General features: G+C 57.0%; 51 protein-coding genes. 27 read left to right on the top strand and 24 right to left on the bottom strand.

What is annotated here, in order from left to right; all coding sequences use genetic code 11:
* Positions 1-43: 43 nt before the first annotated feature.
* A complete protein-coding gene (gene htpG, locus AC19YQ_RS10425) occupies positions 44-1,948 on the bottom strand; it encodes a molecular chaperone HtpG (RefSeq protein WP_500595074.1) in 1,905 nt (634 codons plus the stop codon).
* A gap of 233 nt (positions 1,949-2,181) precedes the next feature.
* Between htpG and AC19YQ_RS10420 the strand changes: the two genes are divergently transcribed.
* Positions 2,182-2,451, top strand: a complete 270-nt coding sequence (locus AC19YQ_RS10420) for a hypothetical protein (RefSeq protein WP_133078142.1) — start codon at positions 2,182-2,184, stop codon at positions 2,449-2,451.
* Positions 2,452-2,621: 170 nt separating this feature from the next.
* On the opposite strand, the gene brnQ is transcribed toward AC19YQ_RS10420, so the two are convergent.
* From brnQ to sdhC, 11 genes are all read right to left on the bottom strand, one after another.
* A complete protein-coding gene (gene brnQ, locus AC19YQ_RS10415; protein ID WP_133078141.1) occupies positions 2,622-3,935 on the bottom strand; it encodes a branched-chain amino acid transport system II carrier protein in 1,314 nt (437 codons plus the stop codon).
* Between the two features lie 489 nt (positions 3,936-4,424).
* A complete protein-coding gene (locus tag AC19YQ_RS10410; RefSeq protein ID WP_500595073.1) occupies positions 4,425-5,324 on the bottom strand; it encodes a zeta toxin family protein in 900 nt (299 codons plus the stop codon).
* A 279-nt stretch (positions 5,325-5,603) separates the two neighbouring features.
* Positions 5,604-6,485 (bottom strand): succinate--CoA ligase subunit alpha, encoded by an 882-nt coding sequence (gene sucD, locus AC19YQ_RS10405; protein ID WP_019408932.1) that lies wholly within the window; start codon positions 6,483-6,485, stop codon positions 5,604-5,606.
* Positions 6,485-7,651: an ADP-forming succinate--CoA ligase subunit beta gene (gene sucC / locus AC19YQ_RS10400; protein ID WP_133078140.1), complete on the bottom strand. Its 1,167-nt coding sequence runs from the start codon at positions 7,649-7,651 to the stop codon at positions 6,485-6,487. Before sucC ends, sucD begins: the two co-directional genes overlap by 1 nt.
* 226 nt (positions 7,652-7,877) lie before the next feature.
* Entirely contained in the window at positions 7,878-9,314 is a 1,437-nt protein-coding gene (gene lpdA / locus AC19YQ_RS10395; protein ID WP_500595072.1) for a dihydrolipoyl dehydrogenase, read from the bottom strand.
* A gap of 105 nt (positions 9,315-9,419) precedes the next feature.
* Positions 9,420-10,634 carry a 2-oxoglutarate dehydrogenase complex dihydrolipoyllysine-residue succinyltransferase gene (gene odhB, locus AC19YQ_RS10390; protein ID WP_019828557.1) on the bottom strand — a complete coding sequence of 405 codons (1,215 nt, stop codon included), beginning with the start codon at positions 10,632-10,634 and terminating at the stop codon, positions 9,420-9,422.
* Positions 10,635-10,675: 41 nt separating this feature from the next.
* Positions 10,676-13,507 (bottom strand): 2-oxoglutarate dehydrogenase E1 component, encoded by a 2,832-nt coding sequence (locus AC19YQ_RS10385; RefSeq protein WP_019828558.1) that lies wholly within the window; start codon positions 13,505-13,507, stop codon positions 10,676-10,678.
* A 259-nt stretch (positions 13,508-13,766) separates the two neighbouring features.
* The gene (locus AC19YQ_RS10380) at positions 13,767-14,471 is read right to left on the bottom strand and encodes a succinate dehydrogenase iron-sulfur subunit (protein WP_133078138.1); all 705 of its coding nucleotides are present in this window, start codon (positions 14,469-14,471) and stop codon (positions 13,767-13,769) included.
* Between the two features lie 11 nt (positions 14,472-14,482).
* Entirely contained in the window at positions 14,483-16,258 is a 1,776-nt protein-coding gene (sdhA, locus tag AC19YQ_RS10375) for a succinate dehydrogenase flavoprotein subunit (protein WP_219261568.1), read from the bottom strand.
* 3 nt (positions 16,259-16,261) lie between these two features.
* The gene (sdhD, locus tag AC19YQ_RS10370; protein WP_003446906.1) at positions 16,262-16,630 is read right to left on the bottom strand and encodes a succinate dehydrogenase, hydrophobic membrane anchor protein; all 369 of its coding nucleotides are present in this window, start codon (positions 16,628-16,630) and stop codon (positions 16,262-16,264) included.
* Positions 16,624-17,010, bottom strand: a complete 387-nt coding sequence (gene sdhC / locus AC19YQ_RS10365) for a succinate dehydrogenase, cytochrome b556 subunit (RefSeq protein WP_019828563.1) — start codon at positions 17,008-17,010, stop codon at positions 16,624-16,626. The genes sdhD and sdhC overlap by 7 nt, the downstream gene beginning before the upstream one ends.
* A 350-nt stretch (positions 17,011-17,360) precedes the next feature.
* Here sdhC and gltA point away from each other — a divergent pair, with 350 nt between their 5' ends.
* Entirely contained in the window at positions 17,361-18,650 is a 1,290-nt protein-coding gene (gene gltA, locus AC19YQ_RS10360; RefSeq protein WP_019828565.1) for a citrate synthase, read from the top strand.
* A 260-nt stretch (positions 18,651-18,910) separates the two neighbouring features.
* On the opposite strand, the gene AC19YQ_RS10355 is transcribed toward gltA, so the two are convergent.
* From AC19YQ_RS10355 to AC19YQ_RS10345, 3 genes are all read right to left on the bottom strand, one after another.
* Entirely contained in the window at positions 18,911-20,569 is a 1,659-nt protein-coding gene (locus AC19YQ_RS10355) for a cation acetate symporter (RefSeq protein ID WP_339474179.1), read from the bottom strand.
* Positions 20,566-20,877, bottom strand: a complete 312-nt coding sequence (locus tag AC19YQ_RS10350; protein WP_500595071.1) for a DUF485 domain-containing protein — start codon at positions 20,875-20,877, stop codon at positions 20,566-20,568. Before AC19YQ_RS10350 ends, AC19YQ_RS10355 begins: the two co-directional genes overlap by 4 nt.
* Positions 20,878-21,100: 223 nt before the next feature.
* Complete coding sequence (locus AC19YQ_RS10345; RefSeq protein WP_133078135.1) at positions 21,101-21,958, bottom strand: glycine betaine ABC transporter substrate-binding protein; 858 nt, start codon at positions 21,956-21,958, stop codon at positions 21,101-21,103.
* A gap of 291 nt (positions 21,959-22,249) precedes the next feature.
* Here AC19YQ_RS10345 and AC19YQ_RS10340 point away from each other — a divergent pair, with 291 nt between their 5' ends.
* Positions 22,250-23,800, top strand: coding sequence for a glycoside hydrolase family 17 protein (locus AC19YQ_RS10340; protein WP_500595070.1), 1,551 nt, complete (start codon positions 22,250-22,252; stop codon positions 23,798-23,800).
* Positions 23,801-23,900: 100 nt separating this feature from the next.
* Here the strand turns inward: AC19YQ_RS10340 and AC19YQ_RS10335 are convergent, their stop codons facing one another.
* Entirely contained in the window at positions 23,901-24,263 is a 363-nt protein-coding gene (locus AC19YQ_RS10335; protein ID WP_339474182.1) for a hypothetical protein, read from the bottom strand.
* 227 nt (positions 24,264-24,490) lie between these two features.
* Here AC19YQ_RS10335 and AC19YQ_RS10330 point away from each other — a divergent pair, with 227 nt between their 5' ends.
* On the top strand, positions 24,491-25,789 hold the full coding sequence (locus tag AC19YQ_RS10330) for a serine/threonine protein kinase (RefSeq protein ID WP_133078132.1): 1,299 nt from the start codon (positions 24,491-24,493) through the stop codon (positions 25,787-25,789).
* Entirely contained in the window at positions 25,782-26,570 is a 789-nt protein-coding gene (locus tag AC19YQ_RS10325; protein ID WP_339474184.1) for an MlaA family lipoprotein, read from the top strand. The genes AC19YQ_RS10330 and AC19YQ_RS10325 overlap by 8 nt, the downstream gene beginning before the upstream one ends.
* Positions 26,571-26,704: 134 nt before the next feature.
* Here AC19YQ_RS10325 and AC19YQ_RS10320 read toward each other — a convergent pair whose 3' ends face one another.
* Positions 26,705-27,850, bottom strand: coding sequence for a patatin-like phospholipase family protein (locus tag AC19YQ_RS10320; RefSeq protein ID WP_500595069.1), 1,146 nt, complete (start codon positions 27,848-27,850; stop codon positions 26,705-26,707).
* Between the two features lie 27 nt (positions 27,851-27,877).
* On the bottom strand, positions 27,878-28,810 hold the full coding sequence (locus AC19YQ_RS10315) for a lipid A biosynthesis lauroyl acyltransferase (RefSeq protein WP_339474188.1): 933 nt from the start codon (positions 28,808-28,810) through the stop codon (positions 27,878-27,880).
* 119 nt (positions 28,811-28,929) lie between these two features.
* Here AC19YQ_RS10315 and minC point away from each other — a divergent pair, with 119 nt between their 5' ends.
* The 7 genes from minC to AC19YQ_RS10280 all read left to right on the top strand — a co-directional run bounded on the left by minC (position 28,930) and on the right by AC19YQ_RS10280 (position 35,738).
* Positions 28,930-29,667: a septum site-determining protein MinC gene (gene minC, locus AC19YQ_RS10310; RefSeq protein WP_500595068.1), complete on the top strand. Its 738-nt coding sequence runs from the start codon at positions 28,930-28,932 to the stop codon at positions 29,665-29,667.
* A gap of 188 nt (positions 29,668-29,855) precedes the next feature.
* A complete protein-coding gene (gene minD, locus AC19YQ_RS10305; protein ID WP_019828576.1) occupies positions 29,856-30,668 on the top strand; it encodes a septum site-determining protein MinD in 813 nt (270 codons plus the stop codon).
* A 3-nt stretch (positions 30,669-30,671) separates the two neighbouring features.
* Positions 30,672-30,926, top strand: a complete 255-nt coding sequence (gene minE, locus AC19YQ_RS10300) for a cell division topological specificity factor MinE (RefSeq protein ID WP_019828577.1) — start codon at positions 30,672-30,674, stop codon at positions 30,924-30,926.
* A gap of 90 nt (positions 30,927-31,016) precedes the next feature.
* The gene (locus tag AC19YQ_RS10295; protein WP_016780153.1) at positions 31,017-31,652 is read left to right on the top strand and encodes an RluA family pseudouridine synthase; all 636 of its coding nucleotides are present in this window, start codon (positions 31,017-31,019) and stop codon (positions 31,650-31,652) included.
* Between the two features lie 175 nt (positions 31,653-31,827).
* Positions 31,828-33,117, top strand: a complete 1,290-nt coding sequence (locus AC19YQ_RS10290) for a M18 family aminopeptidase (RefSeq protein WP_500595066.1) — start codon at positions 31,828-31,830, stop codon at positions 33,115-33,117.
* A 202-nt stretch (positions 33,118-33,319) separates the two neighbouring features.
* Entirely contained in the window at positions 33,320-33,502 is a 183-nt protein-coding gene (locus tag AC19YQ_RS10285) for a hypothetical protein (protein ID WP_019828579.1), read from the top strand.
* A gap of 76 nt (positions 33,503-33,578) precedes the next feature.
* Positions 33,579-35,738 (top strand): mechanosensitive ion channel domain-containing protein, encoded by a 2,160-nt coding sequence (locus AC19YQ_RS10280; protein ID WP_500595065.1) that lies wholly within the window; start codon positions 33,579-33,581, stop codon positions 35,736-35,738.
* 140 nt (positions 35,739-35,878) lie between these two features.
* Here AC19YQ_RS10280 and AC19YQ_RS10275 read toward each other — a convergent pair whose 3' ends face one another.
* Positions 35,879-36,598, bottom strand: a complete 720-nt coding sequence (locus tag AC19YQ_RS10275) for a UTRA domain-containing protein (RefSeq protein WP_339474198.1) — start codon at positions 36,596-36,598, stop codon at positions 35,879-35,881.
* 346 nt (positions 36,599-36,944) lie between these two features.
* Between AC19YQ_RS10275 and AC19YQ_RS10270 the strand changes: the two genes are divergently transcribed.
* The 6 genes from AC19YQ_RS10270 (at position 36,945) to AC19YQ_RS10245 (ending at position 42,258) form a co-directional block, all read left to right on the top strand.
* Positions 36,945-38,012 (top strand): ABC transporter substrate-binding protein, encoded by a 1,068-nt coding sequence (locus tag AC19YQ_RS10270; RefSeq protein WP_133078124.1) that lies wholly within the window; start codon positions 36,945-36,947, stop codon positions 38,010-38,012.
* Positions 38,013-38,148: 136 nt separating this feature from the next.
* On the top strand, positions 38,149-38,964 hold the full coding sequence (locus tag AC19YQ_RS10265; RefSeq protein WP_500595064.1) for an alkaline phosphatase family protein: 816 nt from the start codon (positions 38,149-38,151) through the stop codon (positions 38,962-38,964).
* Entirely contained in the window at positions 38,961-39,797 is an 837-nt protein-coding gene (locus AC19YQ_RS10260) for an ABC transporter permease (protein WP_019827637.1), read from the top strand. Before AC19YQ_RS10265 ends, AC19YQ_RS10260 begins: the two co-directional genes overlap by 4 nt.
* On the top strand, positions 39,784-40,584 hold the full coding sequence (locus AC19YQ_RS10255) for an ABC transporter permease (protein WP_339474202.1): 801 nt from the start codon (positions 39,784-39,786) through the stop codon (positions 40,582-40,584). The genes AC19YQ_RS10260 and AC19YQ_RS10255 overlap by 14 nt, the downstream gene beginning before the upstream one ends.
* Entirely contained in the window at positions 40,581-41,570 is a 990-nt protein-coding gene (locus AC19YQ_RS10250; RefSeq protein ID WP_133078121.1) for an ABC transporter ATP-binding protein, read from the top strand. Before AC19YQ_RS10255 ends, AC19YQ_RS10250 begins: the two co-directional genes overlap by 4 nt.
* A 34-nt stretch (positions 41,571-41,604) precedes the next feature.
* Positions 41,605-42,258 (top strand): HAD family hydrolase, encoded by a 654-nt coding sequence (locus AC19YQ_RS10245; protein ID WP_133078120.1) that lies wholly within the window; start codon positions 41,605-41,607, stop codon positions 42,256-42,258.
* A 103-nt stretch (positions 42,259-42,361) separates the two neighbouring features.
* Here the strand turns inward: AC19YQ_RS10245 and AC19YQ_RS10240 are convergent, their stop codons facing one another.
* Positions 42,362-43,324: an NAD(P)H-quinone oxidoreductase gene (locus AC19YQ_RS10240; protein WP_339474204.1), complete on the bottom strand. Its 963-nt coding sequence runs from the start codon at positions 43,322-43,324 to the stop codon at positions 42,362-42,364.
* Between the two features lie 139 nt (positions 43,325-43,463).
* On the opposite strand from AC19YQ_RS10240, the gene AC19YQ_RS10235 reads away from it, so the two are divergent.
* Positions 43,464-45,545, top strand: a complete 2,082-nt coding sequence (locus AC19YQ_RS10235; protein ID WP_219261575.1) for a carboxy terminal-processing peptidase — start codon at positions 43,464-43,466, stop codon at positions 45,543-45,545.
* Between the two features lie 54 nt (positions 45,546-45,599).
* Here the strand turns inward: AC19YQ_RS10235 and AC19YQ_RS10230 are convergent, their stop codons facing one another.
* From AC19YQ_RS10230 to bamJ, 4 genes are all read right to left on the bottom strand, one after another.
* Entirely contained in the window at positions 45,600-46,043 is a 444-nt protein-coding gene (locus tag AC19YQ_RS10230; protein WP_133078117.1) for a tetratricopeptide repeat protein, read from the bottom strand.
* Positions 46,044-46,412: a hypothetical protein gene (locus AC19YQ_RS10225; protein WP_339474209.1), complete on the bottom strand. Its 369-nt coding sequence runs from the start codon at positions 46,410-46,412 to the stop codon at positions 46,044-46,046.
* The gene (locus AC19YQ_RS10220; RefSeq protein WP_133078115.1) at positions 46,409-46,750 is read right to left on the bottom strand and encodes a helix-turn-helix domain-containing protein; all 342 of its coding nucleotides are present in this window, start codon (positions 46,748-46,750) and stop codon (positions 46,409-46,411) included. The genes AC19YQ_RS10225 and AC19YQ_RS10220 overlap by 4 nt, the downstream gene beginning before the upstream one ends.
* A 415-nt stretch (positions 46,751-47,165) precedes the next feature.
* Positions 47,166-47,885: a BamJ family beta-barrel-assembly machinery protein gene (bamJ, locus tag AC19YQ_RS10215; protein WP_219261577.1), complete on the bottom strand. Its 720-nt coding sequence runs from the start codon at positions 47,883-47,885 to the stop codon at positions 47,166-47,168.
* A 244-nt stretch (positions 47,886-48,129) separates the two neighbouring features.
* Here bamJ and AC19YQ_RS10210 point away from each other — a divergent pair, with 244 nt between their 5' ends.
* From AC19YQ_RS10210 to AC19YQ_RS10175, 8 genes are all read left to right on the top strand, one after another.
* Positions 48,130-49,944, top strand: coding sequence for a di-heme-cytochrome C peroxidase (locus AC19YQ_RS10210; protein WP_500595063.1), 1,815 nt, complete (start codon positions 48,130-48,132; stop codon positions 49,942-49,944).
* Between the two features lie 43 nt (positions 49,945-49,987).
* Entirely contained in the window at positions 49,988-51,124 is a 1,137-nt protein-coding gene (locus AC19YQ_RS10205; RefSeq protein ID WP_500595062.1) for a catalase family protein, read from the top strand.
* A gap of 547 nt (positions 51,125-51,671) precedes the next feature.
* Positions 51,672-52,190, top strand: a complete 519-nt coding sequence (locus AC19YQ_RS10200) for an Hcp family type VI secretion system effector (protein WP_219261057.1) — start codon at positions 51,672-51,674, stop codon at positions 52,188-52,190.
* Positions 52,191-52,278: 88 nt separating this feature from the next.
* Positions 52,279-54,342: a type VI secretion system Vgr family protein gene (locus AC19YQ_RS10195; RefSeq protein ID WP_500595061.1), complete on the top strand. Its 2,064-nt coding sequence runs from the start codon at positions 52,279-52,281 to the stop codon at positions 54,340-54,342.
* 37 nt (positions 54,343-54,379) lie between these two features.
* The gene (tla1, locus tag AC19YQ_RS10190) at positions 54,380-55,189 is read left to right on the top strand and encodes a toxin Tle1 chaperone Tla1 (protein ID WP_500595060.1); all 810 of its coding nucleotides are present in this window, start codon (positions 54,380-54,382) and stop codon (positions 55,187-55,189) included.
* On the top strand, positions 55,186-55,707 hold the full coding sequence (gene tli1a, locus AC19YQ_RS10185; RefSeq protein ID WP_500595059.1) for a Tli1a family immunity protein: 522 nt from the start codon (positions 55,186-55,188) through the stop codon (positions 55,705-55,707). The genes tla1 and tli1a (AC19YQ_RS10185) overlap by 4 nt, the downstream gene beginning before the upstream one ends.
* Positions 55,692-56,225 (top strand): Tli1a family immunity protein, encoded by a 534-nt coding sequence (gene tli1a, locus AC19YQ_RS10180; protein ID WP_500595058.1) that lies wholly within the window; start codon positions 55,692-55,694, stop codon positions 56,223-56,225. The genes tli1a (AC19YQ_RS10185) and tli1a (AC19YQ_RS10180) overlap by 16 nt, the downstream gene beginning before the upstream one ends.
* On the top strand, positions 56,210-57,671 hold a 1,462-nt coding region (locus tag AC19YQ_RS10175), incomplete at its 3' end, for a T6SS phospholipase effector Tle1-like catalytic domain-containing protein (RefSeq protein WP_500595057.1). The genes tli1a (AC19YQ_RS10180) and AC19YQ_RS10175, both read left to right, overlap by 16 nt.

Here is a 57,671-nt window from a genome sequence, read left to right as displayed (position 1 = left end):
TCAAAACAAAAAAAACCCGCCGAAGCGGGTTTTTATAGCGCGGTTAGACCGACAACTCTACTAACAATTTGTTAAGCCGACGGACATAAGCCGCAGGGTCTTTCAAACTGTCACCGGCTGCCAGGGCTGCCTGATCGAAGAGGATGTGCGACAGGTCGCCAAAACGCTCTTCGCTCTGCTCTGCATCGAGTTTCTCGATCAGGGGGTGAGCCGGGTTGAACTCGAAGATAGGCTTGGACTCAGGCACTTTCTGACCGCTAGCTTCCAGGATCTGACGCATTTGCATGCCCAAGTCCTGCTCGCCGATGGCCAGAATCGCCGGGGAATCAGTCAGACGGTGTGATACACGCACTTCGCTGACGCTTTCACCCAGGGCTGCCTTGATGCGTTCAACCAGACCTTCTTTGGCCTTGGCCACTTCTTCTGCAGCTTTCTTGTCCTCTTCGGAGTCCAGGTTGCCCAGATCGAGGTCGCCGCGTGCCACGTCCACAAAGCTCTTGCCGTCGAAATCGCTGAGGTAGCTCATCAGCCACTCGTCGATACGGTCGGTCAACAGCAGGACTTCGATGCCTTTCTTGCGGAAGACTTCGAGGTGCGGGCTGTTTTTGACCTGCGCGTAGGTTTCGCCGGTCAGGTAGTAGATCTTGTCCTGACCTTCCTTGGCGCGAGCCAGGTAGTCGACCAGAGAAACGTTTTGTTCGCCGTCGTCACCATGGGTCGAAGCGAAACGCAGCAGACCGGCGATTTTTTCCTTGTTGGCGAAATCTTCAGCCGGGCCTTCTTTCATCACCTGGCCGAAGTTTTTCCAGAAGCCCTGGTATTTCTCAGGCTCGTTCTTCGCCAGTTTTTCCAGCATGTCGAGCACACGCTTGGTCAGCGCGGTCTTCATCGAGTCGATGATCGGGTCTTTTTGCAGGATTTCCCGCGACACGTTCAGCGACAGGTCGTTGGAGTCGATCACGCCCTTGATGAAGCGCAGGTACAGAGGCAGGAACGACTCGGCCTGGTCCATCACGAATACACGCTGTACGTACAGCTTCAGGCCTTTAGGCGCTTCACGCTGGTACAGGTCGAATGGAGCACGTGCCGGCACGTAGAGCAGCGAGCTGTATTCCAGCTTGCCTTCAACCTTGTTGTGGCTCCAGGCCAGCGGGTTCTCGTAATCGTGGGCAATGTGCTTGTAGAACTCCTGGTATTCCTCGTCCTTGACTTCAGTACGAGGGCGAGTCCACAGGGCACTTGCGCGGTTAACAGTTTCCCATTCCAGCGCAGGTGCTTCTTCGCCTTCGGCAACGGTTTGCTCTTTAGGCAGCTCGATCGGCAAGGCGATATGGTCGGAGTACTTCTTGATGATGTTGCGCAAGCGCCAGCCGTCAGCGAACTCGGATTCGCCGGACTTCAGGTGCAGAACAATCTTGGTGCCGCGATCAGCTTTTTCGACGGTGGCAACTTCAAATTCGCCTTCGCCCTTGGAGGACCAGTGCACGCCTTCGCTGGCAGGAGTCCCGGCGCGGCGGCTGTAGACGTCAACCTTGTCGGCGACGATGAAGGCGGAATAGAAGCCCACACCGAACTGACCGATCAGGTGCGAGTCTTTCTTCTGATCGCCTGTCAGGTTTTTCATGAAATCAGCTGTGCCGGATTTCGCAATCGTACCCAGGTGGGTGATCACGTCATCACGGTTCATACCGATACCGTTGTCTTCGAGGGTGACGGTGTTGGCGTCCTTGTCGAAGCTCACACGGATTTTAAGATCGGCACCGCCCTCCAGCAGCTCAGGCTTGGACAGTGCTTCAAAACGTAATTTGTCGACAGCATCAGAGGCGTTCGAGATCAATTCGCGAAGGAAAATTTCCTTGTTGGAGTACAGCGAATGGATCATGAGGTGCAGCAGTTGCTTGACCTCGGTCTGGAAGCCCAGGGTTTCTTTTTGAGTTTCCACGCTCATTGTTATCAAACTCCGATTGGATGGCATGAGCCACGCCCTAGTGGGTTGGCGGCGGGATGTCATGAAAGTTGGGGGCTCAGGTTCAAATTTCAAGGCCTGATGGCAAGGCATCGGTTTTTTACCAGCCGTTTCGACCCAGGATGCTTTACTTATATATGTCTGAAAGCATGGAACTTAAGCATTGAGCCAATGCTCAAACGCCCCGTAGATCTACTCATAAGGAGAAACACCCCATGCGTAATACTTTTGCTGTTGCCTTGATGCTGGCTGCCACCCTTGGTCTGGCTGCGTGTGACAAGAAGTCCGAAGATAAAGCCCAGGAAGCCACTCAGCACGCTGAGCAAGCTCAAGAAAAAATGTCTGAAGCCCAGGACAAAGTGAACGACGCGGCGAAAGAAAACGCCGAAGCTGCCAAAGCTCAGGCCGAGTCCAACAAAGCCGCCGCTGAAGAAGCCGCTCCTGCTACTCCTGCTGCTCCAGTGGCAACTCCAGAAAGCAAGTAATACGGCTTTTTGTGAGGTAACACAAAGCCCGCCAAGTGCGGGCTTTGTTGTGTCCCGGGCTCAAGATTTCTTGCTTCGATACCCGAACACAGCGCCATAAAAAAAGCCCTGCATCCGTGAGATGCAGGGCTTTTTCAGGTATTCAGGAACGCTTTTGGCGAACCGAATAATTACGCGAGTGCTTCAGCACGCTTGCCCAGCAGACGGTCGCAAATAAATGCGCCCACCAAGGTCACGAGGCATGGCACCAGCCACGCCAAACCCTGGTCGCTGAAGGGCATATTCGCAAGCTGGCTCGGAATCCAGCCAGCCAGGCCTGCACCTTTGAGCGCATCGATCGAACCGAAGATGAACGACACCAGCATCACCGGACCCACGATCCGCGCCTGGGCATGCCACAGGCCTTTGCAGAAACTCAACGCCACCAGCACGATGCACGGCGGGTAAATCGCCGTCAGCAGCGGGATGGAGAAGGCGATCAACTGCGTCAGACCAAGGTTCGACACGGCCAGCGAGAACACCGCAAGGATAATCACCAGAGTCTTGTAAGACAGTGGCAACACCGTGCTGAAGTATTCAGCACAGGCGCACGTCAGGCCAACGGCCGTTACCAGGCAAGCCAGGGCAATCAGTACAGCCAGGAAGCCGCTGCCCAGGGAACCGAACGTATGCTGTACATAGGCGTGCAGTACTGCCGCGCCATTGGTTGCGCCCGCCGCCACTTCATGGCTGCCCGCCCCCAGGCGGAACAGGCTGATGTAGACCAGCGCAAGGCCAACACCGGCGATCAGGCCGGCAATGATTGCGTAACGGGTAATCAGCTTCGGCGATTCAACCCCACGGGAACGAATGGCGTTCACGATCACAATGCCGAACACCAGCGCGCCCAGGGTATCCATGGTCAGGTAGCCATTGATAAACCCTTGGGAGAAGGGTGCGGCGACGTATTCAGGAGTCGCAACGCCAATATCACCCGCAGGCAAGGCTACGGCGGCAATACCGAGAATCGCCAGCGCGATGATCTTCAACGGTGCAAGGAAGCGCCCTACCGTGTCGAGCAGACGACCCGGATACAGCGAAACGAAGAACACAATCAGGAAGTACACCGAGCTGTACAAGAACAGCGCCAGCGGGCTTTCACCCGTCAACGGCGCCAGACCGACCTCGAAGGATACGGTGGCGGTACGTGGGGTGGCGAACAACGGACCAACAGCCAGGTAGGCCACAGCCGCGAGCAAGCCGCCAGCCACTTTACCGATCGGGCTGCTCAGTGCGTCCATTCCGCCGCCAACCTTGGCGAGCGCAATAACAGTGACCACCGGCAGACCTACCGCGGTGATCAGGAAGCCCAATGCGGCCATCCAGACGTTAGGTCCAGCCTGCAGGCCAACGATTGGCGGGAAAATGATGTTGCCAGCCCCAACGAACAGGGCAAAAGTCATAAACCCAAGTGCCAGGATGTCCTGGCCTTTCAATACTTTCATTACGGAAATACCACACTACTGAATCGGAATTTAGAGGGGAATTTCCCGTGCGGATGTGGGAAATGCTGTCGGTCTGTATAAGTCCGACCCGTCTAGCGCGCGGCTTCCTTTTGGGATGCACACGCAGAAATGCAGAATGGCGGCAAGATTACCGATTTTTTTCCTACAACGCACTGTTAGAGGGCGGACTGTCCGATGAACGAACGCAGTTGTCGCCTGGATGACATCGAAAATTGATTTGATGTGGTTTTGCAGCGTTGGCGCTGCCGCGATGGGGTAGGCACGAAGGCCACCCGAAGGTGCAATGTTGTTCACGTAAGTGATTTTTGCCTCTGTGGGAGCGGGCTTGCTCGCGATGGTCTTCAGAGCGTCGTATTTATTAGGTAAGTGTGGGGCATCGTTAACGACCATCGCGAGCAAGCCCGCTCCCACACTTGAGCAGTGTCGCAGTCAAGCGGGTTTTGTATCTGACAGGCGATGGCCCATCAGTTATTTTTTGTCTCTTAGCTCTGGATTGGCGAACTGCGCATTAAACGAAACAAGTGACGACAGCTTCTCGAACAATGGAACGGGTTCGAACTTTCCACTTTCCCTCCCCTGTTCAATAGCCGCGACAATTTTGCCAGGTGATATATCTGTCGTTCCACGATAATAAACCTCACCCGCCCTGCCACTCACTACAACTTCATCCAGTTCAGGCACAAGGCTTTCGTATCGTTCGGGGTTCGAGGTACTGACATACGCATCATCGTGATAATCCATGGGTGTTCTTCTGGCACCATCCCGTGAGTCATTATGTTCATTGATGTCTTTGAGACCAGACTCATACCGTGAGAATACACCCATCGTACTGGTGGCCTTATCAACTGCCAGGATATTAAGGCATACACGGTAACCATGTTCTTTGGACGCTTTGGCTGCCGCCAGCACTTCATGATTTCTACTATTGATGGATTTCTGGATGACCATGTTGAGCCTGTTTTCGAGCCCATGCTTTTGCAGACCCTCCTCCAGATAGCGGGCTATCTCCTTGCTGCCGCGCACAGTGCCAGGATAACCCGCTCGCGCCGCCTCAGCGTAACCAGGGACAAAACGTTTCAGATCATCGTAATCGACGATCACACAGTTACCTTTGAACTGTGCTGAAAGACTGTTTATCGCCGTTGATTTTCCAGCGCCCATCTGGCCGGTGACAATGTGGGCCGCAGGGTTTTTCTGAGAAGTTGCAGTGACCGCTAATTCTTTTATAACAGTCTGTAGTAGTTTGAGTTTATCCTCACTGCCCAATGACTCTATTTTTCTGGGATCTGAAGAAACTTGATTTTGCCGAAGCTCATGAAAACTGGCGGACTTTTGCACGCCGACCATTCCTGGAAAAACGCCTTTCATGCTTTAACTTCCATTAGTTGAGAAGTTAAGATTTTCATTCCCCATAAATAACCAGTCAAGAAACTGAAAAAGCCAATATACATGCGGATATTTCAGCAACACCCTCTCGCATTATGTTTATTCCCGCGCCAGTAAAGAGTACAGGATCAACTATAAAGTTAATTGTTTCGACCTGAAGCCATGCATAGGTGTTTGACAACGAAACTCCAACAGCCAAAACGCACAAAGGCCACCCGAAGGTGGCCTTTGTCTGGTGTAGCTATCAGCTAAGCGCGTGGCTTATTTGATTGCCCAGCCAGTCAGCTCGGACAGAGCCTTGCCGATGTCTGCCAGCGAACGCACGGTTTTAACGCCTGCGTCTTCCAGAGCAGCAAACTTCTCGTCTGCAGTGCCCTTGCCGCCAGAGATGATTGCGCCAGCATGGCCCATGCGCTTGCCAGCAGGGGCAGTCACACCAGCGATGTAGGAAACAACTGGCTTGGTCACGTGTGCCTTGATGTAGGCAGCCGCTTCTTCTTCAGCCGAACCGCCGATCTCACCGATCATTACGATCGCTTCGGTCTTCGGGTCTTCCTGGAACAACTTAAGGATGTCGATGAAGTTGGAACCAGGGATCGGGTCACCACCGATGCCTACGCAAGTCGACTGACCGAAACCGGCGTCAGTTGTTTGCTTAACAGCTTCGTAAGTCAGGGTGCCGGAACGCGACACGATGCCTACTTTGCCTGGCAAGTGAATGTGACCTGGCATGATGCCGATCTTGCATTCGCCTGGAGTGATAACGCCTGGGCAGTTAGGGCCGATCAGGGTAACACCCAGTTCGTCGCACTTAACTTTAGCGTCCAGCATGTCCAGGGTAGGAATACCTTCAGTGATGCAAACGATCAGCTTGATGCCGCCGAAAGCTGCTTCAAGGATGGAGTCCTTGCAGAAAGGAGCCGGTACGTAGATAACACTGGCGGTTGCGCCAGTGGCAGCTACGGCTTCTTTCACGGTGTTGAAAACAGGCAGGTCCAGGTGAGTGGTGCCGCCTTTGCCCGGAGTAACGCCACCAACCATCTTGGTGCCGTATTCGATGGCTTGCTGGGTGTGGAAGCTACCCTGCGAACCAGTGATGCCCTGGCAGATAACTTTGGTGTCTTTATTGATCAGGACGCTCATTACTTGCCCTCCGCAGCTTTAACAACTTGTTGAGCAGCGTCGGTCAAGCTGGTAGCAGCGATGATGTTCAAGCCGCTTTCTGCCAGTACTTTAGCGCCCAGTTCAGCGTTGTTGCCTTCAAGGCGAACAACCACCGGGATTTTCACGCCGACTTCTTTCACTGCACCGATGATGCCTTCGGCAATCATGTCGCAACGAACGATGCCGCCGAAGATGTTGACCAGTACTGCAGCGACATTGCTGTCGGACAGGATGATCTTGAACGCTTCGGTAACGCGTTCTTTGGTAGCACCGCCGCCAACGTCGAGGAAGTTGGCTGGCTTGCCGCCATGCAGGTTAACGATGTCCATGGTGCCCATCGCCAGACCAGCGCCGTTTACCATGCAGCCGATGTTGCCTTCCAGTGCTACGTAGTTCAGTTCGAACTTGGCAGCGTGCGCTTCGCGCGGATCGTCTTGCGACGGATCGTGGAAAGTTTTCAGCTTGGCCTGACGGTACATGGCGTTAGCGTCGATGTTGATTTTTGCATCGAGGCAGTGCAGATCGCCGTCAGCCTTGATAACCAGCGGGTTCACTTCCAGCAGGGCCAGATCGTGATCCTTGAACAGTTTGGCCAGACCTACGAAGATCTTGGCGAACTGAGTAACTTGCTTGCCTTCCAGACCCAGCTGGAAAGCCAACTCGCGACCCTGGAATGGCTGAGCGCCAACCAGTGGATCGATAGTTGCTTTCAGAATTTTTTCTGGAGTGTCGTGAGCGATCTTCTCGATATCCACGCCACCTTCGGTGGAAGCCATGAATACGATACGACGGCTGGAACGGTCAACGACAGCGCCCAGGTACAGCTCTTTAGCGATATCAGTGCACGATTCAACCAGGATCTTGGTGACCGGCTGACCATTGGCATCAGTCTGGTAAGTCACCAGACGCTTGCCCAACCACTGTTGTGCGAATGCTTTAGCGTCTTCTTTGCTGCGAACCAGCTTAACGCCGCCCGCTTTACCGCGACCACCTGCGTGAACCTGGGCTTTGACAACCCATTCGGTCCCACCGATTTTGTCGCAAGCTTCTGCGGCTGCTTCCGGGGTGTCTACTGCATAACCCTTGGATACTGGCAGGCCGTATTCAGCGAACAGCTGCTTACCCTGATACTCGTGAAGATTCATGCTTTTTACCGTCTTCGTTAGGTACTGCGCATTCGGCGCTGCACTTTTATTAGTGCCGCACCACCTGTGACTGCTGCTTGTGCTGCCTTTACAAGCCCGACACCCGCGTGAGCGGAGCCGGGCCTGAGTCAAACAAGACAAGACTGCGTCCGGCGGAAGTTCCGCGGTGAGGCTTGCTAGCAAGGCTCACGACGGGCAAACCGCCGTGGTTTCTTATTGTCTGGTCTTAACGTTTCTTGCGGTTGGCAATGTGGATGGCGCCGCCATTCACTGCCAGTGCTGCTTCGTGCAAGGCTTCAGACAGGGTTGGATGGGAGAAAACCATCATGCCCAGATCTTCAGCGCTGGTGCCGAATTCCATACCGATCGCGCCTTGCTGAACCAGCTCTGCTGCGCTCGGGCCAATCACGTGGACGCCCAGTACGCGGTCAGATTTGGCATCAGCGATGACTTTAACAAAGCCACCGGTGTCGTTTGCTGCCATGGCACGGCCACTGGCTGCAAACGGGAAGGTGCCGACGTTAACTTCAACGCCTTCAGCTTTCAAGGTCTGTTCGGTTTTACCGACCCACGCGATCTCCGGGTGAGTGTAAATAACCGATGGAATCAGGTCGTAGTTCATCTCGGTCTTGTGACCTTTAATGCGCTCGACAACCATGATGCCTTCTTCCGATGCCTTGTGTGCCAGCATCATGCCACGTACCACGTCACCAATGGCGAAAACGCCCGGTACGCTGGTCGCGCAATGATCGTCAACAAACACGAAACCGCGCTCGTCGATGGTCACGCCGCTGTCAGCTGCCAGCAGTTCGGTAGTCACCGGGCGGCGACCAACGGCTACGATCAGCTTGTCGAAGGTGATGGTCTGTTCGCCGTTGGCGTCGGTGTAGGTCACAACGACTTCTTCGCCGTTAACCTTGGAACCGGTAACGCGAGCGCCCAGCTTGATGTCCAGACCTTGTTTGGTCAGGGTTTTGTAGGCTTCTTTGGATACGGCAGCGTCAGCAGCCATCAGGAACGTGTCCAGAGCTTCCAGAACCGTTACCTGAGCACCCAGACGGGACCATACCGAACCCAGTTCCAGACCGATAACGCCAGCGCCGATAACGCCCAGACGCTTGGGTACGGATTGGAATTCCAGGGCGCCGGTCGAATCAACGATGACGTTGTTATCAACTGGAGCAGGTGGAATGTCGATCGGACGCGAGCCCGAAGCCAGAATCACGTTCTCGGCTTCGATGATTTCGACAGTGCCGTCTGGCTTGGTCAGTTCAACTTTCTTGCCGGCCAGCAGTTTGCCGTGGCCTTGCAGGGAAGTAACGCCGTTAGCCTTGAACAGGGTAGCAACGCCGGAAGTCAGACCTTTAACGATGTTGGCTTTACGACCAACCATCGCAGCAACGTCCATCTTCACTTCACCGGTGGTGATGCCGTGGATGGCAAATGCATCCTTGGCTTCGTGGTACTTCCAGGAGCTGTCCAGCAGCGCCTTGGATGGAATGCAGCCAACGTTCAGGCAAGTACCGCCCAGCGCCAGTTTGCCTTCCTTGTCGGTGTATTTTTCGATGCAAGCAGTCGAAAGGCCCAGTTGAGCAGCCTTGATGGCAGCAACGTAGCCGCCAGGGCCCGCACCAATCACTACAACGTCAAATTTCTGAGACATGAAAATAGATCCTCTATTAGCTACAAGCTGTCAGCAGCACGCTACAAGCCAAAGCCAAGCTGCTTTTTCTCGCAGCCTGGCACCTGAAGCTTGCAGCCGCTTCTATTAGATATCCAGCAGCAGACGAGCCGGGTCTTCCAGCAGGTTTTTGATTGCTACCAGGAAACTTACAGCTTCTTTGCCATCGATCAAGCGGTGATCGTAAGACAGAGCCAAATACATCATCGGACGGATTACGACCTGACCGTTGATTGCCATTGGACGCTGAAGGATGTTGTGCATGCCCAGGATCGCGGCTTGCGGCGGGTTAACGATCGGGGTCGACATCATCGAACCGAAAGTACCACCGTTAGTGATGGTGAACGTACCACCGGTCATTTCGTCGATGGACAGTTTGCCGTCACGGGCTTTTTTGCCGTAAGCAGCAATGCCGCCTTCGATTTCAGCCAGGCTCATCAGTTCGGCGTTACGCAGAACCGGAACTACCAGACCACGGTCGCTGGATACAGCAACACCGATGTCGGCGAAGCCGTGGTAAACGATGTCGGAACCGTCGATCGAAGCGTTGACCGCCGGGAAGCGTTTCAGCGCTTCGGTAGCAGCCTTGACGAAGAACGACATGAAGCCCAGACGTACACCGTTGTGCGACTTCTCGAACAGGTCCTTGTACTTCGAACGCAGTGCCATGATTTCAGTCATGTCCACTTCGTTGAAAGTGGTCAGCATCGCCATGTTCGATTGAGCTTCAACCAGACGCTTGGCCACGGTGGCACGAACGCGGGTCATTGGAACGCGTTTTTCTACGCGGTCGCCAGCAGCGAAAACCGGAGCAGCAGCGGCAGGTGCGGCAGCCTTGGCAGGCGCAGCAGCAGGCGCGGCCTTTTTGGCAGCAACAGCGGCAACTACGTCTTCCTTGGTCACACGACCGCCTTTGCCAGTACCGGCAACGGAAGCAATGTTGATACCGTTTTCTTCAGCGATCTTGCGAGCAGCAGGCGCAGCCACTGGATCGTCTTCGCCTTCGCCAGCTGGAGCAGCAGCCTGAGCAGCCGGTGCAGCAGCGGCTGGAGCAGCAGCAACGCCGCCTTCAACGATGGAGCCCAGAACTTCGTCGGACAGAACGGTGTCGCCTTCGTTCTTGACGATAGCGCCCAGTACGCCGTCAGCTGTTGCCAGCACTTCCAGCACAACCTTGTCGGTTTCGATGTCAACAATCAGGTCGTCGCGCTTTACAGCGTCGCCCGGTTGTTTGTGCCAGGTGGCAACGGTGCCATCGGCAACCGATTCCGGAAATGTTGGGGCTTTGATCTCGATAGCCATGTTCTTTGGTTCCTTAAATTCGGTTTCAGTGCGCGAAGGCGTTAAACAGTGAACGCGTCTTGCAACAGTTTTGCCTGTTGCTCAGCGTGCATCGATGCGTAACCACAAGCAGGTGCAGCAGAAGCGTCACGGCCCGCGTACTCAAGTACGAGAGATTTGTCGTGACCGCTGATGATGCGGCGCATGTGGTGCTGGCTGCAGTACCAGGCACCCTGGTTCATCGGCTCTTCCTGACACCAGACAATATGTTTGGCGTTTTTGTACGGAGCCAGGACTTCAATCAAGTCGTCCTCAGGGAACGGGTACAGCTGCTCAAGACGCACGATGGCGATGTCATCACGACCTTCGGCACGGCGTTTTTCCAGCAGGTCGTAGTAGACCTTGCCGCTACACAGCACGATGCGACCGACTTTCGCCGGATCTTGTGCATCGATTTCCGGAATAACGGTCTGGAACGAACCTTCGGCCAGATCTTCCAGGGTCGAGATTGCCAATTTGTGACGCAGCAACGACTTCGGAGTCAGGACGATCAGCGGCTTGCGCAGCGGACGGATGACCTGACGGCGCAGCAGGTGATAAATCTGCGCAGGAGTAGTCGGCACGCACACCTGAATGTTGTGCTCGGCGCACAGCTGCAGGTAACGCTCAAGACGTGCAGAGGAGTGCTCCGGGCCCTGACCTTCATAACCGTGTGGCAGCAGCATGGTCAGACCGCACAGACGGCCCCACTTGTGCTCGCCGCTGGTGATGAACTGGTCGATTACAACCTGGGCGCCGTTGGCGAAGTCGCCGAACTGGGCTTCCCAGATCACCAGCGCGTTAGGCGTGGTGGTCGAGTAGCCGTATTCGAACGCCAATACCGCTTCTTCCGACAGCAACGAGTCGTACAGGTCAAAACGTGGCTGACCTTCAAACAGGTGCTTCAGAGGAATGTAGGTGCCAGCATCTTTCTGGTTGTGCAGCACGGCGTGACGGTGCGAGAACGTACCGCGGCCGATGTCCTGACCCGTCATGCGAATCGGGTGACCTTCGAACTGCAGGGTTGCGTATGCCATTGTTTCGGCATAACCCCAGTTGATCGGCAGGCCGCCGGCTTGCATTTTTTGACGATCTTCGTAGATCTTCGCAACCTGGCGCTGAACAACGAAGCCTTCCGGAATTTCCAGCAGCTTGGCAGACAGTTCTTGCAGGGTCTTGAGATCAAAACGGGTGTCGTGACGCGCAGTCCAGGCGTGACCCAGATATGGGCGCCAGTCTACGAACAGCTCTTTGTTCGGCTCTTTGACCAGACTTTTCACAACATGCAGACCGTTGTCCAGCGCGTTGCGGTATTCGTCGATCTTGGCCTGAACGCGTTCTGCGTCCACCACTTTCTCTTGCGTCAGACGTTCGGCATACAGTTCACGGGTAGTGCGCTGCTTGGCGATCTGCTGATACATCAGCGGCTGAGTACCGTTTGGCTCGTCGGCCTCGTTGTGACCGCGACGGCGGTAGCAGAACAGGTCGATCACGACGTCACGCTTGAACTGCATGCGGTAGTCGATAGCCAGCTGGGTTACGAACAGAACGGCTTCCGGATCATCACCATTCACATGGAGGATCGGTGCCTGGATCATTTTCGCAACGTCCGTGCAGTACTCGGTGGAGCGCGAGTCTTCCGGATTGCTGATGGTGAAGCCCACCTGGTTGTTGATCACCAGATGAATGGTGCCGCCCGTCTTGAAGCCGCGAGTTTGCGACATCTGGAAGGTTTCCATGACCACGCCCTGACCTGCGAATGCAGCATCACCGTGGATGGAAATTGGCAGTACTTTTTCGCCGGTGCTGTCGTTACGACGGTCCTGGCGAGCACGTACAGACCCTTCAACCACTGGAGAAACGATTTCCAGGTGGGACGGGTTGAACGCCATTGCCAGGTGGACTTCGCCACCACCGGTCATGACGTTGGAGGAGAAGCCCTGGTGGTATTTAACGTCACCGGAACCCAGCTCGATCTTTTTCTTGCCTTCGAACTCGTCGAACAACTCGCGCGGGTTTTTACCGAAGGTGTTCACCAATACGTTCAGACGGCCACGGTGGGCCATGCCGATAACGATTTCCTTGGTGCCGTAGTTGCCCGAACGCTGGATCAGCTCGTCCAGCAAAGGAATCAGGCTCTCGCCACCTTCCAGGCCGAAACGCTTGGTGCCCGGGTATTTGGTACCCAGGTACTTTTCCAGACCTTCAGCAGCAGTCACGCGCTCAAGCAGATGGCCTTTGACTTCAGCCGAATACGTTGGGCGGCCGCGTACGCTTTCGAGGCGCTGTTCAAACCAGTGGCGCTGCTCGGAATCGACGATGTGCGTGAACTCTGCGCCGATGGTGCGGCAATATGTCTGCTGCAACGCTTCGAGAATTTCGCGTAGGCTCGCTTCCTCTTTGCCGATGTACAGGTCGCCGGCACGGAAGGTCGTATCAAGATCGGCATTGGTCAAGCCGTAATGATTGATCGACAGGTCTGCAGGTGCAGGACGCTGCCACAGTCCCAGCGGATCAAGCTGGGCTGCCTGGTGGCCGCGCATCCGATAGGCCTGGATCAATCGCAGCACTTCAACCTGCTTCTTCTCGTGCTCACTGCTCACGCTCCCGGCGGAAACCGGTTGGGCGCGGCGCTGGTTCTTTGCCAGCAGCACGAAATGATCGCGGATTGTGGAGTGCGAAACATCGTTGGCAGAGTTGCCGTCAGTAGGCAACGTCTGAAATTTGGTGCGCCATTCTTCTGGCACAGCGTTAGGGTCGTGCAGGTAGAGCTCATAGAGCTCTTCCACATAGGCAGCGTTACCACCTGAAAGATAGCCGCTGTTCCACATGCGCTGCATCACGCTTTCTTGCATGCTTGGTCACCCTCGGTTAGGGGACACCATCGACGAGAACACCAGAGCATGCTTGAGAAAGTCCGAATACAGCGACTAAAACAAGCCACTTAGGATCACGCTGATAGTCCGGGTACCAGCCCGGATGCCCCTGCTGGTCTCATTTCTTCAAAATAAGAGCCGCAGCTTTTGAGCTGTTGCTCAGGTTAAAACTACGGCGCCGGTTGAAGCCTGCGCCGCAGCATTTACGGTTGAAGCGGTCCTGCGGTACAGCCTTGGATCACACGCCGCTTTGCAGCAGCATGCTACGCACGTGACCGATGGCCTTAGTCGGGTTCAAGCCCTTCGGACACACGTTTACGCAGTTCATGATCCCGCGGCAGCGGAATACGCTGAACGGGTCATCCAGTGAAGCCAGACGCTCGCTGGTCTTGGTGTCACGGCTGTCAGCCAGGAAGCGGTAGGCTTGCAACAGTGCAGCAGGGCCCAGGAACTTGTCCGGGTTCCACCAGAAGGACGGGCACGAGGTCGAGCAGCAAGCGCACAGGATGCACTCGTACAGACCGTCGAGCTTTTCACGCTCTTCTGGCGATTGCAGACGCTCGATGGCCGGAGCCGGAGTATCGTTCTGCAGGAACGGCTTAACTTTTTCGTATTGCTTGTAGAAGATGCTCATATCGACGACCAGGTCACGGATAACCGGCAAACCTGGTAGTGGACGAACGATCAGCTTGTTGCCTTTAACGACAGCAGACAGTGGCGTGACGCATGCCAAAGCGTTTTTGCCGTTGATGTTCATGCCGTCGGAGCCGCAAACGCCCTCACGGCAAGAGCGACGATAGGAGAAACCCTCGTCCTGCTCTTTGATCAGGGCCAGTACGTCCAGCACCATCAGGTCTTTACCGTGGGTATTGACCTCGAATTCCTGCATGAACGGAGCGGCGTCCTGATCAGGGTTGTAACGATAAACACTGACTTTCAACATATCGGCCACCCTTAGTAAGTCCGAACCATAGGCTCGAAGGTCGGAACGGTTTTCGGCGAGAAGTTCACCGCACGCTTGGCTACGCGCTTGTCACCCGGGAAGTACAGGGTGTGGCACAGCCAGTTAACGTCGTCACGATCTTCGAAGTCTTCACGGGCGTGAGCACCGCGCGATTCTTTACGAACTTCAGCAGCGATTGCAGTCGCTTCAGCCACTTCGAGCAGGTTTTGCAGCTCAAGGGCTTCGATACGAGCGGTGTTGAACGCCTGGCTCTTATCGTTGATTTTCACGTTGGCAATGCGCTTGCGCAGATCTGCCAGCTGGGCAATGCCCTTCTGCATGTATTCGCCAGTACGGAATACACCGAAGTAGTTCTGCATGCAGCTCTGCAGCTCTTTACGCAGGGTTGCCACGTCTTCGCCGTCGGTACGCGAGTTCAGGCCATCCAGACGTGCCAGGGCAGCGTCGATGTCGGACTGGCGCGGACGAGCGTAATCAACGCCTTCTTTCAGGGTCTGTTCAAGGAACAGGCCGGCAGCACGACCGAATACCACCAGGTCGAGCAACGAGTTGCCGCCCAGACGGTTGGCACCGTGTACCGATACGCAAGCCACTTCACCCACTGCGAACAGGCCAGGGATGATCTGGTCAACGCCGTCAGCGTCCTGAGTGATTGCCTGGCCATGAATGTTGGTGGCAACGCCGCCCATCATATAGTGGCAGGTAGGAACCACTGGAACTGGAGCCAGAACCGGGTCAACGTGCGCGAACGTTTTCGACAGTTCGCAGATACCAGGCAGACGGCTGTGCAGAACTTCTTCACCCAGGTGATCGAGTTTCAGCATCACGTGGTCGCCATCCGGACCGCAACCATTGCCCGCGATGATTTCCTTAACCATCGAGCGAGCAACTACGTCACGACCGGCAAGGTCTTTGGCGTTCGGAGCATAGCGCTCCATGAAACGCTCGCCGTGCTTGTTGATCAGGTATCCACCTTCACCACGGCAACCTTCAGTAACCAGTACACCGGCGCCGGCAATACCGGTTGGGTGGAACTGCCACATCTCGATGTCCTGTACCGGCACGCCAGCACGCAGCGCCATGCCAATACCGTCACCGGTGTTGATCAGAGCGTTGGTAGTCGAAGAGTAGATACGACCTGCACCGCCAGTCGCCAATACGGTGGCATTAGCGCGAACGTAGGAGGTTTCACCGGTTTCGATGCAGATAACGATCATGCCGACGAAATCGCCAGCCTCGTTCTTAACCAGATCGACACCGTAGTATTCGTTCAGGAATACAGTGCCGGCCTTCAGGTTGGCCTGGTACAGGGTGTGCAACAGCGCGTGACCGGTACGGTCGGCTGCAGCGCAAGTACGGGCAGCCTGGCCGCCTTTACCGAAGTCCTTGGACTGACCACCGAAAGGACGCTGATAGATACGACCCTGTTCGGTACGGGAGAACGGCAGACCCATGTGCTCGAGTTCGAACACGGCTTCCGGACCTACGGAACACATGTACTCGATAGCGTCCTGGTCACCGATATAGTCGGAACCCTTGACGGTATCGTACATGTGCCAGCGCCAGTCATCGTTCGGATCTGCAGAAGCGATCGCGCAGGTGATGCCACCCTGAGCCGATACAGTGTGCGAACGAGTCGGGAAAACTTTGGTGATTACGGCAGTCTTGTGACCACCTTGTGCCAGCTGCAGAGCAGCGCGCATGCCAGCACCGCCGCCGCCAATAATAATGGCGTCGAACGAAAGTGTATTAACTGTGTTAGCCATGAATCAGATACCCCAAAGAATCTGCACACCCCAGACGAAGTAAGCGAACATTGCAACGCCGCAGACTGCCTGGAAGAGGAAACGTACTGCTGTCGCGGACTTGCCCAGCGCCATTGGCGTCAGGTAGTCGGTCGCGATGGTCCACATGCCTACCCAGGCGTGTGCGCCCAGAGCAACAAGGGCCAGCAGGCTGAAGATACGCATCCAGTTGCTTGCAAACAGCTCATGCCATTGGGCGTAGCCAATGCCAGGGTTCGCAACGAGGTATCCGATCAGGAAAATGAAATAAGCCGCTAGAACAACCGCAGACACACGCTGTGCCATCCAGTCATAGAGGCCCGAACGCGACAGGTTCGTAACGCTGGTTACCATATCCAAACTCCCGCCAGAACAATCATCACCACGGAAATGACGATTACAATTTTCGAGCCCAGTCGGCCGCCTTCAAGCGTCTCACCGATGCCCATGTCCATGATCAAGTGGCGCACACCGGCAACCAGGTGATACAGCAAGGCAGAGAGCAGGCCCCACGCAACGAATTTGGCCAGAGGACTGGTCAAGCATGCCTTCACCTCGGCATAGCCTTCTTCCGAACCCAGGGATTTGCTCAATGCATAAAGCATGATGCCCAGGCCGAGAAAAAGAATAATGCCCGATACACGGTGCAGAAATGACGTAACGCCGGTGATGGGGAGTTTGATGGTCCTTAGGTCTAGGTTTACAGGTCGTTGGCTATTCACGGCTTTTTTCACACTGAAGAGCCCCTAACAATCAGGGCAAGTTTGTTGGGATGCGCACTGGTCAGGTACCCACCACCCGGGAGTGACGACCCCCATCTAAACAGGCCCAAAAGCCCCTGGCGGTCGGCTGCCGAGTATAGACAGTTAGGTCGCTAATGACAACGCAAACACCTCCCCCTAATAGCGCATTGCGCTCTGGCTATAAAAGGCGTAAACGGCAGGGATATTCGCGAAAAATGACTCCCCAAAGCCTTGTACAGCAAGACTTTAGGCAAATTGACATTCAAATTTATCTCACTATAGTGGTGCGGGCCCTGCGTGGGGGGTCTGTCTGATGATTTCAAGCATAAATAGGAGGCCACATGGCTGACAAAAAAGCGCAGTTGATCATCGAGGGCGCAGCCCCCGTCGAGCTGCCCATTTTAACTGGCACCGTGGGTCCCGATGTAATCGATGTGCGAGGCCTAACGGCAACGGGCCGATTCACATTTGACCCTGGCTTCATGTCGACCGCATCTTGCGAGTCGAAGATCACCTATATTGATGGTGACAACGGTATCCTGCTGCACCGCGGCTACCCGATTGAACAGCTGGCTGAACACTCTGACTACCTTGAGACCGCTTACCTGCTGCTGAACGGCGAACTGCCGACTGCAGAGCAGAAGGCTCAATTTGTCAGCACCGTGAAGAACCACACAATGGTTCACGAGCAGTTGAAGACGTTCTTCAACGGCTTCCGTCGTGACGCCCACCCGATGGCGGTCATGTGCGGTGTAGTCGGCGCCCTCTCGGCCTTCTACCACGACTCCCTGGACATCAATAACCCGCAGCATCGCGAAATTTCCGCGATCCGTCTGGTTGCCAAGATGCCAACCCTGGCAGCGATGGTTTACAAGTACTCCATGGGTCAACCCATGATGTACCCGCGTAACGACCTGACCTACGCCGAAAACTTCCTGCACATGATGTTCAACACACCGTGCGAGATCAAACCGATCAGCCCGGTGCTGGCCAAGGCAATGGATAAGATCTTTATCCTGCACGCTGACCACGAACAGAATGCCTCGACTTCTACCGTGCGTCTGGCGGGCTCTTCGGGTGCCAACCCGTTCGCCTGTATTGCTGCCGGTATCGCCGCACTGTGGGGCCCTGCCCACGGCGGTGCAAACGAAGCCGTGTTGACCATGCTCGACGAAATTGGCGATGTTTCGAACATCGACACGTTCATCGCCAAGGCCAAGGACAAAAACGATCCGTTCAAACTGATGGGCTTTGGTCACCGGGTTTATAAAAACCGCGACCCACGCGCCACAGTGATGAAAAAGACCTGCGACGAAGTGCTTAAAGAACTGGGCATCCAGAACGATCCGCAACTCGAACTGGCCATGCGCCTGGAAGAGATCGCTCTGACCGACCCGTACTTCATCGAGCGCTCGCTGTACCCGAACGTCGACTTCTACTCGGGGATCATCCTCAAGGCGATCGGCATTCCAACCAGCATGTTCACCGTGATCTTCGCCCTGTCGCGTACAGTCGGCTGGATCTCGCACTGGAAAGAAATGCTCTCCAGCCCGTACAAGATTGGCCGTCCGCGCCAGCTGTACACCGGTTACGAGCAGCGTGACCTGACCAACCTGGAAGACCGCAAGTAAGGCATATCCCACGATATAGTCTTAGCTGCACACAAAACGGCCTCTATATATAGAGGCCGTTTTTGTTTTGCGCCGCTTTAACCCTGTGCAGAACTGACTGCTGCGGGAGCGGGCTTGCTCGCGATGGTATCGCTGCGGCTCGCCTGACAGGCCGCGGTGATGCCATCTCGAGCAAGCCCGCCCCCACACAAACCTCAACACAAAAAAATCCCCCTGCCTCACGACAGGGGGATTGCTTTACACATAACGCCTGCCGCTGATTAGTGATCCACCGCCCCGCTCGCCCCAAGACCCGTCTGCGAACGCACAAACTGCGGGAAGAACAACGCACGTTCTTTCTCTGCCGCCTTGGATTTGTCGGTAATAGAGAAGAACCAGATACCCGCAAACGCAATGATCATGGAGAACAGTGCAGGGTACTCGTAAGGGAAGATTGCTTTCTCATGATGCAGGATCTGCACCCAGATGGTCGGGCCCAGGATCATCAAGCCAACCGCACTGATCAGCCCCATCCAGCCGCCAATCATGGCGCCGCGAGTGGTGAGGTTTTTCCAGTACATGGAAAGCAGCAGCACAGGGAAGTTGCAACTCGCAGCAATGGAGAACGCCAGGCCCACCATGAATGCGATGTTCTGGCTTTCGAACAGGATGCCCAAGCCAATCGCCAGCACCGCCAGGGCGATGGTAGTGATCTTGGAAACGCGAATCTCATCCTTGTCGTTGGCCTTGCCCTTCTTGATCACGCTTGCATAAAGGTCGTGAGACACCGCCGAGGCACCGGCCAGGGTCAGACCCGCAACTACCGCAAGGATAGTGGCGAAGGCTACGGCCGAGATAAAGCCTAGGAACATGCTACCGCCCACCGCATCAGCCAGATGCACGGCCGCCATGTTGTTACCGCCCAGCAAGGCGCCAGCAGCGTCTTTGAATGCAGGGTTGGTGCTGACCAGAATGATCGCGCCAAAACCGATGATGAAGGTCAGGATGTAGAAGTAACCGATGAAGCCAGTTGCGTAGAACACGCTCTTGCGGGCTTCCTTGGCATCGCTCACGGTGAAGAAGCGCATCAGGATATGTGGCAGGCCGGCAGTACCGAACATCAGGGCCAGACCGAGGGAAAAGGCCGAGATCGGGTCTTTAACCAGGCCGCCCGGGCTCATGATCGCCTCACCTTTAGGGTGAATTTTGACGGCTTCGGCAAACAAGGCATTGAAATCAAAGTTGACGTGTTTCATTACCATCACGGCCATGAACGTCGCACCCGACAACAACATCACCGCTTTGATGATTTGCACCCAAGTGGTGGCCAGCATGCCGCCGAACAACACATACATGCACATCAGAATGCCTACCAGGATCACCGCAACGTGGTAGTCCAGGCCGAACAGCAGCTGAATCAGCTTGCCAGCACCGACCATTTGCGCGATGAGGTAGAACGCAACCACCACCAATGAACCGCAAGCCGACAGCGAGCGGATCTGGGTTTGACCCAAACGGTACGAGGCAACGTCAGCAAAGGTGTACTTGCCCAGGTTACGCAGACGCTCTGCGATCAGGAACAGGATGATGGGCCAACCCACCAGAAAGCCGATCGAATAGATCAGGCCATCGTAGCCAGAGGTGTAAACCAGCGCGGAAATACCCAGGAAGGAAGCGGCGGACATATAGTCGCCCGCAATCGCCAGGCCGTTCTGAAAACCTGTAATTTTGCCGCCCGCAGCATAGTAGTCGGCAGCAGACTTGTTACGCTTTGACGCCCAGTACGTAATGCACAGAGTTGCACCCACAAAAACGACGAACATGATGATCGCCGCGATATTAAGCGGTTGCTTCTGCACTTCGCCGGTCAGGGCCTCTCCCGCCCAGACCGCAGGTGCAAGGGCTGCAACGCCCAGTGTTGCCAATAGGCGCCCGATCATTGCCCTGCCTCCTTGAGAATTGCATTGTTCAGCTCATCAAACTCGCTATTGGCCCGGCGCACATAGATACCGGTAAGAATGAAGGCCGAAACAATCAACCCCACACCAATCGGAATACCCCAGGTAATAGACGAACCGGGACTCAACTTGGTCCCCATGATGTGTGACCCATAAGCAATCAACAGGATAAAGGCGGCATATAGTCCGAGCATGATTGCCGAGAGAATCCAGGCGAACCGCTCTCTTTTTTTAACCAGCTCCTTGAAACGCGGGCTGTTTTGAATCGAGAGGTAAATGCTGTCGTTCATTATTTTTGTCCTCGCAGCACAGATGAGATGGAACGTTTTCACTATTAGGGCGCCGCACATTCAATTCCAGACGACTTTAGTAGTAGAGCCCTGAATCAGCTGCAGCCCGCGTTTTATCTAGTCTGCAAGGACGATGCACATAAGCATGAAACTCCAGAAATGCAAAAACCGCCTGATGTAAACACCAGGCGGTCTTGTGTACTGCGAGCTAGACGCGTCGCGATTATTTAGCCGTCCACTCGGCCACACGCTCTGGGTGCTTGGCGACCCACTCTTTGGCCGCCGCCTCAGGCTTTGCCCCCTCTTGAATAGCCAGCATTACTTCGCCAATTTCATCTTTTGAGTTCCAGGAAAATTTCTCCAGAAACTCTGCAACTTCAGGTGCTTTTTTACCCAGTTCTTTGCTGCCAATGCTATTAACGGTTTCTGCAGCGCCATACACGGACTTAGGATCCTCGAGAAAACGCAGTTTCCACTTGGCAAACATCCAGTGCGGCACCCAGCCGGTCACGGCGATCGGTTCGTTTTTGGCATAGGCACGACCCAGTTCCGAGGTCATTGCCGCTCCGGAACTTGCCTGTAGCTTGTAGCCCTTGAGGTCATAATCCTTGATTGCCTGGTCGGTCTTGAGCATGACACCTGAACCGGCATCAATACCGACGATCTTGTTTTTAAACTCGTCGCTGCCCTTCAAGTCGGCAATGGACTGGGCCTTTACATACTCAGGAACGATCAGGCCAATTTTTGCATCTTTGAAGTTGGGCCCGTAGTCGACCACCTTGTCTTTATTCTTGGCCCAGTACTCGCCATGAGTAACGGGCAACCAGGCAGACAGCATGGCGTCCAGTTTCCCCGTGGCCACGCCCTGCCACATGATCCCGGTCGCAACGGGCATCAGTTTCACGTCATAGCCCAGCTTTTGCTTGATGACTTCGGCAGCCACATGGGTAGTTGCCACGCTGTCCGACCAACCATCCACATAGCCAATATTCAGGGTCGGCTTGCTCTGGGCGCTCGCCAGGCCCGCACTCATCGCCAGCACCAAGGCTGCTCCCGCGCTCAAAATACGTCGCATCTTCATCTTTGATTCCCCACAGTGCCGGGCCCGACGAGTGCCGGGCCACTACAAGTTTCCTACAAGGTTTTTCTACCCCGTATCACTTGCACCCGATCATCAACCTCGACTGCTTGCCGTCCTGCTCTGACGACGACCCCCATACAACCAGCAGCGACATTGCCACTACACCCAATTAGATGCCCGCATGCTTTGCCCAGATGGCTGCCCGAACTTTGCATGTCAAAATTATACGCGGGCGCTGTACCTGCTCAATTGCAGGTAAGATGCGCGGCTTTGCTCCCATACGGCCTGACCATGTCTGCGACTGCCCGCTTCCCCGTGCTGCCTTATCTCCTTGCCTGCTTACTGGGCATGTTTGCCATTGCCGGTTTCTGGTACGGCCTTGGCCAACCGGTGATTTTGCCTGATGCCGCAACACCGACCCATAAACTGCAATGTGCGTCGTACACGCCGTTCGACAAGGACCAATCACCGTTCGACCAGCCTTTCGTGCCTCGGGCCGAGCGCATGGACGCGGACCTGGCGTTGCTGGCCACGCGCTTTCAGTGCATTCGCACCTATTCGCAGGCAGGTCTTGAAGGCCTGCCAGACCTTGCACGCAAACACGGCCTGAAGCTGATGATAGGGGCCTGGGTCAGCAGCGACCCGGTTGCCACCGCACAGGAAGTCGACGCCCTGATCGCTTCGGCCAATGCCAACCCGGACGTTGTCAGTTCGGTCATCGTTGGCAACGAAGCCTTGCTGCGCAAAGAAGTCACCGCGCCACAACTAGTCAAGCTGATCGACAAGGTGAAAAGCCAGATCAAGCAACCCGTGACCTATGCAGATGTTTGGGAGTTCTGGCTGCAACATCCGGAAATCGCCCCGGCGGTGGACTTTCTGACCATTCACCTGCTGCCTTACTGGGAAGATGACCCTGCAGGCATTGATCAGGCGGTGAACCATGTCGCGCAGATCCGCCAGGTTTTCGGCAATAAGTTTGCGCCCAAGGACATCCTGATCGGCGAGACCGGCTGGCCCAGCGAAGGACGCCAGCGCGAAACCGCCGTACCTGGCCGGGTCAATGAAGCCAAATATATTCGCGGTTTTGTCACCCTGGCCGAGCAAAACGGCTGGAAGTACAACCTGATCGAAGCCTTCGACCAACCCTGGAAACGCGGCAGCGAAGGCGCAGTTGGCGGCTATTGGGGCTTGTTTGATGCAGACCGTCAGGACAAGGGCATTCTGGCCGGTCCAGTTTCCAATCTGCCGCACTGGCCTGCCTGGCTTGGGTTGGGCGCACTGGTGTTTCTGAGCACTCTGGTGCTTGGCGGGCGCGTTCGCACGCCACGTTCAGCCCTGCTGCTGCCAGCACTGGGCGCTGTGGCGGGATGCAGCATCGTGGCCTGGGCAGAACTGGCCTGCGTGACCAGCCGCTATGCCGGAGAGTGGGCCTGGGCCGGCCTGCTGGTCGGCTTGAACCTGATTGTATTGGCACATGCAGCGCTGGCTCTGGGCCAGAAAGAAGGTTGGCGCGAGCGCCTGTTCAATGTGCTGGAGCGCCGTGCTGGCTGGTGGCTGGCAGCGGCAGGGTTTGCCGGTGCGGTGATGATGCTGGGGCTGGTGTTTGAACCGCGCTATCGCAGCTTCCCGAGTGCAGCACTGATACTGCCTGCACTGGTTTACCTGCTGCGTCCGGTACACGGGCCACGCCGTGAATTCGGCCTGCTGGCATTGATCATCGGCGCAGGCATACCGCTGCAGCTGTACCGCGAGGGCCTGAACAACGAACAGGCCTGGATGTGGGCATTGGTGAGCATTCTGATGGTGATGGCATTGTGGCGTAGCGTGCGACAGAAAGCCTAACGCCCAACCTTGTGGGAGCGGGCTTGCTCGCGATAGAGGCGACGCGATCTGTCAGGCAGACCGCGTTGATGCCTTGACGAGCAAGCCCGCTCCTCTTGCCTTACCTGGCCGCCCGAACCAGTCGCAACCCGGCGATCACAACGGCAAACACTGCCAGGCTGGCGTTGTAGAGCGCCAGCGCAGGAAAACCGGACAACAAGGCCAGTACCGCCAGCGCACGGCCGACGTGCCCGCGCACAAAAAACGCGACAATCGACAGCACCAACGCCACCCAACCCAGCACCCTGAAATGAATCAACAACCCCAGGTTTGAACGCAGCTGGCATTCCCAACGCGCAGCCTCAGCCACACAGGTCCCAACCCACTGCGGGTCTTCCATCAAGCCGTAACGCAACCCATAACTGGCTGCCAGCCACACAGGCAGGGCGATAAGCAGCAAGATCAACGGCAAACGAGGTCGCATAAAAACTCCGATAGACAAAAGCGGCGCCCAGCTTAATCCCCATCCTTGCCTATGCAAGCCTTGCAATGAGATATCTGTTAACTAAAGTCATTCAGCGTGTATCTTGAGTGGCTTTTTGCCTTTTCGAGACTCTTTTGGGTTTTTTAGTGCCGCCATATGGCACTTCAGCACTAGCCCTGTGGTCATAGCCTGCGAATCTTTTGCGCACCTTCTTAGGGATAGTCTTCATGCTACGTTCTCTGCCCCTCGTTGCCTTGCTTGGCAGCCTTATCTTGAGTGCGTCCGCGCAGGCGGTCGATGTCGATCCCGCAACTTATGGCTACCCGATCACCAATCCGTTTGAAGCCACGATCGCCACCACGCCGCCGCAAATGCGCCCGCTGCTGCCTGACGAAGACGACATCAATCAATCGGATTACACCCTGAGCCTGCGCCCCGAACGCGAGTTCACGCTGCCCGCCAACTTTTGGGCCGTGAAAAAGCTGACTTACCGCATGGCCAAACAGGATCACCCGGCGCCGCTGATGTTTCTGATTGCCGGTACCGGTGCGGCTTACGACAGCAGCCTCAACGAGTACCTGAAAAAACTCTTCTATCAGGAGGGTTACCACGTTGTGCAGCTGTCATCACCGACCAGCTACGACTTCATGAGTGCGGCCTCGCGCCTGGCCACCCCCGGTATCAGCCAGTATGACGCCGAGGATCTGTATCACGTGATGCAAGCCGTGCGCGCCCAACAGGCCCACGTCCCGGTGACCGACTACTACCTGGCCGGTTATAGCCTGGGAGCACTGGATGCAGCGTTCGTCAGCCACTTGGATGAAACCCGCAAGAGTTTCAATTTCAAGAAAGTGTTGATGCTCAACCCTCCGGTCAACCTCTTCACCTCCATCAGCAACCTCGACAAGCTGGTGCAGACAGAGGTCAAAGGCATCAACAACACCACGACATTCTACGAACTGGTACTGGGCAAGCTGACTCGCTACTTCCAGGACAAAGGCCATGTGGACCTCAATGCGGCCCTAGTCTATGACCTGCAAAATTCCAAGGAGCGCCTGACCAACGAACAGATGGCGATGCTGATCGGCACCGTTTTCCGCTTCTCGTCGGCCGATATCGTGTTCACCTCGGACCTGATCAACCGTCGTGGCCTGATCACGCCGCCCAATTACCCGATCACCGAAGGCACCAGCCTGACACCGTTCCTCAAGCGCTCGTTGCAGTGTGATTTCGACTGCTACCTGACTGAACAGGTGATTCCGATGTGGCGCGCCAAAACCGATGGCGGCAGCCTGTTGCAACTGATCGACCAGGTCAGTCTGTATGCACTTCAGGACTACCTGAAAAACAGCCCGAAAATTGCCGTCATGCATAACGCCGACGACATCATCCTGGGGCCAGGCGATCTGGGATTCCTGCGCAAGACCTTCGGCAATCGCCTGACGGTTTACCCGTATGGTGGCCACTGCGGCAATCTCAACTACCGTGTCAACGCTGACGATATGCTGGAGTTCTTCCGTGGCTAAACAATTATTGCTTCTCGCCGCCCTGCTCGGCGCAGGCTTCGCCCAAGCGGATAACAGCAAGGCTCACACGGAGCTCACACCCGATGTCGACGGCTTCACCCAGCCGTTGAAACTGCTGAAGTTCAATCCGGGCCTGGACCAGCGCGAGTTTGAACGCGCCACCATGAACGCGCTGAGCATCTATGACCCGCTGGAACCGCTCAACCGCCGGATCTACCACTTCAACTACCGCTTTGATCAGTGGGTCTTCCTGCCGGTGGTCAATGGCTATCGCTACGTCACGCCAAGTTTTCTGCGTACTGGCGTGAGCAACTTTTTCAACAACCTGGGTGATGTGCCCAACCTGTTCAACAGCCTGCTGCAGCTCAAGGGCCATCGCTCGCTGGAAACAACAGGGCGGTTGTTGCTGAACACGACGATCGGTATTGGCGGGCTGTGGGATCCGGCCACGGCGATGGGCCTGCCCCGTCAGAGCGAAGACTTCGGCCAGACCCTGGGCTTTTACGGCGTACCGGGTGGTGCCTACCTGATGCTGCCGATCCTCGGGCCGTCGAACCTGCGCGACACCACCGGCCTTGCGGTCGACTTTGGCGTCAATCAGGAAATCAACTTTCTCAACGTGCCTCACGAAAGCACCCGCCATCCGGAAATCTGGGTGCTGGGCGCAGTCGACAAGCGCTACAACACCAGCTTCCGCTATGGCCAGTTCGACTCGCCGTTTGAGTACGACAAGCTGCGCTATATATATACCGAAGCCCGCAAACTGCAGATTGCGGAGTAGCGTTGTATGCAAACCCCGTAGTCGCTGCCGCAGGCTGCGAAGGGTTGCGCAGCAACCCGTTCTCCTGAATGTTGCGTGAAAGGCCCTTGCGGGCTTTATCGCAGCCTTCGGCAGCGACTACAAAACCTAATCCATCAAACCCGCAAAAACTGGCACAACGCATCACGCTTGGCCATCGCATCCCGACGCCCAAGCTCGATCAACTCCCGGCAATAGCCAGACTCGAACAGCAAATAACTCAGCACCCCTGCGCCACTGGTTTTGGTCGCACCGGGGCCCCGCAGAAACATGCGTAGTGCTGCAGGCAATTCATGTCGATGGCGGGCGGCGATTTCGTCTATGGGCTGACTCGGCGCAATCACCAGCACTTCCACGGGCGACAGGCCAAGGTTGTCGGTCTGTCTGGGCAGCAAGCGGCTGAAGTGGTTCAGGCGCTCCAGCAGTTCGATATCGCTCTCCAGACTGTCGATAAACGTGCTGTTGAGCATGTGACCGCCAATTTGCGCCAGGGTGGGTTGTTGAGCGTTGTAGAAACGCGGCTGGCCATCTTGTATATCCGGCCCTCGCGGGTTGCCGCTCACCCCCACCACCAGCACCCGGCTGGCCCCCAGATGCAGGGCCGGACTGATTGGCGCCGATTGGCGCACGGCACCGTCGCCAAAGTATTCTTCGCCCAGTTTTACCGGGGCAAAGAGCAGCGGAATCGCCGAACTGGCCAGCAAGTGCTCTACCGTCAACGCCGTAGGCATGCCGATGCGCCGATGACGCAACCAGCCATTGATCGTGCCCTTGCCTTGATAAAAGGTCACCGCCTGACTCGACGAGTAGCCAAATGCCGTGACAGCCACGGCGCGCAGGTGCTGCCCGGCAATCGCCTGCTCAATGCCGGAAAAGTTGATTTTGTCCCGCAGCAGATCCCGCAGGGGTGAGCTGTCAAGCAATGCCACCGGAACGTGGGAGCCCAGCCCGAGCAGGCTGTGCCCCACGAATCGACTGGCCTGATGCAGCACCCCCGGCCAGTCACTGCGCAATACGCGGTGACTTTCAAAACCCTGCCAGAATGCGGTCAGGTGCTCGACCGCACGGGTAAAATCCATCGCCCCGCTGGCCAGGCTGACTGCGTTGATCGCCCCTGCAGAGGTGCCGACGATCACTGGAAACGGGTTTGGCGCACCGGCAGGCAGCAGCTCGGCAATCGCCGCCAGCACGCCGACCTGATAGGCCGCACGCGCCCCGCCGCCAGACAGGATCAGGCCCGTGACCGGTGCTACTGACGTCACTGCGGGCAGGCCTGGGCGCGAGTTGCCTCAGCCGCGTTTGTCGTAGAGCTTGGGCTCGCCCGGTGGACGGGTCTTGAACCGGCGATGGGCCCACAGGTATTGCTCGGGGCACTCGCGTACCGCCCGCTCGACCCATTGATTGATTCGCAGGCAATCGGCCTCATCGCTGTCTCCGGGGAAATCCTTCAGGGGAGGATGAATGACCAATTTGTAACCACTGCCGTCGGCCAGTCGTTGTTGAGTAAAGGGCACAACCTGAGCTTTGCCCAGTTTGGCAAATTTGCTGGTAGCCGTAACCGTGGCGGCCTCAATGCCGAACAACGGCACGAAGATACTTTGCTTGGCGCCGTAGTCCTGATCGGGTGCATACCAGATCGCCCGGCCGGAGCGCAGCAACTTGAGCATGCCGCGTACGTCATCGCGCTCAACCGCCAGGGAGTCGACGTTATGCCGTTCACGCCCCCGACGCTGGATAAAGTCGAACAGCGGGTTTTTGTGTTCGCGGTACATGCCGTCGATGGTGTGCTGCTGGCCGAGCAAGGCAGCGCCAATCTCCAGCGTGGTGAAGTGGAACGCCATCAGGATGACGCCCTTGCCTTCCAGCTGCGCCTGCTTGAGATGCTCCAGCCCTTCGACATGGGCCAATTTGGCCAGTCGTGGTTTGGACCACCACCAACTCATGGCCATCTCGAAAAACGCGATACCGGTGGAGGCAAAGTTGTCTTTGAGCAACTGCTTGCGCTCGGCGGCCGTTTTCTCGGGGAAGCACAACTCAAGGTTACGCGACGCAATGCGTCGACGATCACCGGCCACCCGGTACATCAACGCACCCAGCCCTCGGCCGATACACAGTTGTACTTTATAAGGCAGTTGAACAACCAGCCACAGCACGCCCAGCCCCAGCCATAGCAGCCAAAAGCGCGGATGAAAAAAAACAGCACGAAAACGCGGGCGATCCATTAATGATTCCGGACAGACACAAGGGTCGGGCATTCTACAACGTTCGACCCGGCTTGCGGCTTGCGGGCGTTCTCGTTATAAGTCTCAGCACTTTAAGTGACAAGTCGCGTTAAGCAACCATGAGCCAAACCGAATCGCTAGACCAAGCCCCTGTGTTCCAGTTAAAGGGCAGTATGCTCGCCATTACGGTGCTGGAACTGGCGCACAACGACCTTGAAGCCCTTGACCGTCAACTGGCGGCCAAAGTGGCTCAGGCGCCTAATTTTTTCAGTAATACCCCGCTCGTCCTGGCGCTGGACAAACTGCCTGCCAGCGAAGGGGCTATCGATTTGCCGGGGCTGATGCGCGTGTGCCGTCAGCACGGCCTGCGCACCCTGGCCCTTCGCGCCAATCGCATTGAAGACATCGCAGCGGCCATTGCCATCGACCTGCCGGTGCTTCCGCCTTCAGGCGCTCGCGAACGACCGATTGACCCTGTCGAAGTCGTCGCGCCGAAAAAACCCGAAAAACCGCCTGAGCCGACCATCAAGCCGACCAAAATCATCACCAGCCCTGTACGTGGCGGTCAGACGGTGTATGCCGAGGGGTGTGACCTGGTGGTTATCGCCTCGGTAAGCCCCGGTGCGGAACTTATGGCCGATGGCAACATCCATGTTTACGGGCCAATGCGTGGCCGAGCGCTGGCTGGCCATAAAGGCAACACCAAGGCGCGGATTTTCTGCCAGCAGTTGAGCGCCGAACTGGTGTCGATTGCAGGCAAGTACAAGGTATCTGAAGACCTGCGAAGAGATCCGCTGTGGGGAACAGGCGTTCAGATCAGTCTGTCAAGTGACATGTTGAACATCACCCGTCTTTAACGGATACTCTCGCCATTTTCCAAGCATCTCAATTTCGTAGAGAAAACAGATTTCACCTTGTAGGCAACCAACACCCAAACAGCGTTTACGCTCTCGGATGATGACCCGCCAAGGCTGTTTGCCTGCAGTCGTTTATAGAGATGTTATTCAGGGGCTAAAAAGTCCTTTTTCCTTAGGGGTGAAACACCTTGGCCAAGATTCTAGTGGTTACATCCGGCAAGGGTGGTGTGGGTAAGACCACCACCAGCGCCGCTATCGGTACCGGCCTCGCTCTGCGCGGCCACAAAACAGTGATCGTCGACTTCGACGTTGGCTTGCGTAACCTCGACCTGATCATGGGTTGCGAGCGCCGCGTGGTGTATGACTTCGTCAACGTGGTTAACGGCGAAGCCAACCTGCAGCAGGCACTGATCAAAGACAAGCGCCTGGAAAATCTCTACGTGCTGGCCGCCAGCCAGACCCGTGACAAGGATGCGCTGACCAAGGAAGGCGTCGAAAAAGTTCTGATGGAACTTAAGGAAACCTTCGAATACGTGGTCTGCGATTCACCGGCTGGCATCGAAACCGGTGCTCACCTGGCCATGTACTTCGCTGATGAAGCGATTGTAGTGACCAACCCGGAAGTGTCCTCGGTACGTGACTCCGACCGCATGCTGGGCCTGCTGGCCAGCAAATCGCGCCGCGCCGAACTGAACCAGGACCCTATCAAGGAACACCTGCTTCTGACCCGCTACAACCCGGATCGTGTTTCCAAGGGCGAAATGCTCGGCGTTGAAGACGTCAAGGAAATTCTGGCCGTTGCCCTGCTGGGCGTGATTCCTGAATCCCAGGCGGTATTGAAGGCATCCAACCAGGGCGTACCCGTGATCCTTGATGATCAGAGCGACGCCGGTCAGGCCTACAGCGATGCGGTTGATCGCCTGCTGGGCAAAACCGTGGAGCACCGATTCCTGGATGTACAGAAGAAGGGATTCTTCGAGCGCCTGTTTGGAGGCAACTAGACAATGAACATTTTTGACTTCTTTCGTACCCGCAAAACGCCATCCACCGCGTCGGTCGCGAAAGAGCGTCTACAGATCATCGTGGCGCACGAGCGTGGCCAACGCAGCACCCCGGACTATCTGCCAGCCCTGCAAAAAGAGCTGGTCGAGGTGATCCGCAAATACGTCAACATCGGGGATGATCAAGTACAGATCGCCCTGGAGAACGAGGGTAGCTGCTCGATTCTGGAACTCAACATCACACTGCCTGATCGTTAATCGATCCGGCTGACACCGCGGCGACTTGGGCGCCTTCCCTGCCGGGAAGGTTCCCTCGTCGCCGTTGGTGTTTGTTAAGAGGCTGTTTTAATGCCGTTGTCCAATATTCACATCATCCACGAGGACGCTGGCGTCCTGGTGGTCAACAAACCCACCCTGTTGCTGTCGGTGCCCGGCCGGGCCGATGACAACAAGGACTGCCTCATCACCCGCCTGCAAGAAAACGGCTACCCCGAAGCGCGCATCGTCCATCGTCTGGACTGGGAAACCTCCGGGATCATTCTGCTGGCCCGTGATGCTGACACTCACCGCGAACTGTCCCGTCAATTTCACGACCGTGAAACCGAAAAGGCCTATACCGCGCTGGCCTGGGGTCAACCCGAGCTCGACAGTGGCAGCATCGACTTGCCCCTGCGTTACGACCCGCCGACCAAGCCCCGGCACGTGGTCGACCACGAGTTTGGCAAGAACGCGCTGACCTTCTGGAAAGTGCTGGAGCGTTGCGGCGATTACTGCCGCGTAGAGCTGACGCCGATTACCGGCCGGTCGCACCAGTTGCGCGTCCATATGCTGTCTATCGGCCACCCGTTGCTGGGCGATGGCCTGTATGCCCATCCGCAAGCCCTGGCCGCATGGCCTCGCTTGTGCCTGCACGCGAGCATGCTGAGTTTTACTCACCCGCAAACCGGCGAACGCCTGCGCTTTGAGTGCCCGGCACCGTTTTGACCGCAGGCATGACCACCTGACGTAGTCGCTGCCGAGGAACGAAGGCTGCGAGCTTTTAACCATCCAGAGCTCGCAGCCTTCGTTCCTCGGCAGCGACTACGTGAATGATGTTCGATTGGGATCAAATCTTGCGATCAATGCGCTAAACTCGCGGCCTTGCTGTCTGGAGTAACTTATGCGCGAAGAGTTGAACCAAGGCCTGATCGACTTTCTGAAGGCCTCCCCTACCCCCTTTCATGCCACTGCCAGTCTTGTTCAGCGCCTGGAGGCTTCCGGTTACCAGCGCCTCGACGAACGCGAAACATGGTTCACCGAAGCCAACGGTCGTTATTACGTCACCCGTAATGACTCGTCTATCGTTGCCTTCAAGCTGGGTCGTCACTCGCCGCTCCAGGGCGGTATCCGCATGGTCGGCGCTCACACAGACAGCCCGTGCCTGCGCGTCAAGCCACAGCCTGAACTGCAACGCCAGGGCTTTTGGCAACTGGGCGTAGAAGTCTACGGCGGTGCCCTGCTCGCGCCATGGTTTGACCGCGACTTGTCTCTGGCCGGACGCGTGACCTTCCGCCGCGACGGCCAGGTCGAAAGCCAGCTGATCGATTTCAAGGCACCGATTGCGACCATTCCCAATCTGGCGATCCACCTCAATCGCACCGCCAACGAAGGCTGGGCGATCAACCCGCAAACCGAGCTGCCGCCGATTCTGGCCCAGGTAGCAGGCGACGAGCGCGTGGATTTCCGTGCCCTGCTGGCCGACCAACTGGCCCGCGAGCACGGCCTCAATGCCGATGTGGTGCTCGATTACGAGCTGAGTTTCTACGACACCCAAAGTGCTGCGGTCATTGGCCTTAACGGTGACTTCATCGCCGGCGCTCGCCTCGACAACCTGCTGTCGTGCTACGCCGGCCTGCAAGCCCTGCTCACCACCGAGACCGAAGAAACCTGCCTGTTCGTGGCCAACGACCACGAAGAAGTCGGTTCCTGTTCAGCCTGCGGCGCCGATGGCCCGATGCTGGAGCAGATCCTGCAACGCGTACTGCCTGAAGGCGACGAGTACGTACGTACGATCCAGAAATCGCTGTTGGTATCGGCAGACAACGCCCACGGTGTTCATCCCAACTACGCCGACAAGCACGACGCCAACCACGGCCCCAAGCTCAATGCCGGGCCGGTGATCAAGGTCAACAGCAATCAGCGTTACGCCACCAACAGCGAAACGGCCGGGTTCTTCCGCCACCTGTGCATGGCCGTAGAAGTACCGGTGCAAAGCTTTGTAGTGCGAAGCGACATGGGCTGCGGCTCAACCATTGGCCCGATCACCGCCAGCCATCTGGGTGTACGTACCGTGGATATCGGTCTGCCGACATTCGCCATGCACTCGATCCGCGAACTGGCCGGCAGCCATGACCTCGCGCATCTGGTCAAAGTGCTCAGCGCGTTTTACGCCAGCCATCAGTTGCCGTAACACCGTTCTTTGTAGCCGCTGCCGCAGGCTGCGATAAGGGCCGCAGGACCTTCAAAAAAGCAGGGTCGCTGCGCAACCCATCGCAGCCTGCGGCAGCGGCTACAAGGTGCTGCATCTTGCTGATTCATTTTTGATACACATCACCACACATCTGCGTAAACCGACCTAGACTGGGGGCATTGCTTTCCAAAGGTCCATAACCATGTTCGAGATGTCTGCGTTCCACTCCATGATGATTCCCATTGTTTGCGGCATGCTGCTGCTCACCATTGGCTTCAACTTTCGCGAACGCAGTAGTGGCGTCGGCGTGCTGATGATCTGGTGCGGCATGCTGCTGATTTTTGGCACCATCGTTTTCAAGATCCTCGCCAAGCTGAACGAATAGGCGTGGTGTCATTCGCCCTTTGAACGGGCCCTAGCGTACACTCGGCCAATTCGCACCCTTCGAGGTTGATCGCCCAGTGTTTCTCCGTCTTTTTGCCTTGCCCCATGTCCTGCTGGTTTGCCTGCTGACGCTGTTGCCCATGACGTGCGCACAGGCCGTTGGCTTGCCGGGCATGCTCGGCAGTTCGGATAAAACCCAGGCACAACCCACCGAGCCGCTGGGCCAATCGCTGGACGAGGTCATCAAAAACCTCGAAAGCGATCAGCAGCGCAGCAAGCTGCTGGCCGATCTGAAAAAACTGCGCGATGCCACCAAAAAAGCCCAGCCTGAAGCCGAGATCGGTGTTCTGGGGCTGATCGGCAGCACCCTGGCAGACCTCGAAAAACAGTTCTCCGGCGCTGACAGCCCGACCTCTCGCTGGACCAAGGAAATCTCCCAAGCCAACGAAGAGCTGTCGGCCCTGATGCTGCCCGCCAGCGAATGGCTGCCGATCATCTTTGGCTTTGCATTAATCATCATGATCTGGAGTTTGTCGGCGGCACTGCTGATTTGGGTCAGCCACCGTGTCCGGGTGCGCTTTGGACTGAGCGAAGAACTGCCGCAACACCCCAAGGCCGTGGACATGCTGCGCTTTGCCCTGCGCAAACTGGGGCCGTGGATGGTGGCGCTGGTGATCACGGTGTACATGAGTTACGCCCTGCCCTCGTCGCTGGGCAAAGACCTGGCGATGGTGCTGGCTTACGCGCTGGTTATCGGCACTTGCTTCTCGGCCATTTGCGTCATCCTGTTCTCACTGCTCGATGGCCCCCACCGCCATCGTGCCCTGCATATTTTGCGGCATCAGGCGTTTCGCCCCCTGTGGTGGATCGGCAGCTTTGCAGCCTTTGGCGAAGCACTCAGTGACCCGCGACTGGTGGCCACCCTGGGTGTGCATCTGGCCCATACGGCCGCTACCTTTGCCAATGTAATGGCCGCCCTGTCCACCGGGCTGTTTATCATCCGGTTCCGTCGCCCCATTGCCCACCTGATTCGCAACCAGCCATTGTCGCGTCGCCTGACCCGACGGGCCTTGAGCGACAGCATCGATATCCTTGGGACCTACTGGTTCATACCGGCCCTGATTCTGGTGGGTATTTCTCTGGTCGCGACGTTTGTCTCGGCAGGCGATACCAGCACCGCACTGCGCCAGTCGCTGATCTGCACCGTGCTGGTGGTGTTGTGCATGGTGATCAACGGGCTGGTACGACGTCATTCCCAAAAACCGCAACGCGGCCACAAACGTCATGCGCTGTATTCCGAGCGCTTGAAAAGCTTCCTCTACACCCTGGCGCACCTGATCGTGTGGCTGGTATTCATCGAGCTGGGGCTGCGGGTGTGGGGCATGTCACTGATCAGCTTCACCGAAGGCGAAGGTCATGAAATCAGCGTCAAACTGTTCAGCCTCGGCGGCACGCTGCTGTTTGCCTGGCTGATCTGGATTCTTTCCGACACCGCCGTGCACCACGCACTGACCCGCTCGCGCAAAGGCCTGGCCAATGCCCGCGCCCAAACCATGATGCCGTTGATTCGCAACGTGTTGTTTGTGGCGATTTTCATCATCGCGCTGATCGTGGCCCTGGCCAACATGGGCATGAACGTCACCCCCCTGCTGGCGGGTGCCGGTGTGATCGGTCTGGCCATCGGCTTTGGTGCGCAATCACTGGTTGCCGACCTGATCACCGGCCTGTTCATCATCATTGAAGACTCCCTGGCCATCGACGACTACGTCGATGTCGGCGGGCACCTGGGCACGGTTGAAGGGCTGACGATTCGTACGGTGCGCCTGCGGGATATCGACGGCATCGTGCATACCATCCCGTTCAGCGAAATCAAAAGCATCAAGAACTACTCCCGGGAATTCGGTTACGCCATCTTCCGGGTTGCGATCCCCTACAACATGGACATCGACGATGCGATCAAACTGATGCGTGAAGTCGGGCAAAAAATGCGGAACGACCCACTGCAGCGACGCAATATCTGGTCACCGCTGGAGATCCAGGGGGTCGAAAGCTTTGAGTCCGGCAGCGCCATCTTGCGCGCCCGTTTCAAGACCGCACCTATCAAGCAATGGGAAGTGTCGCGGGCGTTCAACCTGTCCCTCAAGCGGCATCTGGATGAAGCCGGACTTGACCTGGCGACCCCGCGCCTGAGCGTACAAGTCGTGACCGCAGGCAGCGGAATGTTGCAGAAGGATTGATCCTGGATGCTGCCTCAACTTGTGTGGGAGCGGGCTTGCTCGCGATGACATCAGCGCGTTTTACCTGACACACCACGCCGAATGCATCGCGAGCAAGCCCGCTCCCACAGAGTGAGTTGCCTCCAGAAACCAGGGAAAATTCAACGCTCCTGCACATCCACCCCGACATGAATCGCATCATGTCGCCAATATTCCAGGTCACAGTCGATCAGCCGTTCGTGCTGGTCATAATTGACCCGCGCAATCCGTAAACCCGGGCTGCCGGTTGAAACCTTGAGCGTGGCTGCTGCTTGCATCGGCAATGATGTAGGTACGATTTCGAAACGCACCCGACCGTAATGCAAGTCGTAATGCCGGGCATACAGCTCGGTGATCGACCCGGTGAGATCAAGTTCAAGAATTCGAGGGAAATACTGAGGGTTCAAATAGTGCTCGACGTACAGCACCAGCCTCCCGTCAATGCGCCGGCCACGGCAGATCTGGATCACACTGGACAGCGCCGGCAACTGCAAGCGGTCGCACACCGCCGCCGTGGCCGGTAGCAGGCGCGCCGAAATCACTTCAGTGGACGCCACCCGCCCCTGGGCCGTGACCATTGCGTGGAAGTGGCTGCGCTGCATCAAGTTATAGGCCAGGCGCGGCGGCGAAATAAACCAGCCGCGACGCTCCTCCCGATAGACCATCCCCTGGGCTTCGAGCTGAAGCAACGCCTCGCGCACCGTAACCCGAGTAGTGGCAAACAACTCGCTGAGTTTGCGTTCGGCCGGCAACTGACTGCCGCACGCCAACAGGCCGTGCTCAATTTGCTCTTGGAGCGTGCGACTGATCGCGGTCACCGCTTTAGGTACACCTTCTCGCATCAACGTTACCTGACTGGACTAGTCCAGCACCAAATGTGGGCAGGCACGGCCTGAAAAATCACCAAACCTCGATAGCCGAAGCCTAGTCAGACCATATGACTGTTGCATGACAGCGCCTGCGACAAGGCCCATCAGAAAATGCCACAGGCCTTGCCAATCAAGCCCTGCGCGATGGTCTACGCTTACTCGAAACACACACGCGAACCTGCAACATCCCCTGCACAACCAGTGCCGACATTAAAGTGTCATCTGCCGGGCTTAAATTGGCTCAGGTATTGCTGACCTAGACCAACCCACCGCAAAAGAGCAATAAAACCCAGCGTTGAAAACGCCCAAGGAGCTTCGGATGAAACGGTTTTTCCTGGCATCACTGTTAGGTTCAAGCATCGCCCTGTGCACATCGGCCATGGCCGCCGATGTGGATTTAAAAGCCCTGGAAGCCGCAGCAAAGGCAGAGGGAACGGTCAACAGCGTCGGGATGCCCGATGACTGGGCCAACTGGAAAGGCACGTGGTCGGATCTGAACAAGCTCTATGGCCTCAAGCACATCGATACCGACATGAGCTCGGCCCAGGAAGTGGCCAAGTTCGCCGCTGAAAAAGACAACGCCAGTGCCGACATCGGTGACGTAGGCGCGGCCTTCGGCCCGATTGCAGTGGCCAAGGGCGTGACCCAGCCGTACAAGCCGACCACCTGGGACCAGATCCCGGACTGGGCCAAGGACAAAGACGGTAACTGGGCGCTGGCCTACACCGGCACCATTGCGTTTATCGTCAACAAAAAGCTGCTGCACGGCTCCGAAGTTCCAACCAAGTGGGCTGACCTGAAATCCGGCAAATACAAGGTTTCCATCGGTGATGTGAGCACCGCAGCGCAAGCCACCAACGGCGTACTGGCTGCTGCACTGGCCAATGGCGGCAGTGAAAAGAACATCCAGCCTGCCCTGCTGATGTTTGCCGACATCGCCAAGCAAGGCCGCTTGTCATTGGCCAACCCGACCATCGCCACCATGGAAAAAGGGGAAGTGGAAGTGGGCGTGGTCTGGGATTTCAACGGCCTGAGCTACAAAGCCAAAATGGTCAACCCGGATGACTACGTGGTGCTGATTCCATCGGACGGTTCGGTGATCTCGGGCTACACCACCATCATCAACAAATACGCCAAGCACCCGAACGCGGCCAAGCTGACTCGCGAATTCATCTTCAGCGATGCAGGTCAAACCAACCTGGCGCGGGGCAATGCACGGCCGATTCGTGCCGAGCACTTGAAGCTGCCTGATGACGTTCAAGCCAAGCTGCTCTCCAACGATCAGTACAAAAACGTGACCCCGATCAAGGACGCTGACGCCTGGGAAAAAACCTCCAAGGCCCTGCCGCAACTGTGGCAGGAAGAAGTCATCATCAATATGCAGTAACCCGCTGAACCAAGACCTGTAGTCGCTGCCAAGGAACGCAGGCTGCGAGCCTTTGATTGCGAAAGGCTCGCAGCCTTCGTACCTCGGCAGCGACTACGCAGTTGGCATGCTACTTCTGTTTGCGGAGTCGCCGGACATGAAACACAACGTTATCCTGGTAGTCCTCGATGGCTTGAATTACGAGGTAGCCCGCCAGGCGATGGGCCATCTGCAAGCCTACGTCGGGGCGGGTCGTGCTGCACTCTACAAGCTCACTTGCGAATTGCCCGCGCTGTCACGCCCTCTTTACGAATGCATCCTCACGGGCGTGCCGCCGATTGAAAGCGGCATCGTGCACAACAATGTGTCGCGCCTGTCCAACCAGCGCAGCGTGTTCCATTACGCTCGCGACGGTGGCCTGAGCACGGCCGCCGCGGCTTATCACTGGGTCAGCGAACTGTATAACCGCTCGCCATTTGTGATGGCCCGGGACCGCCATACCGTTGCCGCCGATTTGCCGATTCAGCACGGGCATTTCTACTGGAACGATCACTACCCCGATTCCCATTTGTTCGCCGACGCCGAAAGCCTGCGTGTAGCGCACACACCGAATTTCTTACTGGTTCATCCCATGAACATTGATGATGCCGGGCACAAGCACGGCCTCGATACCCCGCAATACCGCAACAGTGCGCGCTCGGCCGACATCATTCTGGCCGACTACCTGCAAGGCTGGCTGCAGGCCGGTTATCAGGTGCTGGTGACAGCCGATCACGGCATGAACAACGACCGCTCACACAACGGCATGCTGCCCGAAGAGCGTGAAGTCCCCCTGTTTGTACTGGGCGATGCGTTCAGCCTCAACCCGGATGTCACCCCCAAACAAACCGAGTTGTGCGGAACGATCTGCGAGTTGCTGGGTGTGACCCATGACAAACCGTTGTGTCGCGACCTGCTGAGGCCAGCGCCATGAGCCGTGGCAAATGGCTTGCGTTGCTGTGCCTGGTGCCCTTCGCCGTTTTTTTTATCGTGTTTCAAATTGCCCCGCTGGTGTGGGTGCTGATCCACAGCGTGCAATCTGAAGAAAGCGGCTGGGGCATGGCCAACTTCATCAAGATCTTCAACTCGAAATTCTATTTGCAAGCCATCCAGCACAGCCTGGAGATCAGTTTCTGGTCCAGTCTGTTCGGCATTGTGATCGCCATACTGGGCAGTTACTCATTGCGCAAGGTGGATTCGCGGCTGCGCAATTTCGTCAACGCGTTCGCCAACATGACCAGCAACTTCTCCGGGGTTCCGCTGGCCTTCGCCTTCATCATTCTGCTGGGGTTTAACGGCAGCATTACGATCATGCTCAAACAGGCCGGGATCATTGAGGACTTCAACCTTTACTCCAAGACCGGCCTGATCATCCTGTACACCTACTTCCAGATTCCCCTCGGCGTACTGCTGCTTTACCCCGCCTTTGATGCCGTACGCGAAGACTGGCGGGAGTCAGCGTCCTTGCTGGGGGCCAGCAGCTGGCAATTCTGGCGCCATATCGGCCTGCCCGTCCTCACCCCGGCATTGCTCGGCACTTTCGTGATCCTGCTGGCCAACGCACTGGGCGCCTACGCCACGGTGTATGCATTGACCACGGGCAACTTCAACGTACTGCCGATCCGTATTGCTGCAATGGTCTCGGGGGATATCAGCCTGGATCCGAACATGGCCAGCGCCCTGGCGGTGATTCTGGTGGGATTGATGACCCTGGTGACCCTGGTGCATCAGTGGCTGTTAAAGAGGAGCTACCATGTCGCGCGCTGAATCGGGTTCCCCCGGCATTTACCACCGCAGCGTGGTCTGGCTGCTGTTTCTGATCTTGTTGCTGCCGTTGCTGGGCACTCTTGTTTACTCCATCGCCAGCAGTTGGTCGGCGAGCATCCTGCCCAGTGGTTTTACCTTGAAGTGGTACAGCCAGTTGTGGAGCGACCCGCGCTTTCTCGCAGCCTTCGGCCAGTCGCTGTTGGTGTGCGTTGCAGCGCTGGTGCTGTCCGTCATTCTGATCCTGCCGCTGCTGTTTGTGGTGCACTACCACTTCCCCAGGCTCGATGCGCTGATGAACATCCTGATCCTGCTGCCTTTCGCCGTACCGCCAGTGGTGTCATCGGTGGGCCTGTTGCAGCTCTACGGTTCAGGCCCGCTGCAAATGGTCGGCACCCCCTGGATTCTGATCGGCTGCTATTTCACCGTGGCGCTGCCCTTTATGTACCGGGCGATCACCAACAACCTGCAGGCAATCAATCTGCGCGACCTGATGGACGCAGCCCAACTGCTGGGTGCCAGCACCTGGCAGGCGGCGTTTTTGGTGGTGCTGCCCAATTTGCGTAAAGGCTTGATGGTTGCCCTGCTGCTGTCGTTCTCGTTCCTGTTTGGCGAGTTTGTGTTCGCCAACATTCTGGTGGGCACCCGCTACGAAACCTTGCAGGTGTTCTTGAACAACATGCGTAACAGCAGTGGCCACTTCACCAGCGCCCTGGTGATCTCCTATTTCCTCTTTGTATTGGTGCTGACCTGGGTTGCCACCTTCCTGAACAAGGACAAAAGCCAATGAGCTTCGTCAGCGTCGAACACCTGCAAAAATCCTATTCCGGCACGGCGATTTTCAGCGATATCAACTGCAGCATCGCCAAGGGTGAGTTCGTGACCCTGCTGGGGCCATCCGGTTGCGGCAAGTCCACGCTGCTGCGCTGTATCGCGGGATTAACGCCCGTGGACGGTGGCAAAATCCTGCTCGATGGCCAGGACATCGTGCCGCTGAGCCCGCAAAAGCGTGGCATCGGCATGGTGTTTCAAAGCTATGCGCTGTTCCCCAACATGACCGTCGAGCAAAACGTCGCGTTCGGCTTGCGCATGCAGAAGGTCAGCACTGATGACAGCAACAAGCGCGTGGCCGAAGCATTGCAACTGGTGGAACTGAATGATTTTGCCAAGCGCTACCCCCACCAGCTGTCGGGTGGTCAATGCCAGCGCGTGGCCCTGGCGCGCTCGCTGGTCACGCGTCCGCGCCTGTTGTTGCTGGATGAGCCGCTGTCGGCGCTGGATGCGCGAATTCGCAAGCACTTGCGCGAGCAAATCCGCACTATTCAGCGCGAGCTGGGCCTGACCACGATTTTCGTCACCCACGACCAGGAAGAAGCACTGGTCATGAGCGACCGGATATTCCTGATGAACAAGGGCCACATCGTTCAAAGCGGCAATGCCCAAACCCTCTATGCCGCGCCAGTGGATGCATTCGCCGCCGGGTTTATCGGCAACTACAACCTGCTGGACCCCGAAACTGCCAGCCGCCTGCTGCAACGCCCGATCAACAGCCGCATCGCCATCCGCCCTGAAACCGTGGGTCTGAGCCTGCAGGGCGAACTCGACGGGGTGATCCTCAACCACAGCCTGCTGGGCAACGTCATCCGCTACCGGGTAGAGGCACGTGGTGTGCAACTGATCGTCGATGTACTCAACCGGGCACCCGGTGATCTGTATCCGGATGGTCAGCGTGTGGCGCTGTCCATCGATTCAAGCACCCTTTGTGAGGTAGCCTGATGTTCTTGAATTCACTGAAGAGCGAGTTGCGCTGATGGCTTTGGCAATTTTTGACCTGGACGAAACCCTGATTCATGGCGACTGCGCCACCCTGTGGAGCGAGCAGATGGGCCGCCTGGGCTGGGTTGATCCCGCCTCGTTCATGCAGCGCAACAACGAGCTTATGGACGCCTACAGCCAAGGCAAACTGGCCATGGAAGAGTTCATGGCCTTCAGCCTGGAACCGTTGATAGGCCGAACCCCCGAAGAGGTTGAACACTTGGTCGGGCCGTGGGTTGAAGACTTCATCGAACCGATCATCTTCAGCGACGCCACAAGAACCATTGCGGCCCATCGCAAGGCAGGGGACCGGATCCTGGTGATTTCGGCCTCGGGCACCCATCTGGTAAAGCCGATTGCAGAGCGACTGGGGATCGATGAAGTGCTGGGGATCGAGCTGGAAGTTGCACACGGCTTTTACACCGGCAACACCGTGGGAACCTTGACGTACCGCGAAGGCAAAATCACGCGCCTGCTGGAATGGCTGGATGAGCAGGAAGAAAACCTTGAGGGCGCGAGCTTTTACTCCGACTCACGCAACGACTTGCCGCTGCTGCTCAAGGTTGATCACCCGCACGTGGTGAATCCTGATCCGGTATTGCGTGAACAGGCAGAAAAGGCCGGGTGGCCGATCCATCACTGGAAGTGACACCCCAATACCTGTGGGAGCGGGCTTGCTCGCGATACAGACGCCGCGTTTTGTCAGGCACGCCGGGTCGCTACCATCGCGAGCAAGCCCGCTCCCACCAGGATCAACTCAGGCTGCTGTCTATCACCAGCACCAGCTTGCCCGACACCTGATTGCTTGCCAGTTCGGCAAATGCAGCCTGAGCCTCTTCAATCGGAAAGGTTTTGGCCAATTGCGGGCTCAGACGACCTTCAGTGAACAATGGCCATACCTGCTGCCCCAGATCACTGAGCAGGTCAGCCTTGAATTGATCGCTGCGGCTGCGCAGGGTCGAACCCAGCAGTTGGATACGCTTGCCCAGTACCAGTGCCAGATCCAGTTCGGCCTTGCGACCGCCCATCAAGCCGATCAACACCCAACGCCCGTCCAGCGCCAGCAACTTGAGGTTGGACTCAGCGTAATTGGCGCCCACCGGGTCCAGTACCACATCGAAAGGCCCCATGGCCTTGAGGCTGTCCAGCCCCTCGGTACGCACCACACCGCCCTGTGCACCCAACGCCTGACAGTAAGCCAGACGATCAGCCGAACCCACAGTGACCCAGCACGGGCTGCCGAAGGCCTTGCACAGCTGAATGGCCGCTGAACCAACACCGCTTGCGCCAGCATGCAGCAGCACTTTTTCACCTGGCTGCAAAGCGGCCAGCTGGAACAGGTTCAGCCACGCAGTGCTGTACACCTCAGGCAAGGCTGCCGCTTCGATCAGCGACAGACCTTCAGGCACTGGCAGGGCGTGACGGGCATCGACCACCACCTCTTGCGCCATGCCGCCGCCCGCCAGCAGCGCGCAAACCCGGTCGCCCACCTGCCAGGACGAACCCGGCCCCACTTCAGTGACCACTCCGGAGCACTCCAGGCCCAACACCTGACTGGCGCCCGGCGGCGGCGGATACAACCCGGCGCTCTGCAACAGATCGGCCCGATTGAGCCCCGCAGCCGCCACACGAATTCGAATTTGTCCTACATCACATGCCGGGCTTGGCTCTTCAACCCATGTCACTTGACCTTCAACGCCTTGCAATGCTTTCACAGTGCCTCCATAGTGAGTCTGGACTGAGCCCGGAGCTGTTGCGCCGGGCTTTTTGCATTATGCGACCGGTCCTTGATGGAACCGGCGACTTCAAAGACGGCCTAATATGCGTTATCAATTGCCCCCGCGTCGAATCAGCATGAAGCATTTATTCCCTAGCACCGCACTTGCCCTATTCATTGGCCTAGGCGTTTTGCCGTTTTCGGCCAATTCGTTCGCCGCTAACAGTTGGGATAACCTTCAGCCCGATCGTGATGAGGTAATTGCCAGTCTTAACGTTGTTGAGCTGCTCAAGCGCCATCATTACAGCAAGCCGCCACTGAATGACGCGCGCTCCGCGATCATCTATGACAGTTACCTGAAGCTGCTTGACCCTTCTCGAAGCTATTTTCTGGCCAGCGATATTGCCGAGTTCGACAAATGGAAGTATCAGTTTGACGACTTCCTCAAAAGCGGCGATCTCAATCCCGGCTTCATCATCTACAAGCGCTATCTGGACCGCGTCAAATCGCGCCTGGACTTCGCCCTTGCAGAGCTGAACAAAGGCCCTGACTCTCTGGACTTCACGGCTCGCGAAACCTTGCAGATCGACCGCAAGGACGCTCCGTGGCTCAAGACCGAAGCCGAACTCAATGACCTGTGGCGCAAACGCATCAAGGACGAAGTCCTGCGCTTGAAGATCGCTGGCAAAGAGCCTGCAAAAATTCAGGAGCTGCTGACCAAGCGTTACAAGAATCAGTTGTCGCGCCTTGATCAGACCCGCAGCGAAGACATCTTCCAGGCCTACATCAACACCTTCGCCATGTCTTACGATCCGCACACCAACTATCTGTCGCCAGATAACGCGGAGAACTTCGACATCAACATGAGCCTGTCGCTGGAAGGCATCGGCGCCGTGTTGCAGAGCGATAACGACCAGGTGAAAATTGTCCGGCTGGTGCCCGCGGGCCCTGCCGACAAGACCAAACAAGTCGCACCGGCTGACAAGATCATCGGTGTTGCCCAGGGCGACAAGGAAATGGTCGACGTCATCGGCTGGCGTCTGGACGAAGTGGTCAAATTGATTCGTGGCCCTAAAGGCTCCGTGGTGCGCCTGGAAGTGATTCCGGCCAGCAACGCGCCGAACGACCAGACCAGCAAGATTGTGTCCATCACCCGCGAAGCGGTGAAGCTTGAGGAACAGGCTGCCAAAAAGTCGATCCTCAACCTGAAACAGGATGGCAAGGACTACAAGCTCGGCGTCATCGAAATCCCGGCCTTCTACCTGGATTTCAAAGCGTTCCGCGCTGGCGACCCGAACTACAAGAGCACCACCCGCGACGTCAAAAAACTGCTGACCGAGTTGCAGAAAGAAAAAGTCGATGGCGTGATTATCGACCTGCGCAACAACGGTGGCGGCTCGTTGCAGGAAGCGACCGAACTGACCAGTCTGTTTATCGACAAGGGTCCGACGGTTCTGGTGCGTAACGCCGACGGCAAGGTGGACGTTCTGGAAGACGAAAACCCGGGCGCGTTCTACAAAGGCCCGATGGCGTTGCTCGTCAACCGCCTCTCGGCTTCGGCCTCGGAGATTTTTGCCGGCGCCATGCAGGACTACCATCGCGCGTTGATCATCGGCGGCCAGACGTTCGGCAAAGGTACGGTGCAAACCATCCAGCCACTGAACCACGGCGAGCTGAAACTGACTCTGGCCAAGTTCTACCGGGTTTCCGGTCAGAGCACCCAGCATCAGGGCGTACTGCCTGACGTTGCCTTCCCGTCGATCATCGACACCAAGGAAATCGGCGAAAGCGCACTGCCTGAAGCCATGCCGTGGGACACCATCCGCCCTGCCATCAAGCCGGCGTCTGATCCGTTCAAGCCTTACATTGACCGGCTCAAAGCCAACCATGATGCCCGCGCGACCAAGGATGCCGAGTTCATCTTTATCCGCGACAAGCTGGCCCTGGCCGAGAAGTTGATGGCCGAGAAGACCGTCAGCCTGAACGAGGCCGAGCGCCGTGCACAGCACGCCGATATCGATGCCAAGCAATTGGTGATGGAGAACGCTCGCCGTCAGGCCAAAGGCGAAGCACCGCTCAAGGAAATGAAGAAAGAAGACGAGGATGCGTTGCCGGTAGAGCCTGAAAAGACCAAACCGGAAGATGACGCCTACCTGAGTGAAACCGGGCGGATTCTGCTGGACTACCTCAAGCTCAGCTCGCAAGTGGCAAAGAAGTAAATCAAGGCTGAAAAAAAGGGCGGGCCGCGTTATGCGTCCCGCCCTTTTTATTGGCTATTGGTAAAGCCGGGCCAATTGCGGATCAGCCAGCAATCCCGGGCCACCTTCCTGATACAACATCGCCAGCTTGTGCGCGGCCAGTGGATGTCCCGCCTTTACCGCCATCGTCCACCAGCGCGCCGCTTCTGCAGCATCCGGGGTCTTGCCGAGCGAACCCGCCAGGCTGAAAACACCCACTTGATAAGCTGCCTTCGCGTCGCCGCTCAATGCCGCCAGACGCAACAGGCGTACGCCCTCCTCCTTCGCTCCAAGGCCTTGACCGCGAAAGGCCAGAATGTGCCCGTAGAAGCTTTGGGCACGGGTATCGCCCAGGTTGGCCATACGTGCAAACTGCCCTTCCATCCAGCCCCAGACGCGCGGCTGGCGCACGCACCACGGCCAGCGAAACAACTTGCGCGCCAGCCAGTAGCTCAGGCGCGCCTTAAACCGCCAGAGCACTCAAGCCTCCTCGTGCTCATAAGCATGCTCAAACACGCGCACCACCTCTGAGGCATGCCATGACGCGGCGGCAATGCCATCCGGCGGGCCGGGAAAACGCCCAAGCCGCTCAACGCACTCAAAAAAGCCCGTGCGTGGCAGGCGACTTGCGCCCTGGCTGATCACCAGCGAACTGCGCAAGGGCTGCTCGGCCCTGGCATCCATCGCCGCTAGGTGCTCAAGTGCTGCGGTAAGGGTCAACATTGCAGGGCTCGGTAATTGCAACCGTTCCAATAGTGCACGGTAAGTCAGCAAGTGGCGCTGTCGGCGCGCCTGATCGAGCTCAGCCAACAACCCATCCCAGTGTTGACGACTGATGCGAACGCTCATGGTGCTTCCCTCCAGCCCGGGATACCAAGCTCCCAGGCCAAGCTTCGACGAATGGCGAGGTCGGGGAGACGCTCACCGGTTTCTATCATTCCCAGATAGGACGGACTGATACCGACTGTGCGAGCCAGCACTTCAAGGGCCAGGCCCTTGTTCTCGCGCAGGCTGCGCAGTTGATCGAGTCCGGGATGCACCTGCTCGGGGGCAGATGCCTGTAGTACAGGGTCAGGCGCTGCAGTTCGCTCCTTGAGGCCTGCAGCCTTGAGCAGCGCCTGATAACTTTCCCATGAAAGAACGGCGTATTCAGGCTCACCATTACGCTTGATGATTTGAAGATCCATTACTAAACCCCGTCAGACTTTTAAATAAATCGAGTCAGAACTTTCCCTTGAAGCTTAATCCTATCAGCCACCAAGGTCTCTCGGGTTTTCACTCGCAAGTGAAATTTTTGTGAAAACAGCCCTGAACGCCCCACCGGGAGGAAAATGTTATCCACACAAATTGTGGATAACCTTGTGAACAGAGCTGTTTTTTAAGGCTGAAAGGCCCGCCCCATAAGGGCTGGAGTCAGATCGGGCGTTTTTTACACACATAAAAAAACCCATAAATTCATTGACTTGGCAGTCAGCAACCACTAGCCAAGGGAACTTATGGGCGATTTGAAAGGGTGCAGGACAACACTGACGCAAACAAAAACCTGACTGCAGAAACGACAACGCCCCGTCGAGACGGGGCGTTACGCGTACAACATGCTACTTATTTGGCAGCGTCTTGCTCTGCTTTGGCAGGATCTTTGATGCCCAGCAGTTCCAGATCGAATACCAGCACCGAGTTGGCCGGGATCGACGGGCTTGGGCTTTGTGCGCCGTAGGCCAGTTCGCTAGGGATGTACAGCTTGTACTTCTCGCCAACATGCATCAGTTGCAGACCTTCAACCCAACCCGGGATCACGCCGCTAACCGGCAGATCGATCGGGCTGCCGCGCTCAACCGAGCTGTCGAACACCTTGCCATCAATCAATTTGCCTTCGTAGTGAACAGTCACCACGTCGGTGGCTTTAGGCTGAGGGCCATCGGCTTTCTTGATGACTTCGTACTGCAGGCCAGAAGCGGTAGTGACAACACCTGCTTTCTTGCCATTTTCTTCCAGGAATTTTTTGCCAGCAGTAGAAGCTTCTTCGCTCATCTTGGTCAGGCGCTCTTCAGCACGTTTCTGCAGTGCTGCAAACGCTTCGATCAGCTCATCGTCCTTCAGCTTTTGCTCTTTCTTGCCGACGGCATCTTCGATGCCCTGGGCTACGGCCTTGGAATCCAGATCATCCATGCCTTCTTGAGCCAGGCTTTTACCCATGTTTAGGCCAATGCCGTACGAGGCTTTTTGCGCTGGAGTTTTCAGCTCTACGCTGGTCTGCGAATCACAACCCGCCAGTACCAGGCTTACCAGAGCCACAGCTGCCGCCAACCGATGCTGTTTCATGCTATTTCCTTGTTCATGCGCCAAATGGGCAATCGAATAAAGCCGCGAGCTTATCAGGCGGCCGCGACCAATGGCTACCGGCATAAGAGGGGCGAAATGCCGATAAGTTCATGCATTAATAACAATTCACGATTACAGCAACTTTTATTAACACATCTGTAAACCCGACAATGCCATCGGGTCACTTGATGCCTGACCGTACCTGAGGCATAAGGCTGTAATTATTTTTACAAGGAGCGTTACTGTGCGTCTGTTTTACCGTGTTCTGCTGGGACTGCTGCTGGCGTTGGTCCTGGGGCTTGGCCTGGTGATCTACTTCATTGCCAACCCGAAACTGCCTGCCTACGAGCCCCCTCAGCAACTGCACTATCTGGATCAGTGGACCCCTGCCGAACGCCAGACCTATTACTACACCCCCCAGGGGACCCAGGTTAAAGGCCTGCATTACGACTGGTTCAGCGCCCTCGAACTGCCCTTTTCAAAACAGCCTTTCGCAGCGCCCGAGTATCTGGCGCGTTTCGGGTTTCTGGTCGATCCCAAGCAACAGGCCACTACCGCCAACCCGGGCAACCTGCCAGTGGGCTTTACTCGCCACCAGAACCCGGGCAGCCAGGTCGAGTACCTGGACATCACCTGCGCCGCCTGCCACACCGGTGAACTGCGCTACAAAGGCCAGGCACTGCGCATCGATGGTGCCCCGGCACAACATGTGCTGCCATCCAGCGTACCGACCTTGCGCGGCGGCAGTTTTGGTCAGGCGCTGGTAGCCAGCCTCGCCGCGACCTACTACAACCCCTGGAAATTCGAGCGCTTCGCACGCACGGTGCTGGGCGAGCAGTACGAAGCGCAGCACAAACAACTGCGCAAAGACTTCAAGGCATCCCTGGATACGTTTCTGGCGGTGGCCTGGAATGACACCCATCGCGGCCTCTATCCCACACTCGAAGGGCCGGGCCGTACCGATGCTTTCGGAAGGATCGCCAACGCCAGTTTCGGTGATGCCATTTCCCCGTCCAACTACCGCGTAGCCAACGCTCCGGTTGACTATCCGCACCTGTGGGATATGTGGACGTTCGACTGGGTGCAGTGGAACGGTTCGGCCAAGCAGCCGATGGCACGCAATATTGGTGAAGCCCTTGGTGTTGGCGCCACCCTGAATTTTTTCGATGAGCATGGCCAGCCACTGCAGGGCGATGCCCGCTACCCGTCGAGTGTTCGGGTAAACGACTTGCACCTGATTGAAGAGACCCTGCAAAAACTCAAGCCCCCGGTCTGGCCCGAGGCACTGTTCGGCAACATCGATCGCCCCCTGGCAGCCAAAGGCCGTGTGCTATTCAACGAAAACTGCGCCGGGTGTCATGTACCGCCGGTGGTCGAGGAGAACGGGCGCCTGGTCAAGCAGCTCAAAATGTTGCCGGTCGAGGTCATCGGCACCGATCCCAATACCGCGAACAACATTGCCGACAATCGATACGACCTGAGCCCCTTGCAGTGGGATCCGGCTGAACTGGCTGGCATGAACGTGGATTTGTACCCCAAAACCGATACGCCTCTGGACATGAGCAAACTGTCAGTGGCCAAGGGCCTGGCCTACGTCACTGCGTTTGTTGAAAAACGGGCCTACCATGACGCCAGCATTGGCCCACAAGAGCAGGCGCGTCTCAACGGTTTCGGCCTCCCTATCGGTGTTCTGGAAGTGCGTGCCTACAAGGCGCGGCCCCTCGACGGGATCTGGGCCACAGCGCCCTTCCTGCACAACGGCTCAGTGCCTACGGTGTACCAACTGCTGTCGCCACAGGCCGAGCGCGACCAGACCTTCTATCGCGGCAGCTTTGAGTACGACCCGCGGCATTTGGGCTACCGCACCGAAGCCTTTGACGGTGGTTTTGTGCTCGATACGCGTATCAGCGGCAACCACAACAGCGGGCACGAGTTCCGCCCCGGCCCTCGCGGCAATGGCGTCATCGGACGCCTGCTGCAACCCGAAGAGCGCTGGGCGTTGCTGGAGTACTTGAAAGTGCTCGACGGGCCCCTTGAACACCCGTTGCCCAACGAATGAAGTTTGTTCGACACACCGAAGTTTTCCCTAAAAGGATGTTTGCATGCTGACCGCTTTCTGGCTTCGACTCGGCAAATGGCTGGGCACGTTACTGCTGGCGCTGATCGCTCTGGGGTTACTTGGCTGGGGATTGGCCACGGGCTGGTACGCCTGGCAGCATCGCGGCCCGGTCTCGGCCCAGGAACAGATCCCCGCGGGTGAAGCCGCCATGACCCAGGACACTATCCAGACGGCGATCAGGATCGTTGACCAGCACCGCGAGAACACCCGTTATCTGCGCGATGCCCACGCCAAGGCCCACGGCTGCGTCAAAGCCCAGGTCCAGGTGATCGACGATCTCGATCCGGCATTGCGCCAGGGCGTATTCGCCGCACCGGGTAAAACCTGGCAAGCGGTGATGCGTCTGTCCAATGGCAACGCTTACCCGCAATTTGACAGCATCCGGGATGCCCGGGGGATGGCGATCAAGTTGCTCGACGTACCGGGGGTTCAGTTGCTGCCAAGCCAGCAGGGTCGTGGAGAACAGGATTTTGTGATGTTCAACCATCCCAACTTCTTCGTCAGCGACGTAGCCGAATACCGTCAGAACATTGGTGCCCAGGCAGATGGCAAAAAGGTGCTGGCCTTCTTCCCGTCGTGGGATCCGCGCAGCTGGCAGGTCCGCCATTTGTTTATCGCCCTGGCGACACTGGCACCCGCCCCCGCCAGCCCCTCGCAAACCACGTATTTTTCAGTGTCGCCCTACAAGTTCGGCACGGCCAATGCCAAATACCGCGTGGCCCCCGACCCTGAGAGCTGCCCGGCATACACATTGCCGGCGCAAAATGAGGCACTGCCCAATTTCTTGCGCAATGCCTTGAACCAGCAACTTTCCACCGACCGTGTACCTGCCTGTTTTGTCTTGCAGGTTCAACGCCAGAACGCCAACCGCTTCATGCCGATTGAAGATACGAGCATCGAATGGAAAGAGTCTGACGCGCCCTTCGAGACGGTGGCACGGGTCAGGATTGCCCCTCAGGACTTCGACACCCCAAGCCAGAATCTGGCGTGTGACAACCTGTCGTTCAGCCCGTGGCATGGCATCGAAGAGCATCGTCCGATTGGCGGGATCAACCGCCTGCGCAAGGCGGTGTATGACGCCGTGAGCGAGTATCGGCATACGCGCAATGCGCAGCAATAAAACGCCCAGATAAATGTGGGAGCGGGCTTGCTCGCGATGGCATCGACGCGATCTGATTCAAAGACCGCGTCGCCTTCATCGCGAGCAAGCCCGCTCCCACAGGATTGGGCGCACGCTTTAATTAAGATATTTCCCACACTTAAAAACTATATATCTGTCATACGCACAACTTGACACCCATCAAACAACACCTAATGTGCCGCTCACAAAAACAACGAACAACGCACCGTACAACCAAGCCCCCTAATTAGCCACTATGCGCAACAAGTTGCACACTTGAATGTGGATAACCCTGTGAATAGATCCCTGTAACGCCTGCAAATCTTGGCGCACAGCCAAGTGCGCAAGAAGTTGCACACCACTGCGCAACTTCTTGCGCACTTTTATCGGAACTTTTCATTAAGAAAACAAATTAAATCCAACTAGTAATCCTACATCCCTGATAAACAACGACTTTATTTTTTCTGGCATGGGCTTTGATAGCAAATAGGCGCCCGCCATTAAAAAAGCCTGCGGGCTTCTATATTTATCAGTAAGGAAATCATCCATGGCAACGCCAGCGTATATGTCCATCACCGGTACCAAACAGGGTCTGATTACCGCCGGTGCTTTCACCGCCGACTCGGTCGGCAACACCTATCAGGAAGGTCACGAAGACCAGGTCATGGTTCAAGGTTTCAGTCACGAAGTGATCATTCCTCGCGATCCGCAATCGGGTCAACCAACCGGTCAACGCGTTCACAAGCCGGTCAAGATCACCAAGGTCTTCGACAAGTCGTCACCGCTGCTGCTGGCTGCACTGACATCCGGCGAGCGCCTGACTGAAATCACTATCGAGTGGTATCGCACTTCTTCAGCAGGCACTCAGGAGCACTACTTCACCACCAAACTTGAAGACGCGATCATCGTCGACATCAAGGACTACATGCATAACTGCCAGGACCCGTCGAATTCGCACTTCACCCATCTGGAAGACGTTGAGTTCACCTATCGCAAAATCACCTGGACCCACGAAGTGTCCGGCACTTCCGGTTCTGATGACTGGCGCACCCCAGTCGCAGGCTGACACTGACTGAGTGTTTCACGGTATCAATCGTTGTTTAACGGTTGATACCGCTCATGAGCTTTTGAGGGTCAGGCTTGAGGAAAAAAACATGTTCAACCCTGCTAACGAAACACTGTTCACGCTCACTATCGAAGGGCTTGAACACGATCTGCGTGTGCTTGAATTTCAAGGAACGGAAGCCATCAGCACACCGTTTGCCATCAAGGTAGAACTCGTCAGCGAACGCCCGAATCTTGACCTTGAAAGCATGCTTCACAAACAAGCTTTTCTGGCTTTCAACAACAGAGGTAACGGTATTCATGGGCAGATATATCGTATTGCCCAAGGCGATTCAGGCAAACGTCTGACACGTTACAGCCTGACGCTGGTCCCGCACCTTGCCTATCTAAGACATCGCACCAATCAGCGTATTTTCCAACAGCGCACGGTTGCGCAAATCATCAGCAAGATCCTTGAAGAACACGCAATCCTTGGCGATGCCTACCAGTTTCGACTGAACGCGATTTACCCGCCGCGAGAATACTGCGTCCAGTACAACGAGTCGGACTTGCACTTCATCCAGCGCCTGTGCCGCGAAGAAGGTATTCATTACCACTTCGAACACTCCAGGCACGCCCATTTGCTGGTGTTCGGCGATGACCAGACGGGGTTTCCCCAACTGGATAAACCCACCGCCTACCTGCAGGACAGCGGCATGGTGGCCGATGAGCCTGCCATCAAGCACTTCAACCTGCGCGTTGAGGCCCGTACCAGTCGCACCACGCGCAGGGATTTCAACTTCGAGAAAGCTGGCTTTACCGTCCAGGCCACCCATAACCCTGAAGCCCAGAGCCCTCAGCCCGATCTTGAGGACTATGACTATCCAGGTTTGTTCGTCCAGGGTGAGCGCGGCAAGCCCTTGACCCGGCGCGCCCTTGAGCGTCACCGAGCCGATTACCGTCAATCCGAAGGCAACAGCGATCAGCCAACGCTGGTCAGCGGGCACTTCATGTTGCTCAGCGAACACCCGCGCAAAGAGTGGAACGCGCTCTGGTTACTGACTGAAGTCCATCACCAGGGCTATCAGCCGCAGGTACTGGAAGAGAGCATCAGCCATGCCCCCTCACCTGATTCAGAACAGCTTGAACAGGGCTATCGCAACCGTTTCGTGGCAACGCCCTGGGATGTGTTTTATCGCCCGCAACAGCCATACCCCAAACCCCGCGTGCTGGGCAGCCAAACGGCCCTGGTCACCGGGCCAGCCGGCGAAGAGATCTATTGCGATGCCTATGGCCGGATCAAGGTCAAGTTCCACTGGGACCGCGAAGGCAAGGCTGATGACAAGTCCAGCTACTGGCTACGGGTGGCATCCAGTTGGGCGGGCGGCAGCCACGGCGGGGTCACGATTCCGCGGGTCGGGATGGAGGTGCTGGTCACCTTCCTTGAGGGCGACCCCGACCGGCCCGTGGTCAGCGGCTGCCTGGCCAATAGCCTGAACCCGGTGCCTTATGAGTTGCCAGCGCACAAGACCCGCAGTGTCTTGCGCAGCCGCAGTTCACCGGGAGGCCGGGGTTTCAACGAACTGCACCTTGAAGATCGCGCCGGTCAGGAGCTGATCTATCTGCGTGCCCAGCGCGACATGGAACAGAACATCGGGCATGACAGCCGCATTGAAGTTGGCAACGAGCGCCATGAAACCATCAAAGGCAACAGCATTGCGGTGCTCGAGGCGCAGGACCAGCGCACTGTAGCGGCAGATCGAAAAGTGGCGCTCCAGGCCAGCGACTACTTGCAGGTCGCCAGCAGCAGCCATACCCGGGTCGGGCAGACCGTGGTCGTGGAGGCAGGTCAGGAAGTTCACCTCAAGGCCGGAGCCAATCTGATCCTGGACGCGGGTGCCAGCCTTACCTTGAAAGCCGGGGGGCACCACCTGGTCATCAGCCCCGCAGGCATCTTCAGCAGCACCCCGATTGAAACCGGCGGCGCCCCCCTCAGCGGAACGGCGGCGGTGTCGCTATTGCCCGACTTGCTGGGGCTCTCAAGCATTCCGTCCTTGCTTGATCCGGAGGCTACAGACGCCCAGGCAAACGAGCCCCCAGCGTCGCCCAGAGGGGTGTGCAAGGGCTGCTTGCTGGCTGCACAGGCCAGGGCCGAGGCATTGGTGGCGCAGTAACACTTCATCAGCGAACCTCTTGAAACAAGGAAGCAACATGTCAACAACCGCAAAGGACTGGTTTCAACTTTTGACCGTAGAAGCCCGCAAGGCGAAGCTCGACCACCTGGATGTTCTGATCGACTGCACGACACTGCCTGCCCAGCTATTGCCGCCCCTGCTTGAACTGACACCGGCGCCTGCCAGCGCCTGGTTGTTCGAGCAAACGCTGGAGCACGAAGTGGCCCGTTTTGGCCCACTGCTGCTGCGCATCGAATTGACCCATGAGCAACAGTGCGCCGGGCTATTGGCGCTGCTTGACGCGGTACACCACGACTTTTGTGTGCTGGCACTGACCAGTCGCTGGCCTTTCGACGCCTTGGCCGCGCACTTGCGTGGGGCTACCCGGGCTTGCTGGAACCAGAATACGTGCAGCGGTGTACTGCGTTATTACGACACCCGCCTGTTCAAGTCTTTCTGCGAGCAGCTTGATCCCCCTCAACTCAAGTTGTTTCACGCCCCGGTCAGCCGGTGGCACTGGATCGATCACGACAACAAAGCTGCAGCGCTATCAGGGTTCGACACCCGCCCGGGCGATCAGGCTGCGCAAACCGGCATGAGCCTGAGCAATGAGCAAGTGCTGCACTTGCAAGCTGTCAGCGCGGCACTTCGCTGGTTCAAGGAGCACGCCAAGACGCCCCATGAGCATGGCTTCACTTCACGCGAAGCCATGATTCGTTGCCTGATTGAAATCCATCTGGATATCAGCCGGCAGAAGCGGGAAAAACATGAGCACGAAGACTTTATCGCCACGGCGCTGAGCACCCACCTTCCAATCACCTCGACCTGGCACAAGGCCCACTCATGAGTCGCTTGCCTCTTTTGCTGTTAATCAGCGGTCTCTCGCTACAGGGCTGTGCCGACTCCATACCTGACCGACTCGGTGCGCCAATCGAGGGCTATAGCCATACCTCGGCGGCGATCAACCGGTTTTCGGTGAATGGCAATGGCGGGCCCAACATCAGCCCCTATGGCGGCGGCGCCAAACAGAACTGCTGCGCCACGCTTCCCGTGAAATGGCACCCCGGCTTGACCGTAGTGGTCGAGTGGGAGAAAGACCCTGATCCGCATGCGTATGCCGACTGGCCCAAGCCCCGCTATTCAGATGCTTGGTCCAAGGCCGCTCAAGAGCACGAAGCTCAATACACACGCCATCGCGCCGTTGTAGCAGTGGCGCCGTATGAAGAGTTGGGGCTTGTAAACGTGCATTTCTTACCATGTAACCAAGTTGCGGTATCAGCTGGAGCGACCTATCCCGGCCGGCCGGATTATCCGTTTCATTACCCTCAAAAAATGCAGGAGCCTGCCACATGTCCGAAACCATGACTCGCTCACTGCTGGTGATGTTTATCGCCGGGATTGCGTTACAGGGCTGTGCCGACTCCCTGCCTGACCGTCTGGGTGCGCCAATCGAGGGATATAGCCATACCTCGGCGGCGATCAACCGGTTTTCGGTCAATGGCAATGGCGGGCCCAACATCAGCCCCTATGGCGGCGGCGCCAAACAGAACTGCTGCGCCACGCTTCCCGTGAAATGGCACCCCGGCTTGACCGTGGTGGTCGAGTGGGTGAAAGACCCTAATCCACATGCATATGCCGACTGGCCCAAGCCCCGCTATTCCGATGCCTGGTCCAAGGCAGCTCAAGAGCACGAAGCTCAATACACCCGCCATCGCGCCGTTGTAGCAGTGGCGCCGTATGAAGAGTTGGGGCTTGTAAACGTGCATTTCTTACCATGTAACCAAGTTGCGGTATCAGCTGGAGCGACCTATCCCGGCCGGCCGGATTATCCGTTTCATTACCCTCAAAAAATGCAGGAGCCTGCCACATGTCCGAAACCATGACGCCGCGCCCCAAAAGGTCCACTGGAGAATTTCTCAGTGCTACTCCCGACTTCAAAATGGGCGGGCTTTTACCGCAAACACCGGGAGATGTGCTTTTCAATTATCGAAAGCAACAGCAAGCCTTCGACCCGTTCGAACAACAAGCAATGGACGCTGCTCATGCAGCCGGATGGGCTTACGCGGGCCGGCCCTGTATGCAGATCGTGACGATCACCCTTTGCTTTGACGGCACCAACAACCATGAACCGACGGACAGCCTGGCTTTACCTTCGACCACTACCAATGTGGCTCGCCTGTACCACGCAAGTTTAGGCAGGGATGACGAGGAAACGTCTGAGAATGAAGGCTTCTATGCCTATTACATGCAAGGCGTTGGCACCGAGTTCAAGGAAATAGGCGAGTTCAAACCGGATAGCCAAGGTTTGACGATGTCGACAGGCGGCGAAAACCGGATCAACTGGGGGCTGACCCGATTGATCGATGCGCTGAAAAGAGCCACTGACCAACCACGCCTTAAAAACTCTGATGCCTACACCCTGGTACAAAAAATGGGCACCAGTCTCACCGAAGATATGCTCGCAGCATCGGTTTTCAAAAACAGCTATACCCGCCGCAAGGAAGTGCTGGCCAAGCCCCTGGCCGAACTCAAAGCTCAGATCGACGCTGCCCATGCCGGCAAGACCATCCCGACCATCAAAGCTGTACGCCTGTTCGTGTACGGGTTTTCAAGGGGCGCCGCCCAGGCGCGGGCATTTGCCAACTGGCTCGAAGCCCTGACCAAGGTTGAAGTGGAAGGCACCACCTGCTACCTGTTTGCCGGACTGCCGATCAAGATTGTGTTCATGGGGCTGTTCGACACTGTAGCCTCAGTGGGTATCCCCTATCTGGCGCCATTTGCCGCAGGCCACATGGGCTGGGCCGACGGCACCCTGCGCCTGTCCGACTCCGAAGAATTTCTGGAGCGCTGCGTGCATATGGTGGCAGCCCACGAGCAGCGCAGTTGCTTCCCCCTGGACTCGATCCGGCGCCAGGCCAACCCCGACGACCCGGACTGCCTGTCCACCTATCGCAACGGCACCAGGGAATATATCTACCCCGGCATGCACTCCGACGTTGGCGGCGGTTACCCGCCCGGCGATCAAGGCAAAGCTGCAGCAGGTGGAAAAGAGGTGCTATCGCAAATTGCCCTGCACCATATGTATGACGAGGCCTACAAGGCTGGCGCTCCGTTGCAGGCACCCAAAGATGCTCTCGGAAACGAATTGGAAAGGCGCTGGCCATGGCGTGTGATGGATGGCGCGACGGCGGTTGAATTTCAAGTCGACCCCACCCTGATCGAACGTTTCAACACCTGGCTCGACAATATGGACAACGGCCCGCTGGAAGAGGTCATGGCCCGCGAGGCCGGGGTGATTACCGGTTGGCGCATCAGCCGTTACGCCATGA

Source organism: Pseudomonas sp. MF06569 (assembly GCF_059862735.1).
Note: the sequence above shows the minus strand (reverse complement) of the source record. Positions and strands in the feature narration are given on the sequence as shown.

Bases quoted from the DNA above. Each gene is read 5' to 3' on its own strand.
- htpG (WP_500595074.1), bottom strand. From the start codon at position 1,948: ATGAGCGTGGAAACTCAAAAAGAAACCCTGGGCTTCCAGACCGAGGTC.
- AC19YQ_RS10250 (WP_133078121.1), top strand. From the start codon at position 40,581: ATGAGCTTCGTCAGCGTCGAACACCTGCAAAAATCCTATTCCGGCACG.
- sdhD (WP_003446906.1), bottom strand. From the start codon at position 16,630: ATGGTAACCAGCGTTACGAACCTGTCGCGTTCGGGCCTCTATGACTGG.
- sucD (WP_019408932.1), bottom strand. From the start codon at position 6,485: ATGAGCGTCCTGATCAATAAAGACACCAAAGTTATCTGCCAGGGCATC.
- AC19YQ_RS10380 (WP_133078138.1), bottom strand. From the start codon at position 14,471: ATGTTGAAAGTCAGTGTTTATCGTTACAACCCTGATCAGGACGCCGCT.
- AC19YQ_RS10275 (WP_339474198.1), bottom strand. From the start codon at position 36,598: ATGCGAGAAGGTGTACCTAAAGCGGTGACCGCGATCAGTCGCACGCTC.
- AC19YQ_RS10195 (WP_500595061.1), top strand. From the start codon at position 52,279: ATGTTCAACCCTGCTAACGAAACACTGTTCACGCTCACTATCGAAGGG.
- AC19YQ_RS10340 (WP_500595070.1), top strand. From the start codon at position 22,250: ATGTCTGCGACTGCCCGCTTCCCCGTGCTGCCTTATCTCCTTGCCTGC.
- AC19YQ_RS10345 (WP_133078135.1), bottom strand. From the start codon at position 21,958: ATGAAGATGCGACGTATTTTGAGCGCGGGAGCAGCCTTGGTGCTGGCG.
- AC19YQ_RS10295 (WP_016780153.1), top strand. From the start codon at position 31,017: ATGCCGTTGTCCAATATTCACATCATCCACGAGGACGCTGGCGTCCTG.
- tli1a (WP_500595059.1), top strand. From the start codon at position 55,186: ATGAGTCGCTTGCCTCTTTTGCTGTTAATCAGCGGTCTCTCGCTACAG.
- AC19YQ_RS10225 (WP_339474209.1), bottom strand. From the start codon at position 46,412: ATGAGCGTTCGCATCAGTCGTCAACACTGGGATGGGTTGTTGGCTGAG.
- AC19YQ_RS10385 (WP_019828558.1), bottom strand. From the start codon at position 13,507: ATGCAAGAAAGCGTGATGCAGCGCATGTGGAACAGCGGCTATCTTTCA.
- bamJ (WP_219261577.1), bottom strand. From the start codon at position 47,885: ATGAAACAGCATCGGTTGGCGGCAGCTGTGGCTCTGGTAAGCCTGGTA.
- AC19YQ_RS10220 (WP_133078115.1), bottom strand. From the start codon at position 46,750: ATGGATCTTCAAATCATCAAGCGTAATGGTGAGCCTGAATACGCCGTT.
- sdhA (WP_219261568.1), bottom strand. From the start codon at position 16,258: ATGGCTAACACAGTTAATACACTTTCGTTCGACGCCATTATTATTGGC.
- AC19YQ_RS10260 (WP_019827637.1), top strand. From the start codon at position 38,961: ATGAGCCGTGGCAAATGGCTTGCGTTGCTGTGCCTGGTGCCCTTCGCC.
- AC19YQ_RS10350 (WP_500595071.1), bottom strand. From the start codon at position 20,877: ATGAACGACAGCATTTACCTCTCGATTCAAAACAGCCCGCGTTTCAAG.
- AC19YQ_RS10270 (WP_133078124.1), top strand. From the start codon at position 36,945: ATGAAACGGTTTTTCCTGGCATCACTGTTAGGTTCAAGCATCGCCCTG.
- AC19YQ_RS10235 (WP_219261575.1), top strand. From the start codon at position 43,464: ATGAAGCATTTATTCCCTAGCACCGCACTTGCCCTATTCATTGGCCTA.
- brnQ (WP_133078141.1), bottom strand. From the start codon at position 3,935: ATGAAAGTATTGAAAGGCCAGGACATCCTGGCACTTGGGTTTATGACT.
- odhB (WP_019828557.1), bottom strand. From the start codon at position 10,634: ATGGCTATCGAGATCAAAGCCCCAACATTTCCGGAATCGGTTGCCGAT.
- AC19YQ_RS10285 (WP_019828579.1), top strand. From the start codon at position 33,320: ATGTTCGAGATGTCTGCGTTCCACTCCATGATGATTCCCATTGTTTGC.
- tla1 (WP_500595060.1), top strand. From the start codon at position 54,380: ATGTCAACAACCGCAAAGGACTGGTTTCAACTTTTGACCGTAGAAGCC.
- AC19YQ_RS10420 (WP_133078142.1), top strand. From the start codon at position 2,182: ATGCGTAATACTTTTGCTGTTGCCTTGATGCTGGCTGCCACCCTTGGT.
- AC19YQ_RS10315 (WP_339474188.1), bottom strand. From the start codon at position 28,810: ATGGATCGCCCGCGTTTTCGTGCTGTTTTTTTTCATCCGCGCTTTTGG.
- AC19YQ_RS10205 (WP_500595062.1), top strand. From the start codon at position 49,988: ATGCTGACCGCTTTCTGGCTTCGACTCGGCAAATGGCTGGGCACGTTA.
- lpdA (WP_500595072.1), bottom strand. From the start codon at position 9,314: ATGTCTCAGAAATTTGACGTTGTAGTGATTGGTGCGGGCCCTGGCGGC.
- minC (WP_500595068.1), top strand. From the start codon at position 28,930: ATGAGCCAAACCGAATCGCTAGACCAAGCCCCTGTGTTCCAGTTAAAG.
- AC19YQ_RS10290 (WP_500595066.1), top strand. From the start codon at position 31,828: ATGCGCGAAGAGTTGAACCAAGGCCTGATCGACTTTCTGAAGGCCTCC.
- AC19YQ_RS10245 (WP_133078120.1), top strand. From the start codon at position 41,605: ATGGCTTTGGCAATTTTTGACCTGGACGAAACCCTGATTCATGGCGAC.
- AC19YQ_RS10265 (WP_500595064.1), top strand. From the start codon at position 38,149: ATGAAACACAACGTTATCCTGGTAGTCCTCGATGGCTTGAATTACGAG.
- AC19YQ_RS10410 (WP_500595073.1), bottom strand. From the start codon at position 5,324: ATGAAAGGCGTTTTTCCAGGAATGGTCGGCGTGCAAAAGTCCGCCAGT.
- AC19YQ_RS10335 (WP_339474182.1), bottom strand. From the start codon at position 24,263: ATGCGACCTCGTTTGCCGTTGATCTTGCTGCTTATCGCCCTGCCTGTG.
- tli1a (WP_500595058.1), top strand. From the start codon at position 55,692: ATGTCCGAAACCATGACTCGCTCACTGCTGGTGATGTTTATCGCCGGG.
- sucC (WP_133078140.1), bottom strand. From the start codon at position 7,651: ATGAATCTTCACGAGTATCAGGGTAAGCAGCTGTTCGCTGAATACGGC.
- minE (WP_019828577.1), top strand. From the start codon at position 30,672: ATGAACATTTTTGACTTCTTTCGTACCCGCAAAACGCCATCCACCGCG.
- AC19YQ_RS10355 (WP_339474179.1), bottom strand. From the start codon at position 20,569: ATGATCGGGCGCCTATTGGCAACACTGGGCGTTGCAGCCCTTGCACCT.
- AC19YQ_RS10255 (WP_339474202.1), top strand. From the start codon at position 39,784: ATGTCGCGCGCTGAATCGGGTTCCCCCGGCATTTACCACCGCAGCGTG.
- gltA (WP_019828565.1), top strand. From the start codon at position 17,361: ATGGCTGACAAAAAAGCGCAGTTGATCATCGAGGGCGCAGCCCCCGTC.
- AC19YQ_RS10200 (WP_219261057.1), top strand. From the start codon at position 51,672: ATGGCAACGCCAGCGTATATGTCCATCACCGGTACCAAACAGGGTCTG.
- AC19YQ_RS10330 (WP_133078132.1), top strand. From the start codon at position 24,491: ATGCTACGTTCTCTGCCCCTCGTTGCCTTGCTTGGCAGCCTTATCTTG.